Source organism: Niallia laureatilytica, from assembly GCF_046613985.1.
Lineage (GTDB): Bacteria > Bacillota > Bacilli > Bacillales > Cytobacillaceae > Niallia.
This window is the reverse complement of record NZ_JBKKHP010000007.1, coordinates 57672-115342: the sequence shown is the minus strand read 5'-3', so window position 1 is coordinate 115342 and position 57671 is coordinate 57672. Positions and strand designations below refer to the sequence as shown.

Here is a 57671-nt window from a genome sequence, read left to right as displayed (position 1 = left end):
TTATTATAAAACATCGTACAACCTGCCTTTTGTAAAATCTTTGTTGCTTTAAATACTTTATCATAGGCAGTATTGGGACTGTCTAAGCGGCTGTCTGTATCGATAATAACTACATCTGCATCCCTTACAATTTCCATATTTTCTTCAAAGGTAAGCACCTTTACCTTATAGCCGCTCTTAGAAAACATGATGCCAATATCATTAGCACCAGTTGTATCATCTGCTACTACACCAATCATTTTTAAGCCTCCTTATCGTTTAATCCTTGGCTTATAAAGAGACTCTTCCAAAAACTCCATCACTTTATAGTCAGGCAGCGAATGTAATTCAACCCCACTGGATTTTGCTGTCAGGATCATCCTGCATGTCATTTCTAATGTTTCTAATCTCATTAAGGCTTCTGATATGGAAGTATCCATCACTACTACTCCATGATTACGCATCATTATTACATCTGATTTATTGGCCTCTTCTGCTATCGCTTCTCCTAGATCTCTTGTTCCAGGATGGTAATAATCTACATAGCCGATATTTTCCAGGTAATAAAAGTTTTCAATAAACAGGTTTGCGAGTATGTGTTCTTTACTGCATGCAAAGAGAGTTGTATAAAATGGTGAGGAATGAATAACCGCTTGTACATCTGGCCTTGTTTTATATATTCCTGTATGCATTGGTGTTTCTTTTGAAGCTTTTCTTTCACTTAAGTTTTTTTCATACTGAAGGTCAAATAGAACAAAATCTTCATCTTTCAAGTCACCCATAAAGGTACCTGAAGCGGTTATAAGCATTGTTTTATCATCAACTCGGCTGCTGATATTGCCTGATGTACCCCATGCCAGCTTATTTTCGAGCATATATTTACCACAGTTTATCAATCCATCACTTATAGTCATGTGTAAATCCTCCTATAGAAAAAACCAAACAGCTACCCGTTTGGTTTTTATTTTGTTTACGCTCGCATTCTCTTGATAACAGCTTCTGTGAATTCTGTAGTAGATGCCGAACCGCCAAGGTCACGGGTAGTTGGTCCTTCGGCAATCGTTTGTAAGACAGCATTTTCGATTATTTCTGCAATAACGTTCAGATTATTATCATCATGATGGTTTGCAAGCCACTGAAGCAGCATCACTGTTGAAAGAAGCATACTTGTTGGATTAGCAACATTTTGTCCAGCGATATCCGGTGCAGACCCATGTGCTGCCTGTGCCATTGCCTGCTCTCCATTTGTATTTAGTGATGCTGACAAACCAAGACTTCCTACTAGTTCACCAGCTAGGTCTGATAGTATGTCTCCGAATAGATTAGTAGTTACAATAACATCAAACTCTTCTGCTCTTCTTACTAAGTGAGCTGTCATGGCATCAATATGGAAATCATTCACTTCTACTTCTGGATAATACTTTTCACCAACCTCATAACAAACATCACGGAATAATTCATAAGCAAACTTGATTACATTTGCTTTATGAACGATTGTTACCTTTTTTCGTCTCGTCATTGCCAGCTTAAATGCTTCATGAGCAATTCTTTCCGTTGCTTGCCGTGTAAATACGCCTGTTACTAATGCGACATCTTTATTTACCATATATTCTCCTGTCCCTTTATACATATTTCTATCTGACAGGAAACCCTCTGTATTTTCTCTGAAAACAACTAAATCTGCATTACCTACTAAACTAGTCGTCCCAGGCAGGGCACGGCTTGGACGTACATTAGAATATAAATCAAAATGATGTCTAAGTTCACCGCTTGGATTTCGTTTCGAGATTCTATGTTCATCAGGATAAGCAGCTGAATCATGTGGAGCCATTAACCAGCCATTCGTATCCTCCAACCCTTTTTTCGTAATTTCTGGTACAGGGTCATTATATTTTTTAATGCCTTCCCATCCCATCGGCAGCTCTTTGTATTCAAAGGTTGTACCATTATTCGCTTGTTGTGTGGCAGCCTTCAATACTTCTACGGATGCTTTTACAATTTCAGGACCAATTCCATCTCCATATAGAACACCTAATTTATAATTTGCCATCAGATAACCACCTTTATTGTTATATAAACTAACTGGTTAATAATTACTTTCTACATTTATTCTAATACAATTAAACCATAATAAAAAATATACGTTTTTTATTAAATATCATAAAAATAAGTTATGGATACAGGTTTTTAATAACCATTATTTAAGAGTTATGGTTCATAACTTTTCATTATCGCTGTCCATTCTTTTTTAGAATAATAGATAAAACCCTTGGTATCATTAGCTTTATAAGATTGTATATTCCTGTGCTTCCAGAATTGAATTGACGAAGCGTTTCCCACTCGTTACATTTACGATAAAGGTAACAAGGGTTCTTATGTCTCTTGTATGAAAGGAGATTCAATCATGTTTAAAAATAGTCATCAGAAGAAAACAGAAGCACACTCTATTTTCACTCCTGCAGATGGAAGTTTTGTCTCTTTAGAAACTGTGCCAGATCCTATCTTCAGCAATAAGCTTGTTGGTGAAGGCTTCGCCGTGGATCCTTCCAATGGCATAATTGTTTCACCTGTTACTGGGGAGGTCACCCATATTTCTCAAACAAACCATGTTATGACGATTAGAAATGCAGAGGATATTGATGTTTTAATCCATATTGGACTTGAAACCTCTTCTCTAAAAGGGGAGCCTTTTAAAGCTTTAGTACAGTTGGGGCAATCGGTGAAAAAAGGGGAGCCTTTAATTGACTTTAACTTAACTTATTTAAAAGATAATGCTTATAGTCCCTTAATATTAGTTATCTTGCCTAATATTAAGAACAAAAATTATTCAATTATATGGCAAGATGAAGTTACTTTAGTTGCTGGAGAAACAAAAATTTTATCTGTTGTAGAAAGATAAGACACTAAAAAAAGTGCCTGTTGAAAAATCGGCACTTTTTTTGTTCTATTAAACTTTTGTTAGCTCTCTTTTCGGTTGCTTGTTAACCTCTTCAACATTCTCCTCCATTTTTTCTGCAAACATAACGTCTATGGACTCCTTTGGTTCATTGGAAATTGTTTCATGTGCATTACCAGCAGCTGCCTGTTTGTTTTTATAAATCCCTCCCCCAACTACTAATGCGATCACTACTATTTCAAATCCATATTTCAACAATGGATTTTGGAAGTATGTACTCAAAAAAGGTTCGGCAACGATCATTTTGGAGGCTGTCCATGCTAGGATTGCGGAACCAAACGTAATAATAACAGGAAAACGTTCAATCCATTTCAATATTAAAGTGCTGCACCACATCACAACAGGAATAGAAACTAATAAGCCAATCACTACTAAGAGGATACTTCCATGAGCTGCTCCAGCCACAGCTAACACATTATCCAGTCCCATTAATGCATCTGCAATAATAACTGTTCTTACAGCTCCCCAAAAATTATTGCTTGATTTTATATCACTATGTTCCTCCTTTTCTACTAATAATTTATAAGAAATAAAAACTAGCATTAACCCTCCTGCTAAATGTAAGCCTGGTACTTTTAACAGCCATACGACAGCCAAAGTTGCTGCAATTCGAATGATAATCGCACCAAGAGAACCCCACATGATAACTTTTTTCTGTTGATCTTTAGGCAGATTCCTCGCCGCAAGTCCTATAAGAATAGCATTATCACCTGCTAATACTAAATCAATAACAATAATAGAAAGTAATGCTGTTAAAAATTCAAACTCCATATTGTTCCTCCTTCTCTAATATAAATAGCCCTTTTTTGAAAAGGGCTATTCTATGAAAGTTTAAGCTTATTTAATTACAGTGCCATTGCTCCTGTTAAAATTCCGACAATAATCATGACAACGGCTGTTAAGAGAATCCAGCCCATTGTATATTTTTGTAATTTACCTAGATCACTTCGTATTAATTCTATTAACACCCATAATGGTGCAGATGTTGGCCCAATCAAGTGTATTGTCTGTCCAATTACAGATGCTCGCGCAATACTGACAGAATCTACCCCGTATTGACTGCCTGCTTCTGCTAAGACAGGTAATGCCCCGAAGAAAAAGGCATCATTTGACATTAGGAAGCTAAGCGGCAGACCAATGATTGCAACAATGATGGTATAGTATTCTCCAAACGCACTTGGAATAATAGAAACGATATCATTTGCCATATGGTCAACCATTTCTGTACCTTGAAGGATACCTGTGAATATCCCCGCTCCAAGCACAAGTGATACAACTGGTATGGCATTAGAAGCATGCTGTTTGAGCACCTTTTTTTGTTCTTCGATATTTGGGAAGTTAACCACTAAAGCAATAGCGAACCCAATGATGAAGAGAATATACAGCTCTACTACGTCCAGAATTAAGACGCCCATTATTGCTAGAGTGAGAAATAAGTTAAACCAAATGATTTTAGAATTCTTCTTTTCTCGCACTTCTGCAGTTGCTGCAATCTCTTGATTGTATTTAGCTATAACTTCCGCTCCAAGACGTTTTCGTTCTCTTTTTCCTAAAAAGTACGCAATCGCAAGTGTAGAAATCGCCCCGGCCAACATTACTGGCAACATCGGAATAAAATATTCATTCGCATTAAGACCTAGCACACTAATTGCTCTTGTTGCAGATCCGCCCCACGGTGTGCTCCCTGCAATAATTCCTAAGGACATGATGGAGACAGTTGCTAATATTAATGGGTTCATACCGATTTTTCTGTAAACAGGCAGCATGGCAGAACAAATAATCATATATGTTGTTGTTCCATCCCCGTCTAATGCTACTAGCAATGCTAGTAACGCCGTCCCCATTGCTATTTTAACTGGATCTCCTTTAGCAATCTTTAAAATCATATTACTAACAGGATCAAATAAGCCTGTATCCATCATGATACCAAAGTACAGAATTGCAAATAACAGTAGTACTGCTGTAGGAGCGGTAAGCTCTACTCCCTGTACCATCATATCTCCCAATTTTGACCCAAATCCCCCGAGTAAGGCAAAAATCACAGGAACAAAAATGATGGCTGTAAATGCAATCAATCGCTTAGACATGACTAAGTAAGTGAAAACCGCAATAGTTAGAAACCCTAGAATTGATAACAAATTTATACCCCCAAACACATTGAATGCGTTTTCATTTATTTGACAGCTAACTCACCAATTCTTGTGATAATCGCTTCTGCAAACTCAGACGTAGATGCTGTCCCTCCCAAGTCTCCAGTCATTGTCCCGTCTTTAAGGCAGCTATTAATTCCTTGTTCAACAAGCTGACCGACTTGGTGTAATTTAGAGTCATGATGTCTTTCACTCAGCCAATCCATCAGCATAACAGTAGACAACATAATGCCGATAGGATTTGCAATATTTTTGCCAGCAATATCTGGTGCCGAGCCGTGAGCTGCTTGCGCCATTGCCTGATTATCATTCGTATTGATAGAAGGAGCTAATCCTAGGCTTCCAACTAATTCACCAGCTAAATCTGATAAAATATCACCAAACATATTCTCTGTTACTATAATATCAAAATCTCTTGCTCTGCGGACTAAGTGTGCTGTCATTGCATCGATATGGTAGTCATCAACCGTAACCTCTGGGTATTGTTGCGCTACCTCTTTACATGTATTTAAGAAAAGGCCTGTTCCCAGTTTAATAACATTTGCTTTATGAACAATCGTCACTTTTTTTCTGCGCTGCATCGCCATTTTAAAGGCAGCGTGTGCGATTCTTTCAGCAGCCTTCTTCGTAAATACACCTGCAGATACGACAACTTCTGGTGTTATTTGCCATTCACCTCCGCCAATATGCATGTTTCTATCTGTATAGAAGCCTTCTGTATTTTCACGGTAAATAATTAAATCTGCTTCGCCAACAACACTTTTTGCCCCAGGCATTGTTTTTGCTGGTCTGATATTTGCATATAAATCTAAAGTGTGGCGAAGTTCACCGCTTGGGTTTCTTTTTGCTTTATGTTCAGGCGGATATGCTGCAGAATCGTGTGGTCCTAAAATCCAACCATCACAGTCATTTAACATTTCCTTCGTATAACTAGGTGTTGGATCATTGTACTTTTCAATTCCTTCCCACCCCATTGGAAGCTCTATCCAATCAAACTTTACATCTAACTCTTGTGCAGCTGCTTTAAAAACCTTTACTGTAGCGCTTACAATTTCTGGCCCAATGCCATCACCTTGTAATACTCCTAACTTATATGCCTTCATCATCTCATCTCCCTATTTCGTTTGTGCTTATAGATTTTCAATATTGAATTTCTACTATCACTGTAATATAAAGCTAACGATAAATGAAATATCGCTTTTTTATGTTTATCCATAACTATTTTTTATTTTCCTATCCACCGGTGTGATCATATTAACCATTACTTTTTTTTATCGATAACAATAACTTATATTGATTTCTATAATATAGTGGTTTTTTTGTATAATGGTAGAAAATATAATAACAAGGGAGAGGCTTATGGAGAACATAATAGAGCAATTTAAAGGCATTCCTACTACATCGATTTCCGATTCTATGAATGGATTAAATAATCTGGACCCTTCTATAAAGCCAATTAAGGATGAATATTCTTTTGCTGGCAGAGCACTTACTGTTAAAATTCCAGTTGGTGATAATTTGGCCGTTCTAAAAGCCATCAGAGAGTCAAAACCTAATGATGTTATTATTGTCGATGCTAAGGGAGATACATACAGAGCTGCTGCCGGGGACTTTGTAATTGGTATGGCAAAAACGCTTGGGGCTGGTGCATTTGTTGTAGATGGTGCAATCCGAGATATAAATGGCATTAGAGATCTCGATTTCCCTGTTTTTTGTAAAGGGACAACTGTAGCAGCTGGAGGAAAAGCTGGCATGGGAGAGATTAATATCCCGATTTCTTGCGGAGGTGTTACGGTAAAACCAGGGGATATCATTGTCGGCGATATTGACGGTGTTGTCGTAATTCCACAGGAACAGGAAGAAGAAATATTGGCAAACTCACTTGATAGAGTGGAAAAAGATAAAGCAAGAGAAGAACAAATCTCAGGCAATAAAGAAGAAATTATTAAATATCTTGATCAAATGATTCATTCTGCAAAATAAGTATTCATGAAAGGAAGACATCTGCTCTTCCTTTTTATTATGGGGAGATAAATATGATGTTGAGAATAATAATATTTTCTGTTTTTGCTTTTCAATTAATTATTAATATTACTCGTCCAATTATTACGTTATATGCATCTGACTTAGGATCAAATACATTTGAAATAGGTATATTAACCGCTGCGTTCGCCTTCTTCCCACTTCTTTTTGCTTTACATGCTGGCAGAATAGCTGATAAGTATGGAGATCGTTATCCGGTTATTTTTGGGATGATTGGATTAGCTGCAGGTATGTTTTTCCCATACTTTTTCACCTCTATTTCGGCTTTGTATATTAGTCAGTTAATTGTAGGGATATCGAATATTTTTATCGCTGTTTCTCTGCAAAATGTTATAGGTACTATAGCTACCGAATCGAATCGAGATCAATATTTCAGTATGTTTGGCATGGCAGTTGCTGCTGCTTCTGTATTAGGTCCGATGCTTGGGGGATATATCTCTGAACACTATAATTATAATAGTGTGTTTCTCATTTCCCTGCTATTATCTATCCTGCCTATTATCATAAGCTTAAAAATACCTGCCATTAAAAAGGATGTGGGTGAGAAGAAAAGCATTATCGAATCAATTGGGTTATTAAAAATACCATTATTGAAGAAGGCTTTATTTTCAAGTGCCTTAGTTTTGTATTCTAGAGATATTTTCGTTGCCTATTTTCCTATTCTTGCAAAGGAGTCACATTTATCCAATTCACAAATTGGGCTCGTTATTTCATTACAAGGATTAGCGATGATTATAATTCGCTTTATTTTACCGAGACTGCTTTTAATTATGGGCAGAGACTATATTTTATTTATCTCTGTTCTGCTGGCCGGTGCATCTTTTCTGCTTATTCCATTTACCGGAAGTCTGACTTTTTATTGTGTCTTTAGCTGCTTGATGGGCTTTGGTCTTGGCTGTGGCCAGCCGTTATCTCTGACTACTACTTATAACGCTTCACCGTTAAACAGAACTGGGGAAGTGCTAGGGTTAAGACTTTCTACCAATAGACTATCCCAATTAATTGCACCAATATTTTTCGGAATAGTAGGCACGTGGATGGGAATTTTATCTGTTTTTCTTTTTAGCGGCTTTTTCTTAATTGGTGGTTCTTGGTTTATTAAAGAAAACAAGACTAATGGTGGAGGTACAGTTGAAATAAACAAATAATAAAAAGATAAGCTGGTGGCAGCTTATCTTTTTCGTGTTCATTTCTTCTCCAAAAGCACCATCCATTCATCGAGTTTAAAAGAGAGCACCTCACTTTCCTCCAATTGAAACCCAAAGTAATCTAGTACATTTACTTCAGTATTATCAATGTACTTTGCAACTTTCTTAATCTGCTCTAGAGAAGATGTTGTTCGTTCTACCCAGGTTTTATATTCCATCTGTTTCTTTCTAACTTTGGATTTCACAAGGACAAGACCAGTCTCGTCAATCCAGCTTTCCCACTCATTCCGCGTATAACAGCGAACATGACTGCTGTCGCGTAATCGTTCTAATGTATTAATAAACTCATCAAAGTTACTCTCATCTGGTGCTATATTATCAATTAATAGCAGCTTTCCTCCCGGTTTAAGAACCCGATGTGATTCTTTTAAAAATTCCTTGGCATCCGGAAAATGGTGTGCCGCAATTCTGCATGTCACTAAATCAAAGCTTTCGTCTAAAAACGGCAGATTTTCAGCATCTGCCACAATGAAGTGTATATTGGATGCATATACATCTAAGAACTGTTTTGCTTCCTTTAACATTTCAACTGTTAAATCTGTTGCATACACTTCTTTAACTTGAGGAGCTAAGAGCTTTGTAACATGACCGCCCCCAGCAGCTATATCTAAGACAGTCCAACTCTCTTTCGGCGCAGTCCATTCTAGCAAAAGTTGTAAGTCTTCTCCTTTTGAATGGCTTTTGCTTTCTACATATTTTTTAGCGTTCTTTCCAAATTGTAGCTTTACCTCCGCCTTTACATCATTGAAGTTTTTATCATTCATTCTCATCACCTCTACCTATACTATACAATCATATTAATGAAGATTATCATCGGAAATACTAATGGTTCTCCATAACATTTAATTATTACGCTGCATTTTCTTCTTAAAAACAATAATAAAAAATCCGCATACCCGCACAAAAGATGCGTTATACCTAATACTATAGCCATTACCACAAATGACAGGCTATTCCAAATTCATCCCTCTTACTATTACTTATCAATGGAAGAATGAGAACGTCTACCAATACATGATGACATCCTTGTTAGTATTCGTAGCATTTTAGACTACATAAAATGCAGGCTTTCATTTCATACTTATTATAGGGGGTTTTTGGATATGTATTTTAGTTGGATGCTTGCACTAATCATGTATACTCAACAAATGACGATGACAGATGATTTAATAATTACTAACAAAGGCGAGGAAATGTTTGTAGTTAATCGTTCTAACTTTTCCATGCAATACCCTGTATTGCCTTTTTTAGATACAGATAAGCTGGAGAGTTTTATGGATGAAATAGATCAGCAAATAAGTAAAAAACCTAAAAATGCGATTATTGATACAAACGGCAGTATTATCTCAGAACAGGTTGGCTACCGATTAAACAGGGCCGTTTTTACAGATAAGGTGTATGACTATTTTTTCTCTAACGGTTCAGCTGCGCTGGATATTCCTATAAGAGCCAATTATCCTCGAGTAGATAGTGAATTGCTCGGCAATATTAGAGGAGAAAAAATTGGACAGTATATTACTTTCTTTAATCCATATAACAAAGAACGTAATAACAATATTAATCTTGCTGCAAAAGCAATCAATAATTATGTCCTATTTCCAGGGGAAAGCTTTTCGTTTAATAAAGTGGTCGGTGAAAGAACAATGGAACGAGGTTATTTACCATCTACAGCCATTGTAAACGGGGAATACTCTGAACAATTTGGGGGAGGAATTTGCCAAGTTTCCTCTACTCTATTTAATGCAGTCGATAACGCAGGCTTAAATATTGTCCAGCGATTTACACATAGCAGAGGTGTTTCTTACGTTCCCGTTAAGCGAGATGCCACTGTAAGCTGGGATGGACCTGATTTGGTTTTTAAAAATGATTATAATCAGCCAATACTCATACTTGCTCGATCCATCAATAACCATATTAAAGTGGATATTTATTCTTCTGATGTAATTACATACACACCTAAGCAGGTGCCATATCTTCCTTAGAAAAACAAAAATACTCCCAAGTTAACTAACTTGGGAGTATTTTTTATGAATCAAAGTAACCCATCAAAGATAGATATCAAGTAGATTCTATTGCAGGTGCAAGCGCGCAAGTATAAAGCTCATCATTATTTAACATTAATAAGAGCTAAAACATGCATTATTATCCACGCCTGCCTCCTCGTCCACCTCTTTTACCTTCTGTATTATGTTTAAGAGATGATAAGCTCTCTTCACTGCTCTTTAGGAATTTTGCCATTTTATCTTCAAATGTTTCTTTTGGTTTAAAATTCCCTTTAGAACGGTCATTGTTTCCACGTCCTTGTGCTGGGCGAGTTCGTGGTTTATAAGAAGACTGACCTTCCGGCTTTTCTATCGTTTGCTTAATAGATAAAGCAATCTTTCCTTCTTTTTCACTTAAAACCTTTACTTGTACCATATCACCAATTTTTAGATGATCATTTACATCTTTTACATAGCTGTCTGCCACTTCACTAATATGCACAAGTCCTGTTTTTCCCTCAGGTAACTCAATGAATGCTCCAAAATTAGTAATACCAGTTACTTTACCTTGCAATTTACTTCCTATTTCAATAGACAATATCTTTTGCCTCCTTATCTTATACAAAACAACTAATTATAACAAAAATTCGATTTGTTGACAAGACGCTTTCCCAATGTATCATTTCCTGCTCTGTCATGTCGGCTGCATTTAATATTAATTCAAGTTTAACGATAGAACTGCCATAATATCAGTATCAACACTCTGACTGAAAGTATCGTTAATAAAATAAAAACACTTCTGTCATTTTGTTGATTTTCCCTTTTTAATGTCCTAAAAAACCCAATAAAATAGCCGCCAATTGGCAGCTTAAGATTATCCCTTGTCATTTTTAATAAAATTTTTACCATCAGTTGTTTTTTTGCCAATAATTACAGAGAGAACAACGATTACAGCAATCACAATTGTTACAACAGAAATAGTCTCTCCTAAGAAAACAGCTGAAAACAATATCATAAAAAACGGTTGCAAATATTGAATTTGACTAACTCTGGCGATCCCGCCGATTGCCATTCCGCTATACCAGGCGACATAAGCTAGAAATTGACTTACAACTGCGAGATAACTTAAACTGAGCCACGCGGTGAATGGTGCGTGAAGCATATCAGCTGTTAAATGCATGGCAACTGGGATAATAAAAAAGGGAGCGCCAATTATAATTGCCCAGGCAATCACTTGCCAGCTTCCTAGTTCTTTTGCGAGCTTTCCGCCTTCTGCATAACTAAATCCGAGCAGTATTACTGCGGCAAGCAGGGCAATGTCAGCTAATTGTAATTGGCCGAACCCTAAATTCAGCGCATAGATAACAACAGCAGCAGAACCTATGAAGCTTGAAAGCCAGAATTTAAGAGAAGGCCTTTCGCCTGCTCTGTATATGGCAAACCCAGCTGTTGCTAATGGCAGCAGAGCTACTTCAACAGCTCCATGAGAAACTGGCAAAGACTCCATTGCCCAGGACGTTAGGAGCGGAAACCCTAACACTGCTCCTAGTGCAACAATAATAAGACTTTTGAATTGGTGAAAGGAAGGGAGCTTTTCCTTGCAGACAATCAATACGATTACAACTAAAATAGCGGCGAAAACTGTTCTTCCTAACCCGACAACTGTCGTTCCAAAGTAATCAACTGCAACACTAGTAGCAGGGAGTGTTAAACTAAAGCAAATGACACCAACTAATCCAAGCAGCATACCCATTTTTTCTCTAGCCAACTATGTTTGCCTGCCTTTCTTTATTACATAGTAGTAATTCTTTGTAGTATTCCCTATTTAATGTTGGAGATCGGTAAACTTATGCATCATGCATGCATTTTCCTTTCCTTAATGGAAGACTCGATGATTAAATCAAGGAGCTTACTGTAGGAAATTCCTGCAGACTCTGCACTTTTTGGCAGCAAGCTGTTCTTCGTCATACCTGGCAATGAATTAACTTCAAGGACATATGGAATCCCACTTTCTAGCATCATATCTACTCGTGCATAAACGCTGCATTTTAAAGACTGATAACAGCTCATCGCAGCAGAAAAAACGCGTGCTTCCATTTCTGGCAACAGCTGGACTACTTCTTCCACAGTAGCTGTGTCATCATATTTCGAGTTATAATCAAAAAACTCTCCTTTATGGCGAATTGATATGACAGGTAAAAGCTCTCCGTTTAGGATGGAACAAGTAATCTCTTCACCCTTGATATGTTTTTCAACAATTGCTTCCGTGTCCCATTTAAATACTTCATTAATGGCGGCTAGTAAGTTTTTTCGGTCATAGACAATTTTCACTCCTACACTTGACCCGCCAGAATTAGGTTTTACAATCACCGGATAACCCATCTGTTCTATTTTCTCTATCTTAAGTTCTGCCTTAGTAAGATGAATCCAGTCTGGCGTTAACACGCCTTCATAGCGGATGATTTTTTTCGAGATATTTTTATCCATGCATAAACTGCTGGAAAGCACACCGCTGCCTGTATAAGGAACACCCATCGTTTCCAGAGTGCCTTGAATAACACCATCCTCTCCAAATTTGCCATGAAGCGCCAGAAGTGCGACATCCAGATTTTTTGCCTTAGCGATTATTTCTTCTTTATGCTCAAGACAAATTGGGATTATCTCATATTTATTTTTGTCTAAATGCGCAATCATTTCTTCCCCTGTCATCAAAGAAACTTGTTTTTCGGATGAAATTCCACCCATTATTACGCCAACTCTCATTCTTCTAACCTCCATAATGTTTTTTTAAGGTTTCTCCTATCAGTTTAATCCCAGTAATAATGTCTTCTTCCTTTAGTCTCGAAAATCCTAACCGCATTGTATGATTTCCGCTGTTGTCTGTATAAAAATCATTTCCAAGGGCAAAAACCACGCCTTTTTGAGAACATTTCTTTAAGAGCTCTTGTGAATCGATCGACTTATCCAATTCAATGAATAGATGGAGACCGCCATCGCCGGTTATTCTTCGCAATGGAATGTATTTATTACAATACTGAACTGCCAATTCATACTTTTTCTTATAAACAGATCTTGCTTTTTTTATATATTTTTCAAAGTAGCCATCATTTAAATACTGATACAATATTGCCTGATCTAGAGTAGATGTATGAATGGTACGAGCTCTTTTCATGCTCTCCAAATAATAAATTAACTCTTTGTCTGCTAAAATCCAGCCGACTCTTAAACCTGGGAACAGTATTTTAGAGAAGCTGCTTGTATAAATGACATTATTGCCGTTCCCCGCGAATGCTGCCAATGGCGCTAAATGTGCGCCAGAGTAACGCAATTCTTCATTAAAACCGTCTTCCACAATTGGAATTTGATATGCTGAGTACAGCTCCATTATTTTCTTTCTTTTTTCAGAAGATGTAACAATTCCGGTTGGGTTATGATAGGACGGTATTAAATAAGCAAAGTCATAATTATTTTTTGCCAAGAGGTCCTCAAGCATATCAATATTGATGCCGTCATCTTCCATGTCAATGCCGTCAATTTCATAGCCATGCATTCTGAATAATTTAAGTGCAGAGTGATGGGTTGGATTTTCACAAATAATCCGGCGCTGCTTCCTGTTTAGAGATGAAAGCAGAATATCGAGACCTTCTGTAAATCCATTTGTAATTAATATATCTTTATCTTTAATATCAACGCCTTTTACTTCCATATAATGAAGCAAGTAGTCGATTAGCGGTTTATACCCTTTGGCATAGCCATAATTCAGGACAACGTCTCCTTCTATAGCCATTCGATTCAGAAAAGCCCGTTTAAAATTTTCGACATCAAACAGCTTTTCGTCAGGTGCGATACTATTAAAGGAAATCACATCTTTGTTACGGCGCACTCCATGCTTCATCAGATCGTGTTTTTCTGCGAGCAGTGTTTGCTCACTCAGTTTTTCTGCCCAATTTACTTGTATAGACGGAGACTTAAAGGTTTCAACACGGCTAACAAAATTACCCTTTCCCTTTACCGCATAAATAAGTCCTTCCTGTTCTAAATCTGCATATGCCGTTAAAACGGTATTGCGGCTAATGAATAATTCTGAGCTGAGCTCCCGCGTCGACGGCAGCTTTTGATGTTCAACCAAATGCCCGTTAGTTATCATTCTTTTTAAATATTCTTTAAGCTGAATATAGACAGGTCGCCCCTCGACGAGCTTAAAATCATTAAACACTTTATTCATCTCCTTAAGTTACATTTTTACATGCTCACAGCATTTTCAAAAGGTCCACCTAAAGTGTATTTTTAACATTTAGTGGTTCAGGAAGATTTATGTGGCTAAGTAAAATATAAAAAGCCGCCAGAAGGCAGCTATGCTCTACAAAAAATTCAGTATTAGATGTTTTTAATGACTTTAGCTGGATTTCCAGCAACAACTGTATTAGGCAGAACATCTTTTATCACAACAGAACCTGCCGCTACTATAGAATTATCTCCGATATTGACCCCAGCCAAAATTACACAGCTGCCGCCAATCCACACATCGTTGCCTATCGTAATAGGAATTCCATACCCGCTTTTATTCCGATCCTTAGGTTCAATTGCATGACCAGCAGTATATATTCCAACATTGGGGCCAATCATACAGTTATCCCCGACTCTAACTTCTGCCATATCTAAAATAGTGCAATTATAGCCGGCGTAAAAGTTATCACCAACATGAATATTGTAGCCTAAATCACAGTGGAAATTATGTTCAATCGAAGGATTTTCGCCAACACTGCCAAATAACTCCTTTATAACTTTCTCTCGTTTTGCTGAATCTTCCACTGCACTTTCATTAAATTCCCGAACAAGCTTGTGTGCTCGAATAGTCTTTCTTTTTAAATCAGCTGTACCCCGTTCATAGAAGATCTTCTCTTTCATATATATGTCCTCCTATATGGTTTTACTTATTTTAACATAGTATTTAATCGTATTCTCTGCTGAAACTAATATCTATCTAGATTATATGTAGATGTTTTTATTTCTATAAACGAAATATATTAATTTGAGATTCTTTAATTGACAAGTTTCGACAATAGGAGTACTATAAAAGTGTAGATAAGAGATAATAAAAAAACGTAGAAATAAATAGGAGGAATTCTTCATGACAAACTTACAAGACAAAGTGGCAATTGTTACAGGCGGTGCTTCTGGTATTGGACTAGCAACTGTAAAGGCTTTCCTAGATAAAGGAGCAAAAGTTGTTTTAGCTGATTATAATGCAGAAGCAGGAGCAGAAGTTGAAAAAGAACTCAAAGAAAAATATGAGGACGTTTTATTTGTAAAAGCAAATGTAGCTGAAGAAAGTGAAGTTGAAAATTTAGTTGCTGAAACGGTTAAACATTTTGGCAAACTAGATATCATCTTTAATAATGCTGGTGTAGGAGTACAAAAACCAACACATGAGCTAACAGCTGAGGAATATAAACGCGTAATTGCGATTAACCAAGACGGCGTATTCTATGGTGCAAAATATGCAATTCGTGAAATGCTAAAAACTGGCGGAGGTTCTATTATCAGCACTTCTTCTATCTTAGGATCTGTTGGCGAACCAACTTCCATTCCATATGCTGCAAGTAAAGGAGCAGTAAACCAAATTACAAAATCATTAGCTTTAGAATATGCAGATCGCAATATTCGTGTAAATGCAGTAGCTCCAGGATTCATCGAGTCTGGCATGGTTAGTAAAGAAGCTTTAGGTGATTTCTACGATGGTTTAGTTGCAAAACACCCAATTGGCCGTTTAGGCAACCCAGAGGAAATCGCACATGCTGTTGTGTTCTTAGCAGAAAACGACTTTGTTACAGGTACAACAGTGTTTGTTGATGGTGGTTATACTGCAATATAATAAAAATTCACCCTCGATTGTTAGCAATCGAGGGTTATTTATTATCGTAGTTTATAGAAGCTATCTCTAAACCAGCTCTAACTTCCCCAAAGCCCTTCACCATTATTTCTCCGTCCTTATCTTCTAAATTAGGAAAAACAAGCACCGAAATAATTTCCTTCCCTCTTTCTTCAAGAATGGATAGATTAAATATCCCAATATGGTCTCTAGCATGGATCTTCTCCCCAGGCTTAACCAAAATGTGAAAGCCTTCTCCGTTTAACTCTTCTGTTTCTAACCCTAACTGCAGCAATACTTCAAGTCCCTCTTCTGTCATTATGGCAATAGAATGCTTTGCTTCGGAAATTTGGAGCACTGTGCCTGTTATTGGTGCATAAATATCGCCGTTAACAGGAATGATTGCAAGACCCTCTCCGAATACTTTTCTTGAGAATACAGGATCTGGCACACTGTCTAACGGAATGATTTCGCCGCTGATAGGACTATGTATGCAAACCGGTGCTTTTTTCCTTTTCATCATTCAGTCTCCCCTTCCTGCCCCTTACTATTTATATAATCGATATAGCCAAATGCTAACGCTTCTACCACAATGAAAAAAGCCGACGCTGATTGTATCCACCAATTTTTAGGGTTAGGGTTCTTTGAACTTGATGCATATAAATTCAAATCCGAATGCCCTGATAGCCAATTACTCTTAAAATTGGTAAGCGAGATAATTTTTGCTCCTTTTACTGCTGGTATATCCAGTAAGCCTTGCAGATTTGGATTTTCTCCGGACAATGACAGCAATATAATTAAATCATCGCTTGTCAGCTTTTCAATAATACGCTTATATTCATTCGTATGCGACATTCCCGGAATTAGCTGCACTGGTTTGCCAATCAATAAGAACAAACGCTGCAGCTCTGCAGCTTGATTTGTCTGTGCAAAGCCTGTAGAAATAACATAGATATTTTTACTTGCTTCAATCGCTTTATAAATGGGTAAAAGATCGACATTATTTAAATATTGCATCGTTTTTTGAACATCTTGGAGAATTTGATCAAAAAGCTCGTTCTGCTCTGGAGTATCTTCAGAATCATTTATTTCCCATTTTACAAAATTTTTAAATTCACTATAGCCGCTAAACCCTAACTTTTGGGAAAATCTTAAAATGGATGATTTAGAGGCTAAACTATTTTTAGCTAATTCATTAATTCCTAACTTGCCGATTTTTTCTTTATTTGCAAGCACATATTTAGCAATCGTTAAATCTGTATCACTTAAATAGTCATAGTTATTATTAATTAATTCCTCCAGACTCATCGGAATCTCCTTCCATTGTAAAAAAGTAACAAGGTATGAACTTCTTACCCTGTTACTTCATTTTAGCAATACATCTATTCTTAATGAAGCTCTGTCCAAAAATCCTTGTTTGCTTCAATTAAATCATCCAATATATCTTTTGCAACACTTGCACTTGGCACTGTTCGTGAAAGTGTCAGTGCTTGCCAAAGCTTTTGATATGATTTTTCTAAATATGCTTGTACAACTAATTTTTCAACAGATACTTGCTGCTCAATTAACCCTTTTTGGAACTGAGGAATGGTGCCGATTGATAATGGCTCAACGCCTGCTTTGCTTACTATACAAGGAATCTCTACCATTGCAGTCGGATCGACATTGGCAATCGCTCCATTATTTGGAACAATTAACAACATTCTTTCGTACGTATTGTACGCAAGGGCACCGGCAAGCTGAACAATAAATTCTGCATGCTCTCCTGCTTCAATGCTTGTTCCTTCTGCTGTGCCAGCTTCGGCAATACGTTTGCATTCTGCAAATACATTCTTCTCACGGTGATTCATTACTTCATTTGCTCTCGTAAAGGATGGATTAGAATGCTCGACAACATAATCTGGGTACAAATAATATTTTAAATAGGTGTTGGGTAAAGTGTCTGGATCTACAGCATATATATCTTTTGCTTTTGTGAATGTATCCATCCAGCTGGATTCAGCTAACAGCGGATTGTTAATGCCGTCATTTTTAGCTCCATAGCCCCATTGTTTAACATGTTCTTTCAGCTGTGGCATCAAGTCATTGCCCGCTTTATCATAAAGCTCTGTCCACCAGCCGAAGTGGTTTAAACCATAGTAACGTTCGATTATGTCATTTTCAGATTCCAACCCTAATATGTCTGCCATGGACTTTTTGATAGCTACAGGCATATCGCAAATATTGATAATTTTTGAGTCAGGTCGCAAAATCCGGGTAGCTTCCGCTACAATGGAAGCAGGATTTGAATAATTTAACATCCATGCATTCGGTGAATACTGTTCCATATAGTCGATTAATTCTACTACTTTTGGGATAGACCTCATTCCATAGGCAATGCCACCAGGACCGCATGTTTCTTGGCCCACAACTCCATATTTTAAAGGAATCTTCTCATCCTGTTCACGCATTTTCAGACCGCCGGCACGAATATGTGCCATCACAAAATCAACATCAGAAAACGCTGTTTCTGGGTCTGTTGTTGCAACAAACTCCATTTCAGGAGCACGTTCCTTAATGATAATTTCACAAGCATTCGCAATTGTTTCTTGACGTTCTTTATCGTTATCATAAAACTTCAGCTTTCTTAAAGGAAATTTATCCTGGTTTTCAATTAGCATCATCACAATTCCCGCAGTATAAGTACTTCCTCCGCCAGCAATAACAACTGAGTTCTTTTTCATAAAAAATCCCTCACCTCTAGTTTGATTGATTAGTATAAACTAATCCTTAAGGCGAGTATACTCGATTGTTTTATTGTAAATAAGTGTTTCGAAGGACATTGGGAAAAGTCCCAGCGGTTGGTTCGTTTTGCTGCTATTTAAAGCTTTGAAGATTTGCCAGTATAAAGTTTTATTTGAATACTTGTACATATAATGATAATTTTTGTTTGCGAAAACAAATCGATTTCATGTGATAACAGCTTATCATCAATTGCGGTAATTTCATCATAGCCCCACTCATCAATACCACGCATCCCATCAAAGGCAATGCTATCACTGTTAGCATACACATTTCGTGTAATATCAAAGTCAAAGAAAAACCTTCTAACTTGGCTCCAAATTACTTCATACAGTAAGTCATCATAATGCTTAATAATCATTATGATAGTTGTTGGGTCTTCCATATCCTCCTTGCTGTTGTTGTCAAAATGATTAACCAGTTTCATATCCTTGATGCTGGCATCATGAAAGGAATGATTAAGAACGAATTCAGCTGTGTCTGAATCAAAGCGATGGCTAATATTTTGCAGATTTTGTTGATATCCTGCTAGATCCCAGTGATCTTCTGATATAAAGAACTTCAAATTATATAACTCCCTTTTACTTTTTAGACATGCTTAAACAGATACGCACTTTAATAGGAAAAGGTTTCAGATAACATGCTAGAAAATTGTAAAAAAAAGCTGCTTCTCGCAGCTTTTTTTAATTGATTACATTAACTGAATTAAACCATGGATACCCGTCAGGATAATCCCAATAATAAACCCGCAAATAGCTCCGTTAACACGAATCCATTGCAAGTCTTTTCCAATATTGTTTTCAATCATGTCAATCATTGTTTCGTTATCAAGCTTATCTAAGTTTTCTTGCACAAGATCACCAATTTTTGCATGGTTCTTTTCAATCAGGATTGTAATTTGCGTTTGTAACCATGCATCAATAGTCTTGCTGTTGCTCTGAACCATGCCAAGAAAGTGTAAGCACATTGGAATCAAATAAACATCAATAAACTCTTCATCGTCCAATTGAAGCAGGATATTTTGCTGTATTTTTTGTAGGCTTTCCATTATAGTGCTGTCTAAATCCCATTCAGAAATCAGCTGATTTTTCCACTTGTCAATTCCCTCTATCAGCTGTTCATTCTCGTTCATTGCTTCCATTTCTTTGCGAATATACTGGACTAAAGCTTCACGGTTTGGCTGTCCTTTATGCTGCAAGCTTCTTACACCGCTCAACAGTAAATTTTGCACGATGTTGCCAAGTTTCTCCTCGCTGAGCAAGCTTTCAATGGACCTTAACGCAAATTTAAGCATTCCATCTGCTTCAATCCGGTTAATTACATTCATGGAAACACTGCCAAGCTTGCTTTTTGTTTCTTCTTGCCTTAACCAGTTATCGGCTTTTTTTAGCACATGGTCTAATACTTTTTCATCGAAATTTTCATTAACTAATTTTGAGCTTATCGCTTCAATAATTTTTTTCACTTCAACAGTAGATAGTGTCAGTGTTATTTGTGATTTAATAAACGGGACCATTTTTTCAAGCTCTATATTGCTAACAAGCTTCTTAATCCCTTTAATGATTCCAACTCTTAAAGAACCTTTCGTTATAAGATCTGTAATGGTTGGAAGGAGCTTATCTGTAAAAGAGATATCCTTTATCTTTTCTTGGATGCTTTCTTTAGAAAGCCAATCGTTTTTCAAGACTGTAACCAATCCATTTGTAACCCTTTTTCGATTATTAGGCAATAATGCAGTATGGGGTATCGGCAGTCCAAGGGGGTGACGGAACAATGCGGTAACTGCGAACCAATCTGCTAACCCACCAACAAGACCGGCTTCAAATCCGCCTTGCAGCAATCTGATCCAAATAGAATCATCAAACGGTGCTGTTGCAATATAACCAATCCCCATAATAATCAAGGAATATACAGCTAATTTTTTTGATTTTGTTTTCATAGACATCTTTTTCCTCATCCTTAAATAATATTAAAATTTATCTATTCTTTTCTTATTATAACCGCCAATCACAGAAAATATCGTATTTAAGAGCAGCACTAAGCAAAAAAGCCGAATTTTTCATCCGGCTCTCTATACAATCTATAAAAAATTCTATTATTTGTCCAGTCGATTGAGTTTTGCAGAGATTTCTCTAAGAATACTGTTTTTTTCTTTTTGTATTTTCAATAGCTTCCAAGCATACCAAACTGCAAATATAAAAATCCCTATTTTCCCTAACCATATAATAGGAATAAATAATAAGTTAACATCTACCCAACTCACGTAAAAAACCCCACTTTTCTTGTACAAACCTTTTGGTTAATTATATCTATATTTACTGCTTTTAACAAACAGAAAGAACAAGTATGATTCTATTATTGTTTCGTTTTTAATAGTTCCGTTAATTGTTCTTCTGCATAAAAGAAACCGTATATTTTTTTCCTTTTTTTTGTTTCCTTCAAAACTTCTGCTATTTTTTGATGCGCTTGTTGTTCATCACCTTTTAACTTTGCTAAAATAGCTTCACTTCTTTTATAACTGACAGGCTCTAGCGGACTCAAGTATTCATGAAGTTTTTTCATCTCTTCAAGATTTTTATTGCCACTGAAAATAGAATCTAACTGTCGGATATGGCTGATAAATTGCAGAGATAATTTATTCTTCTTCGTTACTGGTATTTGCCTATACGGTTCAATTAAAGCACTGGCACAGTCATAGCCATCCTTCAATAACGTGTAGTAAAAAATCATATACGCAATCATAATATTGTCAGAAGAAGGCTTCATTGTTTTTACCCGGTCTATTAATTCTTCGGACCACTCGGAGGGATGTAAGGGAGAATTCATTTCTTTCAGCAACAAAAGCGATACCAGAAATTCTTTCGTTTGTTCTCCCCCTCTTGATAGCTCGAGTAAAACACTTCCATCTGATTTTAACGCCCCATTGGTTGGATATATCGTTACAATGAAAATAGCCAAATTAAACAATCCGAGATATATAGCTAGATCTAAGTCCATTGGTATTCCGATACTTAAACTGATTAAAGCAGCAGTCGCTGAAAAGACTGGTCCCCCTGCTGCAAACAGCTTATGCTGCTTGGCAATTGCAGTCAGGTCGTCTGTTAAAGGGGAACAGCTTGCTGCACCACCAAACAAGAACCAGCTGTCATTCGCTTTAATATGCATTCTGTCACTGTTTTCAATTGTTAGTGGTCCTACCGTTAAAAAGTTGAACCGATACCCTGCCCAAACTCCGAACAACACATGACCTAGTTCATGAATCAATAACGTCAGCAGTAAAAAGCCAAAGGATATCCCTGTAAAATTAGCAAAAGTAGCGACATTCGTAAATTGAAATGCCAATACAAGTATTCCTAAAACGATTGATACCGGCAATGGTTTTGTTAGTCTGCTCATTCCATTTACTCCCTCCAACACACTAATACGAATCAGTATGAAATAAGTTCCAAGTTTTAGAATTAACTTTAAGTTCCATTATTGTATAATGATAGATATTAGTAAAGGAGGTTTTTAGATGAATTCAATTGACTTAATTCTATTAAACTTTGCAGAAGTCAGAAGAAGAAGTATAAAAGTGTGGACATCTATCCCGTCAGAAAAATTATTCTGGAAGCCGGACAATGAAGCAATGAGCTGTATTGAAATGATTAGACATGTACTTGAAAGCGAGCATTATTATCATTTGGCCATTAAAAACAGGGCAAGTTTAGCTGTATTTGATTCCCCCTTTGAAGGCAGACCATATTCAACTGTTGATGCAGAATTAGAAATTGCTGAGCCTTATCGTAATAGTTTTCTAGATACGATAAAATCCTTTACAGAAGAAGATTTAATTAAAATAAAAATTGACCGCTCTGAATCTGGTTACATAAGAGAGCTAGGAGATATGCTGTTGCGCGTCGCCTATCATGAGTCTGTTCACACCGGTCAGCTCCTGGACTATTTAAGAACAGCCGATATCCCAAGAGTTCGTATCTGGGACTGAGTTTAGGTGGTGCATAAGTATTATGCACCACCAGTTCTGCTCTATTCCAATTCCTCCACAAGTTTATCATTAATTTGTGTAAGCTCTGTTTCCGCTGGTAGATTTTCCATCACCATATTAATGCTTGAATATCTTTTTTCATTAGAAAACAAATAAAAACCATGCCCGTCATGACCAATCGAAATGTAAAAAGAATTTGGTTTTAAAGGAACGACTGCTGTTCTCTTCTTATAATGGAACTGCACATTATTGATGGACGAAATGGCATAAAAATCATTCATGACCGCTTGTATATAGGTATCATTAATAATTTGCGAAAGAGTATCTATATCCATAAACTTCACAGTTATATATGCTGGATGATAGAAACTTCTTATTCTTCCAGAACTATGGTAGATTCTTTTTCTAATGAATATTGGACATTGTATTCTAAACTTAGTGCGTCAAAGTCAGTTAAGTATTCTTCGACGTTATTAGTTTCCAAATAAAGTGATAGATAAAAAGGAAAGGTATTAGCAGCAAATAAGAATTTCTTTAAATAATCTCGCTCACTATTATCATGTTTTTCATCCACGCTGAAATAGTAAACTTTAGGCGAAGTCTGCAAAAATTCAGTTTTAACAGGCAAAAAATGCTCCTTTAACACCTCCTGCAAATCCTCTTCCTTTAACCATAATTGATCCATTGATTTCACCCTTTACATTCCGCTATTAGTCTATAATCGTTCCGCTCGGCAGATGATCGATTAGCTAATCCAATGATGCATAACGAAAATCATTCGTATAGATAGTAAACCCTTGCCCATCATGCCAAATTACAATAACCGTTGCTGCTTCTTTCATATTAAAGCACGGAACTAGAGATTGCTTTTGTCTGCCAAATAAACCTTTAGTAAGTTTATGCTTATAGGTGATATTATCTGAAAAAGAAACAGCATAAAACTGATTAGATCCTGCAAACCAAAAGCTTTCCTCTAAAACAAGGTTCAGCGCAGAAGAGTTATTTATTGTAATTCTAAAGACCGGATATCCCTTTTGTTTTGGTTCTACATAGCCTAATGAATATGGAATGCTTTTCTGTCTTAATTTAGATTCCAGTTCTTCTGTACAGTCTTTATATGCTTCAAATACAACAAAAAGGGAGAATTCATTTTGTTTACATAGAAAGTCATATAAAAATTGCTTCGTTTCCTCATCATAATTCTCATATTCCGAAGGACCAATATATATTTTAGACAATACTCGAGCTTCTTCAAATAGTAAATAATCCTCCTCTGAATTAAATGGCTCTGCTGTTATATGTATCTTGGTCAAGAACAAGCCACCTCTTCCTATGTAGTTCTTTGTGTAAGTTTTTTTATAATAGAGGTAATTCCGTTTAAACAAAGCAAAATGATTAGTTGTAGAAAGGAAAATAAAATAATAGCCAAAAATAAATCGAAATACTCCTCGCCTGGCGGTGAATCGGTTGAAATATCCACATTTAATATAAAAAAAAAATAGGAAAAACCAATTGAACAGAATAAGCCTAAGTAAATGCTTATCCAGTGACGATAATATCTTATATTCATTAAACCGAAAAAAATCAACATGTGCTTAACCCTATACATATTGTATTAATCAAAATAATTATTAGTAGATGCTTTGTTTCAATCTGCATAGAGTTCCTACCTCCAGGGGAAAAATGAGAGTGATATTCTTTGATATAATAAATTCTTCAAAAATAAAAGCCGTCCAACTAGGACGACCTCTTCTATAATATTTCGCTGCAGGCACTCATTCACCTTCTTCTTCCAGATTTTTCACAATTAACTTTACTACCTCTTTATGTGACAATTCATTAGTCAATTTTCTTTCACCAGCCACTCCTAAGTAATCGTTAGGAGTCCACCAGGAGCGCATGGCATCTTCTCCAAACTCCAACTTCTTATCACGGGTATTATGGCGTTTGACTGTTTCTTCGAATGTTAGATCAAAGTAATAGGTAAATGCCTTTCCATCATAGAAATCAATTAGGTTATGGAGCATGTTACCGTAGCGGATTTTATTCAGTATCCCTTCGACAATAACATATTTACATTTGCTCTTTCCATATTCAGCAACTTGACGAATCAGATCAATAGATAGGTTCCCTTCTCTATCGTGAACCTTTAGCATATCTCGGCGGATTGTATCCTGGGAAACTAACAGTGTGGCAGTACCATAATGGTCTTGAATACTCTTTGCTACAGTAGTTTTACCGCTGCCTGAATTTCCACGCAAAATTATTAACTTAGATTCCATTATTAATGGTCCCCTTTAGAAAATATTTATCCTTTATTTTTCTGGGTGAACTCCATTACTGCGTTTCGCGAGTTTACAATTTTTTCAATACTATCATCATAATACTTAGATACGTAGGCATAAAAGATAATATCGATTGTTAGGAATTGGGCGAATATCGAGCTTGTAGCAGCACTGCGGAACTGTGCTTCTGGTGCGCGCACATATTGTAAGGATAATCCAACCTTTTGTGATAAGGTATTATGACCAAAACGGGTTAGTCCAATGGTTTGACAGCCAGACTCCTTTGCGATATCAACAAGGCGAAGTACTTCCGTTGTCTCACCTGTATTCGACACACAGAAGAAGATGCAATTTTTTGAAGCTCCTGAAAGGATGGAAGCATAAATATGGGCATCTTGGATTGCTACAACGACTTTTCCTAAGCGGGACCATTTTTGCATAATATCATTTGCTACAAGAGATGAAGCTCCTAAACCATACACATATACAACATCTGCATGCTTTATACTTTCAATTGCTTTATCAATCATTTCATCATCTAATTCTAAAGCAGTTTCTTTAATAACCTGTACTGAATTCGAGACAATCTTTTCCTTAATGGACTGGGTTGTTTCGTTTTTTTCAATATCAGAAAAGCTGCTTTTCAAAGAATGGGAAAATTGGGATGAAAGAGACAGCTTTAAATCTGAATAGCCTTCCACTCCAATGGAACGGCATAAGCGGATGACCGCAGCACTGCTGGCATTTGCATGCATAGCCAATTCATGAACAGACATTCGTACAATATCATTGGCATTTTCTAATATGTATTGTGCGACCTTTCTTTCTGACTTGGGCAGCTCTTCAATAATACTTTCAATTCTCACTAATATATTAACGGAAGTCATAGTTTCCCCCTTTTCAATCTCTCTGTTGTAAAAAATAATCCACTTAGTGTTATAGTACTGAATTTATTTTATCAAGAAAAGCTACCTGACTAATAGGTTTTTGATTAAAACTCTAAAAACTAGCGAAAAGCAAGCCTCAAAGATACAAGATGCTTGAGGCTTGCCACTCTAAACTATTCTAATATAAATTGAAATTTCCCCCATGGCTGCAGAAAATCTAATAAAAATACTTCCTCAGGAACAATACGGCCAACCACATTTGTCTTTCCCGAGTTTTCCATATCTTGCAGAGCGATTTGCAGCTCTCCTTTGTACTGCCCGTATCGCTCATTTTCTATAAGAATATCTCCGCGGCGAATGTTAGGAGTGTTTGTTGCTTTAAAGTCTTCCTGTTTATATTTCACTCGTGATTGCGTAGACCTGATTAAATAATCGGAAACATCACCCCTGTAAAAATGAAATTCATCTAGCACAATTTTTTTCTCAAGCTCTGTGATCGTGTTATATAATTCTGTTTTGAAGGTCAGTATGTTGCTGTTAAGCTGACTTAGCACCTTCATTTCGGCTTCTGAAGCATAGGCATTAGCAATGACCACTTCGTCTATCAGACCAGTCGCAAACAAGTGTTTAGCTTGTGTTTCTATAGGAAGGTTACGATGCATTTCTAGTGTGCACAACCCTTCAGTAACTGGCCACGGTCCAAATGTTGCTGCTTGTGAATTAATAAAAGCAGCTGTGCTTATATTATGCTTTTTAAACAGATCACAGCATTTGTTGAAATGGGAATAACTTAAACCTGCATAACGATGCGGATAAAAATTGTGGGAACCTACTAAATTATCTCGATTAGGCTGATAAGCGATAATATTATCTAAATAATTAGTAGCATTGCTCATATTAATTTCAATCTTTAGCCCAAAGGGATTATGTGTCATGATTGCTTCTTCATTTCCAGAAAAACCTGCATCTAGGCGAATGCCATAAGCACCCATGTCTGCAAAGAATGACAGGTCATTATAGGAAATTCCTAAAGCAGTTAAAACTCTCGGTGCTATATCGACCATTACTTTCATCTCTAGATCATTTGCAAAAGAACAAATTTCTTGAAAATTTTTCATAATGTCCTTCTGTTGACCATTAACGGACAACAGACATGTAAACACCTTTTCAAAGCCGTACTTATGGGCCAGTTGAAGATATTGTTTATCTTTTTCCATTGTGGAATGCTCAGGATATAGGGATATTCCTAACTTTTTCATGAAAGTTTCCTCTCTATTTTAAAATGGAACTGGTGTAATGTTACCAAGGATAAGCGCCTGCTTAGCTCCTGTTGCTTTAGGAACATTGCTTGGTAAATTATTCATCGTTTCGTTTGCTAAGATAGCAAACGCTATTGCTTCTTTTGCTTCAGATGAAAAACCTAAATCCTCCTGCCTTATTACCTGACAAAACTCTGAAAGCTCTTGTTGTAGCATCACAAGCAGCATTTTATTGTAAGACCCGCCTCCGCCAATAACAACTTCGTCTATTTTAGTTGTGGGAAAGATAAACTTTTTATAGTTTTCAGCTATGGACTTTGCGGTAAACATGGTCATTGTTGTCACAAAATCATGTTCGGAAACTTGCGGATAGGCATTTACTAGGGAGTCTACTAATGCTGTGCCAAATAATTCTCTCCCTGTTGATTTTGGTGGTGAAGCAAGGATAAACGGAATTTCCATACAGTGTTCCAGCAATTCTTTATTAACATTGCCGGTTTTTGCAATTTCTCCTTTATTATCAAAAGGAACCCCGTAAAACTTTTCGCAAAGATAATCTATTATCATGTTTCCCGGACCGGTATCAAACGCCTGCACATCTTCTATGGCAGCAGCCTTCGGCAAAACGGTGGCATTTCCAATACCGCCTATATTCTGAAGAATTATCGATTTTTCCCTGCTGCCATATAAAAGAAGCTCTGTATATGGAACTAGTGGTGCACCTTGTCCTCCTGCCGCCATATCCATTGTACGGAAATTAGATACTACAGCTGTTTTTGTTTGATAGGCAATAACAGCTGGCTCGCCAATTTGTAAGGTAGACGGGCTCAAGCCTTCTGTTTGATAGGGCTGATGATAAATGGTTTGTCCATGTGATCCGATGACATCAAGGTCTTCCAAGGCAAGCTTTGCCTTTTTACAAACATCGGTAACAGCAGCTGCAAAAATTTCACCGAGCTTAAAATTTAAAGAACAGATTAGTGCGCTGTTTGAAGTTTCAATTGAAAATGAATCATGGATTTCCTTTTTTATGTCTTTGGAATAAGGAAACGACATAAATTCAATCAGTTCAACCTTTGTTTTCATACCGCAGCCGTCTATTTTGACTAATGCCACATCAACTCCATCTAATGATGGTTCCAGACATAAGGCCTACAACATATGCCAAATAAGTACACCTCCATTTATTCAAATACTAATAAGAAACAACCTAATGAGCAGCCTACTAATAATGCTAGAAATAATGTAATTACATGCTTTTTATTGTTTAATTTACGTTCAATCCAGACAATCACAAATGTTAAAGCACTGCTGATTCCAATGCTATTGACAATACTTAATGCAGCTTGCTGATTTACTCCAGTAGCACTTAAAAGAGGAACAAAGACAAGATTAAAAATGAGTATTAAGCTAAAGAAAATCGCGGCACTTTTATAGCTAAAAAAGAGCAGATTTTGTGTCTTTCTCATTTGCTTCCCCCCTGTAATAAACACATTACCTTACGCTGCGGATTTTTCTTCGCTTTCTTGGGTGACGAGCTTATTATCATATATTTTAAAGAATGGTAAATAGATAAGCACAGAAAGAACCAGATTAATAAGAACTATTACAATAGCTCTCCAGTCCCCGCCTGTTGCTAAATAGGCACCAATTGGAGCTGGCAAGGTCCATGGCACCATTACATAGGTTGGGCTGACCATTCCGATTGCTGTTGCTATATAGGCAATAGTTGCTCCCACTAATGGCGTAATAATGAATGGAATAATTAATAGTGGATTTAATACAATCGGGACACCAAAGATTACCGGCTCGTTAATATTAAATAAGCTTGGAATAATCGTAGTCTTTGCCATTGCTTTACTATATTTTGATTTTGCTGTTAATAACATCGCAATGACTAATCCTAATGTTGCACCAGATCCGCCAATCCAAATAAACCATTGAAAAAATGTTTCAGGAGCAATATGCGGAATATTGTTTCCAGCCGCAACTGCTGCGGAGTTATTAGCTAAATACACTTCCCAAACGGGGCGGGCAACTGCTCCAACAACGGAGACACCGTGAATTCCAAAGGACCAAAAGAAAGTAATTAAAAATGTTGGCAGAATGACTCCAAGATACGTATCACCGGCTTTAATGAGTGGTGCAACTGCTTTGCCTACAATCGAATGGGTATCTATCCCAAAAACGACAGTAATAAGCGCCATAACGGTTAATACGAGGGTCACAGGTATTAACGCTTCAAACGACCTTGCGACAGAAGGCGGCACAGAACTTGGCATTTTTATCATAATTTTCTTCGATTTGCATAAACGGAGAATTTCTACAGAAAAAATCGAAACGATCATACCAACAAACAGACCATGTCCTCCAAGATTAGCCATCGGCAGGACAAAGCCGACCTCCTCTACCGTTTGGACACCAATCGTAAATAAGAATGCAGCAGTAGAAAGCAGCGCACCAGAAAGAGGATCAATCTTATAGCTTTGAGATAAACTATAGCCTATTCCAAACGTGATATATAAAGTCATGATAAACATTGTTAACCGGTACGGAATTAAGATTTCTGCTGCATGTTTACTCGCCCAAGCTGCAATAGCAGAATCAGCACTCACTGGTGGAAAAGCAATAATCAGAAAGATACTGCCAAAGATTATAAACGGCAATGCGGAAACCACCCCATCGCGGATAGCCCGTAAATGTTTTTGCTCAGATAGCTTTGCCATGGGAGTAGAAAGATTTCTTTCTAAAAAGTCTACAAACTTATCCATTTATATTCCCTCCTAATTGTTCACTAGCTCACCTGTTATTTCTTGGTTAATTCGTGCAGTAGCTTTAATAAAGCTGGTCCGCCAAGGGGGCTGTAGGCTTGTGAAGGGATAACCCCACAAGGAACACCTGCTTCATCAGCAGATTCTTTAAAACTGTCATAACGGTGTCTGACTTGAGGAGCAACCATTGCCACATCCCAACCGTTGCGGATTTCCGAAGCAAAGTCAGTCGCGCCAACTGCTAATACATCCAATATTAAGCCATCATTTTTGGCTTCTTTTTTTAGTGTGTTCACCAAAATGGAACTAGACATTCCACCAGAACATACAAACAAAACTTTCATATTAACCTCTCCTTTACATATCCAAATTTTGATAGCGCTTTCTAAAAATGAGTATAACGTTTTTGTAATAATGTTTCAACTTATATTTAAATAATATGTTATAAAATTTCAAATATAACTATCTTTATAAAGTGTTGCTAATAGCTGCCGAGAATCCACTAAGAGATGTTTTTGTTGGTTCACAAGCTAATTTTTTAAATGTTCTCGGCAATCTGGACAGAGTAATGGAAATATGGATACCGCCCAGCCAATATGTATATAGACCCTCAAATCCCCGGGAAGAAAGCAACTTATACCATGCAGGTTACATGTTACATGAAAGAGGCACAAACAAAGGCTGGATTCGTTCTCAAAACATGTATGTAAAGGCAACAAAACATCCGGCTGCCTTCTCTAATCTCATTAGGTATTGGTACATTTGCATTAGAAGCACTCGTAAATTTTAATCGCGGTAAGCATACTAAATATGAATGACAAAAAGGGTGCAGATATTATCTGCACCCTTATCGTGATAAACATTAACTATTAATCCGTTGAGGCATCACCAGAAAACTATTGGCTTTCCGGGTTTTAAGAATCTTAATCATCTGCTCCTGCAGAGATTTATTACAAGTTACCTGTAATAGTACCTCGCTTTTACGATTAGAGAAAAATTTAATTTTCTTTTTCTTCTTAAGTGCTATTTCAATAAACAAACCTATTAAAAAACCACCAATTAGACCAAGCAAGCCCCAAATAATTGGTCCTAAATACAAGACGAATCCATAGATAGAGCCTAAAACCATAAAGATAGAACCGCCAAGCATCGCTCCATCAAGAATACTTCTGCCGTCAACGGAATGGATAGAGTCTACTATATGTAATTGATCATCCAGATTTTCCATCGGTAAAGCCACAATGTTCTGCGGCTTTACTCCCTGCTTTTCCATTTCATGAATGACCATTTCAACAAAGGGAGAATGTTCAAATGTAGCGATAATTTGGACTGTATTATTATCTAATGTGTTGTGTTCTGACAAGTTTTCATCCCTCACTCTAAGGAAACGAATTTGCTCAATATCATATAATGTATTTGTTTCTATTACTGCTGTATATGCTTGATATATGGCAAAGGCATACATTGACGGTAGAAAAAGAAACCATTGCGAATCAAGAGCAGCTGTTGCACTCGGAAAATCACCGAGAAACGAATGAAGCCAAGCACTAACTGCACTTGCTTGATAAGCAACATATATCCACCAAGCTAAAACTAAGGTGCCAACGATTGTACTGCCGGCATATAGTTGACCTAAGCCAGGCGATAATAACGACCAGAAAAATCCTACCCAGGGATTTTTCTTATCAAGTATGACAACATCGAAAAAGGTTACAGCAGATGGAGAGATAGGAGCGTCTTCCACTTCTGCAAGTACATGGCTTTTTGCAATTTCTACGGCACAGCGGTAACTGTCCCATATACTATATACATACACTGCCATATAAAGCAGGAACCAATTTTCGTTAATTTCTGCCTTTGCTTCCTCGAATCTTCCTAGCATGGATAAGATAATCCCCATGTTTACATTGGCCTGACTGTTTACAACAAGCTCCCAAATAATCAGCATAAAACCATGGAGGTACTTACCGAGAAACATATGCCCAAACCCTGGAAAGGCAGCAGACCACCAAGCAGCAACCCATGGAGTGCGAGGATATGCAGAATTTACTCCCCATGCTGATATTGTGCCTTTTGCATAACGAGGTCTTATGTTAGCTGACTGGAATTTTTGATGCGGCATATGTTAGTCCCCCTCGACTCGGTGTCTTTATTAATATTACCAGCAATTGCCTGTATCATTCGGAAACTTCTATTTTACTGTTTCTTTCTCATCACAGGATTACAATCTCATTACTTTATATTTACTTTTAATGGTCCTCTCTAGATTTCCGCCTTTTATTGGATATAATGGAGTTCTGATAAAAAAAGTTTTAGCAAAAAAATACCCAAAAAAACAAAAGGTCTTCTATCTGTTGGTACATAGAAGACCTTTTGTCTATTTAGCAATCATTTTTTAGACTAATAAATATTGTGGAGCAGGACCTGTATATGCTGCCCCATTTATTGTTATACCGTTTGTTTAACCTGCTCACGCAATTTCTGTGTTGCCGCTACCATGTTTTTAAGGGATTGTACTGTTTCTTCCTCGCGTCGTGTTTTCAAGCCGCAGTCAGGATTCACCCAGAACTGTTCTTTTGCAATAACTTCTAGGCTGTCGTTTAAGATTGTTTCCATTTCTTGAATACTTGGAACACGCGGACTGTGAATATCATACACACCTAATCCAATGCCTAGCTCATATGCGTTTTGCTTAAGTGAATGAATCAGCTCTCCGTGACTTCTCGACGTTTCAATTGAAATGACGTCTGCATCTAAGGCGCGAATAGTGTCTAAAAAGTCATTGAACTCACAATAGCACATATGTGTATGAATTTGTGTTTCATTCTTTACACTTGATGTGGCAAGCTTAAATGCATTCACTGCCCACTCTAAATATTCCCCCCATTTTTCCTTACGTAACGGCAGGCCTTCACGCAGTGCCGGTTCATCTACTTGAATAATCGCAATGCCCGCTTCCTCTAACACGCTAATTTCCTCTCTCAATGCTAACGCTATTTGATTTGCTACTTGTTCTCGGGATATATCATCACGGACGAAAGACCAGTTTAGAATGGTAATTGGCCCTGTTAACATGCCTTTCACATATTTTTCCGTTAACTCTTGTGCTTCTATGACTTCTTTCACTGTCATCGGAGCGATCCATTCTACATCGCCATATATAATTGGCGGCTTCACACACCGTGAACCATATGAAACGACCCATGCTTGCTTTGTAAAGGCGATTCCTCTAAGCTTTTCACCAAAGTATTCGACCATATCTGTCCGCTCGAATTCTCCAGTTACTAACACATCAAGTCCGATGTCCTCCTGGATTTCTATCCAGCGTGCTGTTTCATTTTTGACAAACTGTGCATATTCAGCATCGGTAATTTCCTTTTTACGCCATGCTGTTCGTGTCCGCTTCACCTGATCAGACTGCGGGAAGCTGCCGATTGTTGTTGTTGGAAAATCCGGTAATTGCAGTTCTTCTTGCTGTAATGCTTGTCGTTCCTTAAAGACAGCAGGTCGTGAAAAGTGCTGAGGCTGCACGCTAGAAACCAGCTGACCAACATTGTGATTATTTCTTGCTTCATGCCTTGCCAGTGCATCAATTTTCAGTTTACTCTGTGTAAGGGCAATTTCATTTGTCAACGTTTCGTTTCGTACATAAGACGTTACTTGAATCAACTCTGCTATTTTCTCATCTGCGAACGACAGAGCATCCTGTAAAGCAGCATCTAGTGCTTTTTCAGAAACAGTTGTAACAGGTACATGCTGCAGACTGCAGGATGATTGAATCCAAGCCTCCTTAACACCGCTTAATGCTAAACAAGACTGTGTTGTTGCCGCTTTTTCTACTAAATCTGCCTTCCAAATATCTCGTCCATTTACTAGTCCAATCCCTAATACTTTCTCTTTAGGGAAACCATATTTTTGGATAGAGCGGATATTTCCCTCTCCTCCATGAACAAAATCAAGACCAATCCCAGCAACAGGCAGTTGTGTCAGCTCCTGATATGCGGAAAGTGCTTCAAAGTACGTTTGCAGCATGATTTTTGCGGCTGGCACTTCTATTGATAATTGCTTGTAAATTTCTTTAACAAGCTTAATATCTTCTTCGCTTAGTGTCAGTACTAATGCAGGCTCCTCGACCTGAATCCACTCTGCTCCTGCATCAATAAGCTGTTGAAACACTTGTGTATACAGCGGTAAAAGCTTTAATACAAACGATTCTTTTGCTTTTTTATCATAACCTTTCGCTAGCTGTACGAACGTAAACGGTCCAATAATTGTAGGCTTCGTTAAAAGTCCTAATTCTTCCTTTGCCTCTATAAAATAATCTAAAATATAGTTATTTGTCAGCGACAATTGCTTATTTTCATATTCAGGAACAATATAGTGATAGTTTGTGTTAAACCATTTTGTCATTTCACAAGCTACAGCATCTTTCCCGCCGCGTGCCATTGTGTAGTATGTTGTCAAATCTACTTCTTTTCCAGACCACTCATAACGGCTTGGCACTAAACCGAACATTGCAGCTAAATCAAGCATACGGTCATAAAAAGTAAAGTCTCCGACAGTGAGTAAATCCAGGCCAAATGCTTGCTGGCGTTTCAAGTTATTCAGTCTAATTGCTTTCATATCAGCAATAAATTGCTCTTTTGAAATTTTCTGATTCCAAAAAGATTCGACACAACGCTTCCATTCCCGATTTTCACCAATGTAAGGGTAGCCAATAACAGTACTAATTAATTTCATTATTATATTCCTCCTGCATCTTAATATTAGGTTTTCTTATAGAATTAATTGGTATTAAAACAGTAAAAACATGATCCTATGTCATTACTCAGGTAGCAGTCACTTCAACAAAGCGCTCACTGTCCAGTTCTCTAATATACTTTGTGAGCTCCTCCGTCATTTCAAATCGTAAGAAAGGCGTGATTAAATAAATTCCTTTAAATTTTTCTGCAGCGGCAGCTACTAGTTCCTTAGCAATTGCAATCCCCTCAAGCCGGGCCTTTAATGGGTCATTGCCGCATGAGGCCATCGCCTGCCTGACATCATCGGGCAGCTTTATGCCTGGCACTTCGTTATGGATAAATTCAGCATTTCGAGCGCTTGTTAGCGGCATAATACCAGTAAAAATAGGTGTTTCAAGATGTTTAGTAGCTTCATATACCTCTTCCAACTGGTTTACAGAAAAAATTGGCTGGGTCAAAAAAGATTGAGCGCCGCATGCTATTTTCTTCTCTAGTCGTTGGACTGCTTTATCCAGATGGCGGACATTCGGATTAAAGGCTGCTGCTATTTTGAAATTGGTGCGCTGCCCTAGACTTTGTCCCGAATACGACAACCCTTCGTTAAACTGTTTGACAAGACTAATTAAATCAAATGATGACAAATCATAAACACTTGTTGCCCCTGGAAAATCACCAAGCTTGGAAGGGTCGCCAGACACAATTAATAGTTCACTTAGTCCAAGAGTTTGCAAGCCCATCAGGTGGGACTGCAAGCCGATCATATTTCTGTCACGGCAAGTAATATGAATAAGAGGCTCTGAGCCAATCTCGTTCTTCAGCTTTGTTCCGAGAGCGACATTGCTTATGCGCGGGCTGGCTAAAGAATTATCTGCTAGTGTGATGGAGTCGACACCTGCTTGATGCAGTGTTTTCGCACCTCTCATAAATTCTTTAATCCCCAGTTTTTTGGGCGGGTCCAGTTCAACAAGAATCGTTCGTTCGGACTTCGCTTTTTCATGCAGCCCTTTTTTACTTTCACTTTTAGCAACTTCTATTACTTCAATTTTACGCACTTTAATCTGTTTTTTCGTAATTGGTGTAAGATTTCCAAGTGCTTTTTTTACTGCTGCAATATGTTTTGGTGTTGTTCCGCAACAGCCCCCAATAATCCGTGCTCCTTGTTCACGCAAACTTACGGCACTTGAGCCGAAATAGTCAGGGACCGCTTCGTAAACGAAACGTCCGTCTATATATTCTGGAAGGCTGGCATTCGGATAGACGGAAAGAAAGGCGCTGTTAGGGAGCGGCACTTCTTCGAGAGAGCGAATCATATGATGTGGTCCTAAATGACAATTGATTCCAACAGCGTCTGCGCCTAATGCCTCTAATTTGAGAAAGGCATCATTTAAATGGACACCATCCTGTAAATAGCTGTTTTCATGTAAAGAAACATTAGCAATAATTGGAAGTTCCGTTTCATTGCGAGCAATCTTTAATACTGTCTCTAATTCTTCTAAGTCATAATACGTTTCTAAAAGCAGGCCATCAGGATTCTCCATCAGCTGGCTGTATAATTGCTCACGAAAGCTTCTTTTAATTTCATCCAACTCGAGATCAGACTTGCGAAAGCTTCTTGACGCACCGATAGTTCCAAATACAAATGCTTTTCCTTTGGCTGCTTTTCTGGCAATGGATATGCCTTTTCTGTTGATGCTGCTAACATCTTCCTCCAAGCCATATCGTTTTAATTTAAAGTAGTTCGCACCGTATGTATTGGATTGGAGTATATCTGCTCCTGCTTCCAAGTAAGCAGTATGAATAGTTTCAATCCGATCAGGATGGGTAATATTGAGCTCTTCATAGCAATTATCAATTCCGTTTGAATAGAGAAGGGTACCCATGGCTCCATCACCAATCAAAATTCGCTTTTTCAACTCATCCCGAAAATTCATTCTATCCCTCCTCCTTTAGTTAGCCTATTACTTTAGTAAGCAAAATCTAAAACTAATATATAATTGAATATTCAAAACACTCGCAATGCACTTTCGAATTCCTAATTGTTATTCTAAAAATCGGTAGGGAATGTCATCTCCTTTTCTGTGTCTCTCTAACGTTGTATGTAGCTTATCATGATTAAATGGCTATAGTGTAACGGATAAAAGTAATCAGCTGTTATAATTAAGAGCTATACCCTTTTTTTGTCAAAGTCACTATATAATGAGGGGATGGCAGTCATATTTATTGCCCGTAAAAAGTTAAAAAGGCATGAGTTTCACGCTTGAACTCATGCCTTTAACAATGCTTTATATTTTAAATTGTGAAATTTGTTCCTGTAATTTCTGTGACATGCTTTGTAAATGGCTGCTTGCGTTCTTTAAGTCTGTCATTGTTGCAAGCTGTTCCTCTGTACTAGCAACAACATTTTGGGTATTGTCAGATGCATTCTGTGCAATATCTGACAATTGTTCTACAGAAGCTGTAATTTCCTCAGATGCTGCTGACATCTGTTGAGACGATGAGGAAACTTCCTGGATTAGACTGTCAACGGATTGAATAGATTCTAAGATTGTTAAAAATGCAGCATTAGCCTCATGAACTACGTCCATCCCTGCTTGCACTTCCTTCGTTCCGTTTTCCATCACATCGACTGCAAGCGTTGTATCCTTCTGGATGGTAGAAATAATTTCTACTATTTCCTTACCAGATGCGTCAGATTCTTCTGCTAGCTTACGAACCTCTTCAGCTACTACAGCAAATCCCTTGCCAGCCTCCCCTGCGCGTGCTGCTTCAATTGCGGCATTAAGTGCCAAAAGATTCGTTTGATTAGCTATATCTGATATTACCTTCACTATATCTCCTATTCTTTGCGAATGTTCTCCTAATCTCTTCACAACCTCAGCAGATTGCGACACACTTGCATGAATAGATTGCATTTGTGTCGACGTCTTTTCTAGTGAATGACGGCCATCTTTTGCTTTTTCTATGACGTCAGACGAATTCTCCAACATATCGACTGAAGAAGAGGCAATTCTTTGAATACCTGAACTCATTTCTTCCATTGCTGCAACTATTTGTTGCGAGCTGTCTGTTTGGACCTTGGAACCTTCCGCAACCTCTTGTATTGCTGCTGCAATATGTTCTGTTGCCTTCGTCGTTTCAGATGCCCCTTCGCTTAATTCATAAGAAGTTTTAGAAACTGATTCAGAATTCCCGGCAACTTCTCTAATCATGTTTCGAAGGTTTCCGATCATTTTGTTAAAATTAGCAGCCATTAGACCAAATTCGTCAGAGCTGTTAATATGGAGTTCATTCGTTAAGTCACCATTTGACATATCTACAGAAAGATCATTCACTTTCTTAACATTTCGTGACAAATAAGAAGAGTAGAAAATTATACCTGCTGCAATAATAAGGACACCAACAATTCCAATAGCCAGCGAATAATACAATATTGATTGAGATGCTTCTGTTAATTCTGCTTTCGGTATTACCATTCCTAATACCCAATTTGTACCGTTTATCGGAGTATATTGCACAAAGTACTCTTCCCCGTCTTCCGTGAAGTAGCTTTCCCCTTCTTTACCGGAAAGCATGGAAGCAGACAGTGCTGCTAAATCTTTATTTTGTTCATTTTTAATGTTTAACTTCATAACCTTATCTTCGTCTTTTGCTGCGATATATTCGCCTTCATTATCTAGAAGAAATGCCCAACCCTGTTCTCCAACTTGTGTTTCAGAAATAAGTGTTTGAATTTCTCCTAAATTAATATCACTAGTTACAATTGCCTGCAATTCATCTTTGCCGTTGTATATTGGCATTGCTGCAGTGATTAGTGTCGCATTCGTACTTTCATCAAACAGCGGTTTTGTATAAGCTATCCCTGCTTCCTTCCCAAGTTCGCTACCAACCTTGTACCAAATCTGATTAGGATAATCATAATCAGGATTATTATAGATTTCCGTCGAGGTAGTCTTGTCCCCTTCTCTGTAGCTGTACGTACTGAAATACTTGGTGCCTTCTTTATATTGGTACGGTTCAAAATAAATTCCCATTCCGTAAACATCTTGATTTCCCGCTAGTTGTCCTTCAAAAATAGCGTGCAGATCTTGAAGCGTGTAGCTAGTTGCATTCTGCTCTAAGACATCAGCAACTCCTATTGAAAAGGCAGTATGCCTGTCTATCGTTCCTTGAATGTCACCCGTCACAGACTCTAACTGATAATGTAATTTCTGATCAATTTCATTAGATATATAATCGTGAGAGGTATTGTAAGAAACAACAGTCATCACTAACAGTGTTAAAAATACTAATGGCATTAAGAACACCAATGTTTTAGCTTTTATGGACATTCGTTTCACCTGTTTTCCTGCTTCCTATCAAAATTTAATGTTGCCGCAAAAAACCTTCCTACAGAATATATCGGTGTATTATTATTAGAATCAATGAGTAAGAACAATTTAGCAGGAACATGGGAAACATTACCGAAGTCTTATTCTGTTTTAAAAAAGACTGTCCTAAAAAAAGGCAGTCTTTTATATTTACTATTATTTTCTTAATATATTAATCTTCCTTATTAAAGGTCTTTAAAACTTGCTCTTGAATAAAGGAAATAGTATCTTTTGCTATTCTCTTTTTATTTAAGACAATTCCTGAGTGGCCGCAATTATATACATGTCTTGCTGGTTTGCCCCAGCTTTGCCACAAGTGATCAGCGTCTTCTAGTGAGATATATTGATCGTGTTTTCCTGAAATTAATAAGATGTTCTCTTTCTTTATTTTAGGAAGCGACCCGCTTGGATCGGTAATTCCCCAGTGCTCAATCAGTTCTTTAAAGCCTATTCCATTGTTCAGGAAATCAGCCTTAATGTATTTCCCAGGAATTGTATTCCAGATAGAATGAGATAGTCTATTGGCATAAAAGACGGAAATAACTCCATCAATTTCAGCCTCCTGTGTTGCTGCAAGATTCGCTATCCATCCTCCTAAGCTAACACCAACTAACACAATCGGCCCCTCTTGTGTTTGTTTAATCCAGTGAATCAATGTTCTTAAATCAACAATCGATTGTTTAGTTGCATGCACCGTTCTGTCCAAGTTTGCACTTATCATAAATTCCCCGCTATACAGAGATGGAGGAGGAGTTCTTTCCATGTGATAGGCTAATGGAAAATAGTACAGGTTCCAACCTAAGCTTGACATCTTATCATGGTAAATACTTTTTAATTTACTGTATGAGTTCATTCTCCAGCCATGAATCAAGATTATATTTGGTGTTACCCCCTTATTATTTTGCAAAAACATTTCCCCTTTAATAAAATCATTATTAGGGTATTCTGTGGCAATGAAGGAGGTAAAGCTATATGTATTAGATTGATAATCTGCAGTTACTTCTGTCTGAAAACTAGGATTGTCTGGTTGGTAGAAATCCTGTCTGTTTATTTCAGTTGGTAAGACTGGTATGGCAAATTGTGTGGTTGAGCTTTTCTTTTTATGTAATGCAGATAATGCATAATGATCAATAAACTTTGAAAACACGGAACAATCCCCTTCTATTAGCAGCTTTTATCTTCCTATCCCTTTCATTATAATTAACTTAACACCATTAATGAATATCGCTTCTATTTTTTATGAAAACATGCTATCGTTAATTTTTGTTAGGAAAGAATTTTTCTCTCCTTTATTAGTTTAAGCAAAAGGGTGAGTTTATGTTTATCTTAGAACTATTCGAGAAATTTCCAGTTAGACTGACAGCAGTAGCACTGCTCATTATACTTACAGTTTTTTTAATTAGAAAGTTCATAAAAATATTTTTTGACAAAACAAGCTTTTTAGATGAAAAGCGGGAAGAAACTTTGATGCATTTCACCAATCAGGTGACAAAGGTTATAGGACTGGTATTCTTCCTTATTTACTTGCTCAGCCATTTCTTTGAACTGGATAGACTGATAACCGGGTCAGTTGTATTAGCGAGTGCCTTGGCATTGATTCTACAGCATATTATTCGCGATTATATTATGGGACTGACATATTTATTTGAACGTCAGCTGCATCACGGGGACTATGTTATTATCAATGGAGATAAACAAGGGAAAATTGAAGAAATTAGCATTCGCCACCTGAAAATCCGCCAGTATGACGGTTACCTCTATACCGTTTCCTACAGCAACATTACCGAGCTGCAGAATGGAACGAGGGGAAGGCGGAGGGTTAACGAAAGCCTCATCCTCAACTATAGACAAAACCCAGATGCTGCCTTTAAAGTGATGGAGGATTTAGCAAAAACCTGCAATGATAAATATCGTCACTATTTATTGAAGGATGAATTCGGCATTCCTGTCGAACCATTTCAATTCAATGAAATTACGGAGCTGAATGTTGGTTTCATGGGGCATAAATATTCTATATCTGGCCTTGTAAATGAAACAGATTTCGTGGAAGCCAGCAAAAAAATCAGATTTGAATTGGCTCTAACTGCCTATCAAAACGATTTAGCGATGGCAGAGAGCCCTAATACAAGCCATTAAACAGTAAAAAGCAAGAGTTCGAATGGAACTCTTGCTTTTTACTGTTTAGAATCCTTATTGCTTAATATATACACCTTCCCATTAGAACCTATTACTGCATAATCAACTTCATTCAAGAGCAGTTTCTGTTTGTCCAGCTCGAGTTGCAGCAAGGAAAGATTGTGTTGCATAAGATTTGCTTCCAACACTGCTCCTCCGACAATTAACTCAACTGGGCGATTTGTCTGCTCTGCTTCAGCAATCTTTATATCCTGTTTTGTAACTTCCCTATATAGAGGCTTTTTTAAGACAGACAATTTTCCACTTGCCTCTACTATTGCATCCTGAACTTCCTCGATATTGAAAATGTCTTTCTCTCGCAGCAGCTGATTTACATAGTCTATTGTAAAATGGAGGTTTATCATGTTCTCTTCTAAAACTTGCCCATCCTTTATAACAGGTGTGGGACACCCGCCAAAAAACCTCCGTGCCTCTTTGCTTCTTGCAGACATTGTAACCCCTGCTAAAGCAATCATAACGATAATAACAAATGCCAGAATAAAATTAGCGACTTTAATAGGAGTATTGAACGATAAATTTGCTGCAATCGTACCCATGGAGATAGAAGCAATAAAATGGATATTTGTCATTTGTGAAATCAGCTGTTTCCCTAAGATCCTTGTGCCTATATACAATAGAAAAAAACAGCCTATTGTTCTAGCTGTTACCTCCAAATACTCAGACATGTATTCTTCCACCATTCTGCTCTATTTCCAGTTAGTTTTTCCCTTTTTCATGAAATCATTCTACTAATTATTCTGATTTGAGACTGCATTTTATGCATATTGCGTAGAGACTTAGCGTTCGCACTTCTCACACTATCATCCTCAAACAACGAAAAAATTATTTTGACATAGCGACAAATATGGTGTATCGTAGTGCATGTTCGCTTTAACGCTTAAAAGCGTTTAAATAAGAAAGTTACTATTTTACTAGATAGCTGACTTTAATAAATCATAAGCAGCAAGTTTTAAAGAGTTTTGGAGGAATAGGTATGGATTTTGAGAAAAATACACTGTTGATCCGTCCGTTGGAGGCAGTGTTTATTACGATATTACTAATGGGGGCCCTTGGTTACCTGATAATTGGGGTAGAGGTTGTCCCACATATTGCTATCATGACAGGTATCGCTTTATTGTTAGTTTATGGAGCGATTAAAAAAGTTAGCTTTCGCGATTTGGAACAGGCAATGGTAGAAGGTGTTAAACCTGGTCTCGGTGCTATTATGATTTTCTTCTTTATAGGAATGCTAATCAGCAGCTGGATGGCAAGCGGAACAATTCCGACATTTATTTTTCTAGCAGTTGAATTAGTTTCAGGTAAATTCTATTTTGCGATTGTTTTCGTTGTTACAGCTATTATCGGTATTTGTATCGGCAGTTCCCTTACTACAGCAGCTACAATTGGAGTCGGCTTTATCGGAGCAAGCACGGCTTTAGATATATCGCCTGCCATCACTGCTGGCGCTGTAATTTCCGGAGCATTTTTCGGTGATAAGATGTCACCTTTATCTGATACAACAACACTTGCAGCAAGCGTTGCAGATACAGACTTATTTGAACATATTAAAGATATGGCATGGACAACAGTTCCTGCATTTATCATTTCGTTCCTTGTATATTTATTGATTTCACCAGGTAAAACTGGAGACAGCATTCAAAAGATAGATGAAATTAAAGATACTTTATTGAATCTAAACCTTGTGCATTGGTACTCACTTATTCCGCTAATTTTACTAGCTATTCTGGCACTCAAAAAAGTATCTGTAATTGCCACATTGTTCGCTGGAACAATTTCTGCGTTAATTATTTCTTTTTGGGTCAATAATGGCTTAGGTTTTCATGCAATACTTGATTTACTATACTCTGGCTACAAGTCAACAAGCGGCATTGCAGAAGTAGATTCTATGCTGTCAAGAGGCGGAATTGAAAGTATGATGTTCAGCATATCCATCATTTTGCTTGCTTTAAGTATGGGCGGATTGTTATTCAGACTTGGAATTGTACCTGCCTTATTATCTGTAGTCCAAAATATGCTGCACCGTGTTTCCTTACTAGTATGCTCTGCAGCAGGAACAGCAATTGCCGTTAACTTTATTCTTGGAGAGCAATACTTATCTATCCTGCTGCCTGGTAATGCCTTTAAAGAAAACTTCAAAAAAGCCGGCTTGCAGCCTAAGCATCTTTCAAGGGTGCTTGAGGATGCGGGAACAGTCGTTAATCCCCTCGTTCCATGGGGTGTCTGTGGCGTATTTTTGTCTTCTGTACTTGGCGTTTCTGTTGCAGACTATGCTCTATTTGCACTGTTTTGTCTATTATGTCCGCTCATTACGATTTTTTATGGATTCACAGGGATTTCATTATCAAATTCTAAAAAACAATAAAAAAGCAGCACAGTTATCAATTGATAACTGTGCTTTTCCTTTTCCATAAAAATTGTATATTCCTAAGACCATCTGCAGAAAATAAAGTCAAATCTTAAGGGTGGTTACAGCATGCATGAAATTATTGATAATCTAGATTTAAGTTCAAAGGGCTTATGGTTCCCAGTTACTGTAAGCATCGTATTGGTTCTTTCTGTACTTATTATACCTAAGAAGATTTCATGGAGAGATATTTATATTACATTCGGGGTAGTTGGATTTGCTACTTGGCTCAGTGACGGGATTCTCGCAAGGGCATTCGACTTATTTGATATAGGCAATCCTAAAAAAGCAGGTCTCGGTGATATTTTGAGCTATACGTTAATTCCAACCTCCCTTTCGATTCTTTTTTTGAATTTCCTCCATTCGAAAAACAAATGGATGTTAACTTCCTGGTTTACTCTGGCAGCCTTTTTAATTCAATTTGGAATGGTTCAGCTTGGCTATATGACATTTAAAGGCTGGAACGGATATATCTCCATTATTGTCTATGTATTTGCATTCGGTTTTCTATTGCCTTGGCACTTGAAATTTATTACAAACGAATAAGTTTTTGCCCCAACTGAAAGAAGGTGCTGTCTATAAAACCTGCTCCTATTAAAGAGTGAGTTTAATTGACAACACCGTTTATTGTTAATCTTTCATAAGTTGATCCAATGCAAGACTTTGGAGCCCATATAAATAATCTTTTTTCCAATCACTAACTGTAAGTTCCGGCAGATGTTCGGAAGGAACATATTTTGCGCTGCATGTTGCTATGTGTTCTAAGCTCTCTTTATCCACTTCATCATTATAAAATATAATTGTATGCGGATTAAGAATTGATACAAACGAGGCAATTAGTCTGCTTGTTGCATCGATTTGATGGTCCTCCACTATCATTACCTTGCTTCTAGCTTCACTTTCTATCGCCTGCTGAAAATTCTTATCATTATATTGGGGAACAAACGAGATTTCACCTGAAAAAAAGGTGTTTCCTCTAACTACATCGCCATTTATCATAATACCTGCTCCTGGTCCGTTTTGACCAAAATACAAATATACTAAGGAATGCTTGTCTGTCATCCCCATATTTGCGTGATAACCAAGAACAGCAGCATTCATATCATTTTCCACTACAACAGGAATGTCAAACCGTTCTTCATAATAACCTTTTAAATCAAAGTTTTGAAAGGATTCATAGCCTGGTATATAAAAAATCCGTCCATTATCAACAGAACCTGGCACCCCGACAGCAAGCGATCTTATTTTCGGATGCTTCTCCATCATGCTTTCAATATATATATTTAGAGAGGTGAGTCCATCCTCTTTTAGCACACTTGGAGTAGTTCCGTTTTCCTTTATTTCTCCAATACAATTAAAAATCGTGTAATTGGTTTCTGATCCTTCTAGAAAGATCGCCAAGCCTAACATATATTCTGGGTTATACGAATAGCGTTTAGCTCTTCTTCCCCCACTTGAATCATCTAATCCGACTAAGTTTATTTCCCCGTCCTTTTCCATTTGCGCTAGGAATTTACTGATAGTCGGAAAACTGATACCTAATGTATTACTAAGTTCCACTTTCGTTGCACTTCCTGCTTCAAGAAGGGCTTTGCGAATTCCAGTTAGGATCATTTTTTTCATCGATTTTGGAGTTGCTGATAATTCATTCATTCCATTCACCACCATAAACCTTTTTAAAGCAGTTAAAAAAGCATGGTGATACTATAGCATAAATAAATATCTATCACAATACAAGCATCACTCTACATCTTACTTAAAGGTCTTTAATCTTAATTCAATGCTTATCTAAAAAACTGGTCTTAATCAGCACAGTTTGCTGAATTTCAATACTTTAAAATAATACAGCTGTATGAAAAGCAGGAATATCACATTCCTTCTTGAATAAAAATAAAGTGGAAAACAAAAATTAGGAGGTTTACATGGAAATATTCCTTTGGATAATGATTGTTTTTTTGTTTGTGTATGAGCCTATTTTTGGATATTTTGATTTTCAGAAATTCAAGGTAAATGTCACAACCATTGCACATGCCAGAGAGAAGTATTATATTCATACTATTGTTGGCTTGTGGGTCCCTACTCTTTATATTATCCTCTTAGTCCTTTTCACCGAAGTTACCTTTAATCAAATCGGATTTACCTTACCTTCTATTAACACAGATGTATTTGGTCCTGTTATTACCTATATCGTCTTTGCCTTAACTGGCGTCTATATTATGGCTATTCTCTATTATATGATTGGATACCATGTCAGTAGTAATATTCGGACAAATCTAACCGAAGCAAAAAACAAACAAAAGGAGAAGTCCGAGTTTCTTGCAATAATGCCTGTAAGTAAGAAGGAGAAAAAGCTTTGGAATTACGTTTCTATTACGGCAGGTGTTACCGAAGAGATAATATACCGCGGCTTTTTACTCTTTGCTTTTTCTTACTTATTTCCAAACCTGTCCATTTGGTTTGTTGCCATCTTTGCATCTCTTTTATTCGGACTTGCTCATACGTATCAGGGGCTATTGTCAGGTGTATTGCGGACAGCAATTGTTGGCTTAGTTTTTTCGATCTTATATGCTGGCCTTGGCTCGATTATTCCCCTTATTATCCTTCATTTCTTAATAGATTACATGGCTAAGCTGGGCGAAGATAAGCAAACCATACAGGATTCGCGCATAACAAAAATCCCATAACTATTTAAGGGATTTTTGTTAACTATTCCATTCACTCAAAATCTCCTCTGTCGTAAGAATTGTCGCAAATTCGTTCTGGAGCATGGCAAGCTCATAATTATGGATAGAGTCTGCATCATAATAATTACCTTTTTGATCGGTCGTTTCGAATGCTGCTGTGGCATCAGACACTAGGAAAGTTTGATATCCTAAATTTCCACTCATTCGTGTTGTCGTAGAAATACAATGCTGTGTGGACAGTCCAGTGATAACTACAGATTTTATTTGCTGATCTTTAAGATATGTTTCTAAACCTGTACCGATAAAGGCACTGTTTACATTTTTTTGAAAGATAGTTTCCAGTTGCAGTGGCTGTATACTGTCTTTAAACTGTGTTCCCACCTTATTTTTATAATGAAGGGGAGAATCCGGCTGCACAGACATATGCTGCGAATAAATAATATGCCCTTTTTTGTTTCTCCATTCAGTTAGAAGGCGTGCTATATTTTTTTCAGCTTGCTGATTGTTCCGCTTTCCCCAGTACGGGTCGTCAAAGCCTTTCTGTACATCCAAAATCATAAGTGCTGGCAGTTCTTCTCTTAAGTTCGCCAATAGTATCCTCCTAATATTTAAAATCATTAGAAGTTATTATTCCAATGAACCCTCTATTTATGTAAAATTGGCTGCAAAAATAAGGCTGGTTCTTTACCAGCCTCTCATTCATGGATTAATATATATCAGAGTTTTTTTCTGCAGAATAATAATGATGTAAGCTGCGCGTTAAACTGGAGTTTACAGCGGGGAACTTATAGCTACTATTAAATGACTTCCAAAAATACTTCCGTAATGTCTGGATCAAATTGCTTCCCTTTTTGTTCATATATATATTGTAGTGTCTTTTCCTTTGACCAAGCTTGCTTATAGGATCTTTCATTCGTTAATGCATCATAGCTATCTGCAATAGCTACTATCCTAGCCTCCAACGGTATTTCATAACCCTTCAAATTATATGGGTACCCTGTGCCATCCCATCTTTCATGATGATATAGTATGATGTTCTCCGCTACCTTTAATACTAGATTGTCACAATACAGCACTCTAAAGGTCTTTTCTTTAAACATGGCTGCGCCAATTATCGGATGCATATTCATCATATTTCTTTCCGAATGATCTAATTCACCTGTTTTATACAGTATTTCCACCGGAATTCGCGCCTTTCCTATGTCATGTAGGATGCTTGAGTCAGCAATGCTATTGTAATAATCCTTATTAAGTACTTCTCTGTTTCTGTTATAAGCCTTTATGAGCATCTTAGTCAATTCCTGCACTCTGCTTAGATGGCCCATAATTTTTTGATCACGAATATCACATGCTGATGCCACATGGCTAATTAATTCTCTGGAAGATTTCCGCCTGTAATGGAAGGTCTCTTCATCATGGTACGTTATAGCAGTATTTCTATTTCCCAATTTAATCATCCCTCCTCTTAGGTATATTAGCCTATCTACCAAGAATTATAATAAGGATTATGGAGGATTTATATAGGAATAGAATCCTAATTAGACAGCTTTTGCTAATAGGACCTGTATTTTGCAACAAAAAAAACTGCAATTTAGAAATTCCTAAATTGCAGCTCTATCAATTTATAAGCTTATCAACTTTTAAATAGTAGAAACACGTTAACTAATAAACATGTTGATAATTAACACACCTGCAAGCCCAACTAAGGATGCAATGGTAACCATAACAGACCATGTACGGATGGTTTTTCCGATTGAAAGGTTGAAATACTCCTTATAAATCCAAAAGCCTGCATCGTTCACATGGGAGAATGTCATACTACCAGCTCCAGTCGCCAGTACCATTAGCTCTGGACTAACATGGGCAGCACCAACTAAAGGTGCGGCAATACCTGCAGCTGTTAGTCCTGCAACTGTTGCTGAACCAAGGACAACACGAAGAATCGCAGCAATCAGCCAAGCTAAAATTAACGGAGACATCGTTGAGCCTTCCATCAGGTTTGCCACATACTGATCGACATGTGTGTCAATCAGCACTTGTTTAAATGCTCCGCCCCCTGCGATTACCAATAGAATCATAGCAATGCTGCTTACTGATTCAGAAATCGAGTTCATGATTTCCGGCATCTTTTTTCCACGGTTTAAGCCAAAAGTAAAGATAGCCACAATAACTGCAATTAATAAGGCAAAACCAGGATCTCCTAAAAACTGGGCGACTGGCAGTAAGGAGGAATTCGGCATAGCAATTTCCACCACTGCTTGGAAAGCAATAAGTATTACTGGAATTAATGCTGTAAACACACTGATACCGAAGCTCGGCAGTTCACTTTCTTTATAATGCTTCGGAGTAAATAATCCTTTTGGGATTTCTACTTCTAAATCTGCTTTCTTAAATGTCTTCACATAAAGTGGACCACTTAAATAAATCGCTGGTATTGCAATTAGCACACCATATAATAATGTCTTTCCGATATTTGCATCATATACTGCTGCAACAGCTGTTGGCCCAGGGTGTGGCGGTACAAAGCCGTGCATCGTAATCAGTGCAGATATGACCGGCATTCCGATATAAAGAATTGGGACACCTGCTTGTGCAGCAATCGTAAACACTAGCGGAATTAACACCACTACACCTGTTTCAAAGAACAGTGCGATACCGACTATACCTGCAGTTAAAACTGCTGCGAGCTGAACCCGCTTTTTCCCAAACGAATTTATCAAGGTTGTGGCAATTCGCTGAGCACCGCCTGAATCAGCCATCAGTTTACCTAGCATACCTCCGAAACAGATAACTAAAACAAGATGCCCTAAGGTGCTTCCAAGACCATTTGTAATAGATTCCATTGCTTCGATTGGCGCCATGCCTTCCATAACCCCTACAAGCAGCGAAACAATCACCAGCGATATGAAAGCGTTTAACTTAAAGACAACCATTAATAAGAGCAAAAGCGCTACCCCTATACATATATATACGATCGGCATATTTCTCCCTCGATTCCCTCTGTAATTTGGAATGCCGTAATCGGCATTCCATGATTATATGTGATTTATGCTTGTGTGCCTAATATTTGGACAACAGTCTTTAGATCATCGACTGTACCGACATTCCCTGGGAATATTACATAAGACATCCCCGGATATTTACTTTCTTCTCCAGTAATCCATACTGGAATTCCCGGTCTGATTTGTCCGGCAACTGTTGCTCTTTTCACCCCGAGACCCTTTGTTCCTACATCACTGGAGGTAATGCCGCCTTTGGCAACAAGGAAATTAGGTCTTACCTTCAGCTTTGTGACAATGGACGTCACTGCATCTGAAATAGACACAGAAAGCTTCAATTCTTCTTCTTTTTTGTTTTCCCCAAGGTCCAGCCTTTTCCTGCTCGTATAAACTGCTACCGTTTTACCTGCAGTAATCAAGCTTTCGACTGTTTCAATCACACGCTCACACTCTGCTTGAAACTTAACTGGCTCAAGCACTAAGTTTGTTTGAAATTCAATAAATTCAATCGATGTTAGCTCTTTTAATTTATCCAATTGCTCTGTCGTTTTCTTTACATGAGAGCCGACTATTATTAAACCGCCATTAGTTGTTTCTTCCTTGACTAGTTCGCCTCTTGTCAAAAGGCCCCTGTCTTGCACACCGCCGATTACTTTAGGCAGAGCAGCTGCACTTCTAAACAGAAAATTCTTTCCTGCCTGAATTGCTTTAACGAGTGCTGCAGTAAATATCTTTACATCTGCTTCGTCAGCTGCATTGACAACTATCTTGTTGAAATCAGTCACAGTAGTTAACTGTTCCGCAATATTATCAACTTCCTGTGCGCGAAGCTGCTCAATGGAAATATATAATGTGTTCTTTGCTGGAAACTCCCCATTTGACTTTTCCTCTACCCATTCTCCAAGATGAGAACTGGAATAGCCAAATGTACGGTCTTTAGCGAATTCCGTTTCACCAGCAGGAATCAGCTCTGTTCCTGTTTGCACATAATGAATATTATTTATCGTAAAGCGTCCGCCTTCCTTAAAATAGGGAAGGATTACTTCTCCGTCTATCTTTAAGCTGGAGCCCGCTTCAAGTGTCTTGCGGATAACAGCTGTTTCAAGGGGATAATGACCGCGTAATGTCGAATCCCCTCTGCTGATAATTATAAATTCCTTATTCAGTTTGGATGCAACCGAAAGGATATTTTCAGCAATTTCACGATGAACTTCTTCTGTTTCTTTTACTGTCAATCCGCGTGAGTTTGTTAGAATAAAAAACATGGATGAATCTTCTTGAAACCCTGCCTCTATCGCTTCTTTAGACCAATCAGTAAAAACAGAAATATTATTTACTGTTTGGACACCTGTCGGATCATCATCGAGAACAATGATTTTTTTGTTTAGTTCCTTTAATGCCGCTGCTGCTAATTGGTCTGCCGCCTTTTTGTCTACTGCTGGAAGTTGGTTAAGGTATTCTGCATTCAAGCGCAAGCTCTCCATTATTTCTCAACCTTCTTTACTTCAGTATTAGCTAGCTTTTCATAATAGCGGACAATGCTGGCATGGTCATCATTCATTTTTCCGTCTGTTTTTAATGCATGGAATATTTCCAGCAATTGACTAGAAAGAGGCAGTGGCACACCAATTTCATGGGCTGTATCCATAACATTTGTAATATCTTTCATATTGATTGCAATGCTGCCGCCTGGTGCAAAATTCCTTTCAAGAATCATAGGCACCTTAGCATCAAGAACCGTACTTCCTGCAAGTCCTCCGCGAATTGCTTCATACATCTTTTCAATATCAATACCTGCTTTTGCAGCCAGTACTAAAGCCTCGGACATTGCTGCAATGTTAAGGTTTACAATTATTTGATTAGCAAGCTTGGCTGTTACACCACAGCCATTGTCTCCCACTAAGACAATATCCTTTCCCATACCATTCAAGATAGGTTTAACGCTTTCAAATACATCTGACTTACCGCCAACCATAATGGACAATGTTCCATCAATCGCCTTTGGTTCACCGCCGCTAACAGGCGCATCCAGCATTTCCACCCCAAGTTTGGCAGCTTCTGCTGCAAGTTCACGTGAGACATTTGGTGTGATAGAGCTCATATCAACGATGACAGAACCGGGTTTTGCACCTTCCAAAATACCATTTTCTCCAAGTATTACTTCTTTTACATGTTTAGACGCAGGAAGCATTGTAATAATAACATCTGACTTTTCAGCAACCTCTTTAGCGGTAGTCGCGGCATATGCACCGGCTGCTTGCAATTGTGCAACAGCATCCTGATTAAGATCAAAAACCGTAAGCGTATGACCTTTCTCTATAAGATTCAACGACATTGGTTTCCCCATTATTCCTAATCCAATAAAACCAACTTTTCGTTCCATATTTATTCCTCCTCTATACTGTAAGCATTTGCATTTTTTATTATGAATGCAGTGTGAATTTTACAACTACTGCAATCGTTTTCAGTTATTTACAACCCTATTGTACACGATTACATAAAAAATGTATACAATTTTTATATTTTTGTATACAAAAATATTATCTAAGTATTAATTTTTTCTATTGTTTGGTAAGATACTTGTAAATAGTAGTTGTTCTTGGAGGGTGAAGCTATGTTTGGAAATAACCGTTCACGGCCTGCTTATCATCAATCATATGAGATACTGCGGGACAAGATATTAAACGGTGAATTATCTGGTGGCACAAAAATTGTGGAAGAAAAGATTGCCGCCGAATTAGGAGTTAGCAGAACACCAATCAGGGAGTCTATCCGTAAATTAGAGCATGAAGGATTAATCGTCAATAAACGTGTCGTGAAGCCGACTGAAAAGGACCTGCGCAACATGTTTCAAGTCCGCATTTTGCTTGAAGGCTATTCTGCCCAGTGTGCTGCATCGTACATAAAAGAAAAAGAGCTGGAAGAATTATTAGAATGTGTCGAGATTGGAAGAAACGGAACAGTGGACGAAATCATGAAAGCAAATGAGCGTTTTCATGAAATCATCGTTCAATCAAGCAATAATCCTGTCATGATTGATATTATCGATCGTATGCAGTCTACCATCTATCTTTTTAGAAAAACGGTTGTGTTTTATAACCGGCCTCATCTCATCGATGAGCATGAACAGATATTTGAAGCAATAAAGCTTAGAGATGGGCAAAAAGCAGAACAACTGATGAAAGATCATTTGCAGGCTGACTTGGAGTTTTGCCTTCACTTGATAGGGTAACAAAAAAAAGCAAGGGTGTACTCATAAGAGTACACCCTTGCTTTTTGCATATATTATTCTTCTTCTTCTTCTACTTCTGGAGCACCAGCAAAGTTCATTGCTAGTTGATCAGCAACAGATAATTCTTCTGTTCCATTGAAATAAGGATAGTATGGCAATTCTACTACTCCATTAATTTCACAAAGTGAAATAGTTACAGGATAATAGAAAGGAGCAGGACCTAAAATCAATTTATCACAGTCTACATTGCCAACTAAACCTATGAAATATCCACCATCTACTATTACTTTAACAAGGCGGCCTCGAAGTCTTTTCAATTCTTCTTTAATACCTTCTGCACATTTGTTGTCACATTTGTGATCATGCTTATGCTTGCATTTACAATCATCATGATGATGATGTTTTTTCTCTCCGTCCTTTTTTTTCTTATGCTTTTCAAATAAAACAAAATCTAAATGAAGATGCATAATGTTATCCCCTTCCATCAAAATATTATTTACTTCCCTAATAATATATTGCCGCTTGTCCCCTTCTGTTACCGCTCATTTACCTATTTATAAGACCTGACAAGAAAATGATGAAAATGCATGAAGGACATTAATACAGCTGTTTGCAAGAATATTTAAAACAAGAAAAAGAGGTGCACTTATAAAATAGTGCACCTTTCAAAGTAAGTGAAAAGGGAGGTTTTAATGGTATGCTAGGGGAATTATACTAAGAATCTCTTAAAGATTTTTGAGTACAAATGTTTTGTCAGAAGAATAATTACTTAATAAGAAACGAGCATTAGTCTTTGAAGACACTGCACATTATGAGAGTTTACATCATTTATTTGGGCAGCTTATTTCTATGCAGCCTGATACTTAACTTAGTAAAACTGTGCAATACCTAAGGAAACAAAAGGTTTATTTCTTTATTTTTTTCATCGTCCTGCTTATAACATACTTAATGAACAACAAAATTCTTTACTTAGCTACATCATCATATTTTTATTTCTATTGAACATTCATAATGCTCTGCCAAAGACTAATTCCACCATCTATGTTCCCGAATACTTAGTGTATAGTGCTTTTTCCTCCCAAGTAATATTACTTCCAAAAAAAATGCTTGTCCCTCACTTCCTTAAGAAATTTCTTAATACCATATAATATATTAATGCGAGCTGTTGTCAGAAACCGCTTCTCCCCAATGGTCATACCTATTTTTAAGAAAATAAGAAAATAACATAGCGAAGCGTTAAAGGGTGATAATTACATGTAATAAACTTCGCAAAAGTGAACTTTTACGAAGTTATAAAATGGACTTGGTTTTTAAAAATGGTTAGTTTGGCTTTTTCATAAATAGTGACAGTACAAAATTAACGACTGCCAACACTAAACTAATCGTAAAGACAAAGGATGAACCAGATGCTGCTGCCTCTGCAGGAGCATTAGCAACGCCTTCAAGATAGCTTGTCTGATTCGCTGATAATAAGGATACCATCACTGCAATTCCTATGGCGCCAGATACTTGCTGAATCGTTTGCGTCAAAGCAATACCGTCTGGATAGTACTGTTTTGGCAAGGAATTCAGTGTATTTGTTTGGACAGATGCAAGCACCGCTCCAATTCCAAGCATCATAATAATATGCGTTAAGGCAATCATCCATAGTGCTGTATCAGTGCCAAATTGTGAATAAATAATATACCCGATAGCTACAAGTAAAGTACCTGGTGTTATGACCGCTCTAGGTCCATATTTATCAAACAGCTTGCCAATAATCGGTGCTAACACACAGTTTAGCAAGCTTCCTGGCAGCAAAATAAGTCCTGATGTAAAGGCAGCAAGCATAAGTGCCATCTGCATATACATCGGCAAGATGATAAGCATAGAAAGCATGTTAAAGAAAGTAATAAAGCTCATGAATACGCCAAGAACAAACAGCGGATACGAAAATGCTTTTAAATTCAGCATAGGATGTTCCATCTTCGTTTGCCGGACTGCAAACAGCACAAGTGCGATTAAACCGATGATGATTGATATAATGACAGTCGGACTCGTCCAGCCATCATGCTCACCGCCCACACTTACTCCGTAAACAATCCCACCGAAGCCAATTGTCGACAGGGTGACAGACAGTGCGTCTATTGAAACTTTACGCAGCTCATTGACATTAGGCAAATAAATAAATCCGAAAATCAGGGAGAACAATAAGAACGGTATTGTAACCCAAAATATCCAATTCCATGATAACGTGTCCAAAATCAGACCAGCTATCGTCGGACCAAGCGCTGGTCCTGCAAGCATCACAAGCCCCATAATCCCCATGGCACCACCTCGTTTATTAGGAGGAAAAATCGTAAAGATGACATTTTGTGTTAAAGGCAAATTAATCGCAAGCCCTGCAGCTTGAATAACACGCCCTGCCAGCAAGACTCCAAATACAGGCGCGGAGGCTGCTAAAATCGTTCCAGCCAATGTCAAAAAGATAGATGTTAGAAACATTTGCCTTGTTGTAAACTTTTGCATCATTATCCCTGTAACAGGAACTAAAATTCCTAATGTTAGAAAATAACCTGTTGCCAGCCATTGAATCGTTGTCGCATTTGTTTGGAAAAGGCTGCTTAATTCTCCTAAAGCAATATTTAACGCTGTTTCACTAAAAAGCCCGACAAAACCTGCGACTAAAAGCGCAGCCATTATCGGTCCGGTTTTGATCTGTTGCTCTGCTGCAGAGCCTACATTAGGCCCTGCATTTATTTGTTGATCCATTACTAAGTCTCCTTTAATATATTCGGCAACACACTTGAGATTGTTTTTAGTGGTTCGCTTGCCTTTTCTGTTAGGCAAAGCATCATCCCACCTTCAATTGATGCCGTCATCATTAGTGCAATCGACTTAGCCTTTACGTCTGAAAAGCCATCATCTATCAGCTTGGCTGCGTAAATGCCTTGAATCTTTGTATATAAAGAAGAACAAGCATTGCGGACAGGCTCACTTAATGATGCCATTTCACTGACAATACTGTTAAACGTATAGCCGGCAATCGTGCCCTCTTGATCAAATACAGCAATCAATTTACTAATCATCGCTTGTGTTGCTTCAATTGTTGTTGGATATTGATTAAATATTACTTCAATATCCTCTGTTATCGCCTTGTTCATCGATTGCAGACAAGCAATAAGCAGCTCTTCCTTTCCGCCAGGGAAATGGTGATAAAGACCACCCTTTGTAAGATTGCATTCCTTCAGTATTTCGTTAACTCCTACCCCCTTATAGCCTTTCTGTTGAAAAAGATTAGTCGCGATCTCGATTATCAGCGATTTAGTATCCATTTCCGTAGCACACCTCCACATACCAACCGGTCTGTTTTTAACTATATCAAAAATTTTTTCAGAATTTCAAGCATTTTTTTAATAATTTTTTTGATGAGAATAAACTATTATATAGATTTTTAGTTGATATTCTTCATAGTTTAAAATAGAAATGGGTTATAGTTAGAAGTAGAAAAAAAAGAGAAGCACCAAATTGGTGCCTCCCTCACTTTTTTGACTAGCGAGCTGCAAGAAATACCTACAACACATCATTTTTTCTGACATTTTACCATGAGAAAATTTATAGATGATTTATTTTCACTATGTTTATTTGGTTCATCCACTTCTATCGCCTCTACCAATCCAAAGTTTTTAAAGTCTTCATCTATTGAAGCAGAATCATAAAAAAACATTTTCACACCTTCCATAATTTCGAAATAGTCTTCCGCTAACTGTTTACCCTTACCAAACATTGGGGCTTTTTTGGAAACAGTGGTAAAGACCATGTATCCATTCGGTTTTAACTGGTTGTAGCAATCACTAATAAACTTCTTTCTCTCTTCCCTATTTAACAAGTGAAGCAGAGCATGAGAAAATATACCGTCGTATTGCTTATTATCATAAGGCATGTCACTAACAGATCCATGAAAAATTTTGCAATTAACTCCATTTTGCTTCGCCAAGTCAATGGCTGTTTGGGAAATCTCAATACCTGTAACATTGATTTCATTTTCAAGGAAAACCTTCGCATTCCTACCATAGCCAATCCCTGGTATAAGTACTTCCTTTACATTCTTTTCAAGGAAAAAATCCTTTGTTAAAATCGCTGAATCTGTCGGTTCGTATCCCCACATCATTTGTTTTTCAATAAAGCTGGATTCCCAGAATTCCATTATATTTCGCGCTCCTTTTTCATATACTATGCTCATAATTATTAATTAAAGACATAAAGACTCTTTAATAACTATAATAGTTATTAGCATTTTTGTAAAATAAAAAATCTCTACTGTCTAGGAAGTAAAGCATGAGGTTGTTACTTTACATTTTCTAACACCTCTAGAAAATCTCACACCATAGAATAAACTTGCTAAAAACGAGCTAACAATTTCAATATAATGTAAAAACCACACCCTATTATTATGATGAATGTTGGTGTGGTTTTATTTGCTTCTATTTTATTTTGTTTTCATATTTATCCCAATAATCGCTAAATACTCGTGAATGTAATGGTTTACTGTAAAAATACCCTTGAATCTCATCACAATCCCAATCTTGCAAGACTTGTAATTGTTGCTTTGTTTCTACACCTTCTGCTGTTACTTTGATATCAAGATTTTTAGCAACCGATACTAAAGATTGAACAATGGCAGCATGGTTCTTATTGCTGGGAATATCCTTAATAAAGGATTGATCTATCTTAATTCTATCTAAAGGAAATTTAGATAGATAAGTTAATGACGTATATCCAGTACCAAAATCATCCATGGTAATTTTAAAGCCAATGCCTTTTAGTAGATTAATTTTTTCTCTCGTTAATTCTGTATTTTCTATCGCTAAGCTCTCCGTAATTTCTAAATCTATTTGTTCTGGAGGCAC

At 37.4% G+C, this 57671-nt stretch carries 57 protein-coding genes and 1 pseudogene (2 of these 58 cut by a window edge); 11 read left to right on the top strand and 47 right to left on the bottom strand.

All coding sequences use genetic code 11. The annotated features are described in order from the left end of the window. The 3 genes in view from ACLIJJ_RS17340 to ACLIJJ_RS17330 are tightly spaced (at most 56 nt apart) and all read right to left on the bottom strand, a layout consistent with a single transcriptional unit that may run on beyond the window. Window positions 1-239: the 5' end (the start) of a four-carbon acid sugar kinase family protein gene (locus tag ACLIJJ_RS17340; RefSeq protein WP_411411374.1), read on the bottom strand. Its footprint begins 1039 nt before the window's first position; only the first 239 of its 1278 coding nucleotides appear in the window; it begins with the start codon at window positions 237-239; the stop codon falls past the left edge of the window. Between the two features lie 12 nt (window positions 240-251). Next, window positions 252-893: a class II aldolase/adducin family protein gene (locus ACLIJJ_RS17335; RefSeq protein ID WP_411411373.1), complete on the bottom strand. Its 642-nt coding sequence runs from the start codon at window positions 891-893 to the stop codon at window positions 252-254. Between the two features lie 56 nt (window positions 894-949). Then, window positions 950-2029 (bottom strand): isocitrate/isopropylmalate dehydrogenase family protein, encoded by a 1080-nt coding sequence (locus ACLIJJ_RS17330; protein ID WP_341079736.1) that lies wholly within the window; start codon window positions 2027-2029, stop codon window positions 950-952. A 354-nt stretch (window positions 2030-2383) separates the two neighbouring features. On the opposite strand from ACLIJJ_RS17330, the gene ACLIJJ_RS17325 reads away from it, so the two are divergent. After that, on the top strand, window positions 2384-2878 hold the full coding sequence (locus ACLIJJ_RS17325) for a PTS sugar transporter subunit IIA (protein WP_411411372.1): 495 nt from the start codon (window positions 2384-2386) through the stop codon (window positions 2876-2878). Window positions 2879-2926: 48 nt separating this feature from the next. Here the strand turns inward: ACLIJJ_RS17325 and ACLIJJ_RS17320 are convergent, their stop codons facing one another. The 3 genes from ACLIJJ_RS17320 to ACLIJJ_RS17310 all read right to left on the bottom strand — a co-directional run bounded on the left by ACLIJJ_RS17320 (window position 2927) and on the right by ACLIJJ_RS17310 (window position 6188). After that, entirely contained in the window at window positions 2927-3706 is a 780-nt protein-coding gene (locus ACLIJJ_RS17320) for a TerC family protein (RefSeq protein WP_411411371.1), read from the bottom strand. Between the two features lie 74 nt (window positions 3707-3780). Next, window positions 3781-5073, bottom strand: a complete 1293-nt coding sequence (locus ACLIJJ_RS17315) for a CitMHS family transporter (protein WP_411229593.1) — start codon at window positions 5071-5073, stop codon at window positions 3781-3783. Between the two features lie 35 nt (window positions 5074-5108). Continuing rightward, complete coding sequence (locus ACLIJJ_RS17310; protein WP_341081572.1) at window positions 5109-6188, bottom strand: isocitrate/isopropylmalate dehydrogenase family protein; 1080 nt, start codon at window positions 6186-6188, stop codon at window positions 5109-5111. Window positions 6189-6444: 256 nt separating this feature from the next. Between ACLIJJ_RS17310 and ACLIJJ_RS17305 the strand changes: the two genes are divergently transcribed. Continuing rightward, window positions 6445-7068 (top strand): RraA family protein, encoded by a 624-nt coding sequence (locus tag ACLIJJ_RS17305; protein WP_411411370.1) that lies wholly within the window; start codon window positions 6445-6447, stop codon window positions 7066-7068. 53 nt (window positions 7069-7121) lie between these two features. Continuing rightward, entirely contained in the window at window positions 7122-8276 is a 1155-nt protein-coding gene (locus ACLIJJ_RS17300) for an MFS transporter (RefSeq protein WP_411411369.1), read from the top strand. Between the two features lie 38 nt (window positions 8277-8314). Here ACLIJJ_RS17300 and ACLIJJ_RS17295 read toward each other — a convergent pair whose 3' ends face one another. Further along, the gene (locus ACLIJJ_RS17295) at window positions 8315-9100 is read right to left on the bottom strand and encodes a class I SAM-dependent methyltransferase (protein ID WP_411411368.1); all 786 of its coding nucleotides are present in this window, start codon (window positions 9098-9100) and stop codon (window positions 8315-8317) included. A gap of 339 nt (window positions 9101-9439) precedes the next feature. On the opposite strand from ACLIJJ_RS17295, the gene ACLIJJ_RS17290 reads away from it, so the two are divergent. Next, window positions 9440-10318 carry a VanW family protein gene (locus tag ACLIJJ_RS17290; protein WP_237943248.1) on the top strand — a complete coding sequence of 293 codons (879 nt, stop codon included), beginning with the start codon at window positions 9440-9442 and terminating at the stop codon, window positions 10316-10318. A gap of 160 nt (window positions 10319-10478) precedes the next feature. Here ACLIJJ_RS17290 and ACLIJJ_RS17285 read toward each other — a convergent pair whose 3' ends face one another. From ACLIJJ_RS17285 to ACLIJJ_RS17260, 6 genes are all read right to left on the bottom strand, one after another. Continuing rightward, window positions 10479-10916: a S1 domain-containing RNA-binding protein gene (locus tag ACLIJJ_RS17285; RefSeq protein WP_233314822.1), complete on the bottom strand. Its 438-nt coding sequence runs from the start codon at window positions 10914-10916 to the stop codon at window positions 10479-10481. Window positions 10917-11044: 128 nt separating this feature from the next. After that, entirely contained in the window at window positions 11045-11206 is a 162-nt protein-coding gene (locus ACLIJJ_RS17280; protein ID WP_237943250.1) for a hypothetical protein, read from the bottom strand. Beyond that, a complete protein-coding gene (locus ACLIJJ_RS17275; protein ID WP_237944190.1) occupies window positions 11193-12071 on the bottom strand; it encodes a DMT family transporter in 879 nt (292 codons plus the stop codon). The genes ACLIJJ_RS17280 and ACLIJJ_RS17275 overlap by 14 nt, the downstream gene beginning before the upstream one ends. Window positions 12072-12172: 101 nt before the next feature. After that, complete coding sequence (locus ACLIJJ_RS17270) at window positions 12173-13081, bottom strand: D-alanine--D-alanine ligase (protein ID WP_237943251.1); 909 nt, start codon at window positions 13079-13081, stop codon at window positions 12173-12175. A gap of 4 nt (window positions 13082-13085) precedes the next feature. After that, complete coding sequence (gene pdxR, locus ACLIJJ_RS17265) at window positions 13086-14534, bottom strand: MocR-like pyridoxine biosynthesis transcription factor PdxR (RefSeq protein ID WP_282581442.1); 1449 nt, start codon at window positions 14532-14534, stop codon at window positions 13086-13088. 161 nt (window positions 14535-14695) lie between these two features. Then, entirely contained in the window at window positions 14696-15226 is a 531-nt protein-coding gene (locus tag ACLIJJ_RS17260; RefSeq protein ID WP_411411367.1) for a sugar O-acetyltransferase, read from the bottom strand. A gap of 223 nt (window positions 15227-15449) precedes the next feature. On the opposite strand from ACLIJJ_RS17260, the gene ACLIJJ_RS17255 reads away from it, so the two are divergent. Further along, window positions 15450-16193 (top strand): SDR family NAD(P)-dependent oxidoreductase, encoded by a 744-nt coding sequence (locus ACLIJJ_RS17255; RefSeq protein ID WP_233314818.1) that lies wholly within the window; start codon window positions 15450-15452, stop codon window positions 16191-16193. A gap of 34 nt (window positions 16194-16227) precedes the next feature. On the opposite strand, the gene ACLIJJ_RS17250 is transcribed toward ACLIJJ_RS17255, so the two are convergent. The 7 genes from ACLIJJ_RS17250 to ACLIJJ_RS17220 all read right to left on the bottom strand — a co-directional run bounded on the left by ACLIJJ_RS17250 (window position 16228) and on the right by ACLIJJ_RS17220 (window position 22367). Beyond that, complete coding sequence (locus ACLIJJ_RS17250; RefSeq protein ID WP_411411366.1) at window positions 16228-16713, bottom strand: PTS sugar transporter subunit IIA; 486 nt, start codon at window positions 16711-16713, stop codon at window positions 16228-16230. Then, on the bottom strand, window positions 16710-17498 hold the full coding sequence (locus ACLIJJ_RS17245; protein ID WP_233314816.1) for a MurR/RpiR family transcriptional regulator: 789 nt from the start codon (window positions 17496-17498) through the stop codon (window positions 16710-16712). Before ACLIJJ_RS17245 ends, ACLIJJ_RS17250 begins: the two co-directional genes overlap by 4 nt. 80 nt (window positions 17499-17578) lie before the next feature. Continuing rightward, on the bottom strand, window positions 17579-18913 hold the full coding sequence (locus ACLIJJ_RS17240) for a 6-phospho-alpha-glucosidase (protein ID WP_411411365.1): 1335 nt from the start codon (window positions 18911-18913) through the stop codon (window positions 17579-17581). A 137-nt stretch (window positions 18914-19050) separates the two neighbouring features. Beyond that, window positions 19051-19536, bottom strand: coding sequence for a hypothetical protein (locus ACLIJJ_RS17235; RefSeq protein WP_411411364.1), 486 nt, complete (start codon window positions 19534-19536; stop codon window positions 19051-19053). Window positions 19537-19662: 126 nt separating this feature from the next. After that, window positions 19663-20916, bottom strand: coding sequence for a DUF445 domain-containing protein (locus ACLIJJ_RS17230; protein ID WP_411411363.1), 1254 nt, complete (start codon window positions 20914-20916; stop codon window positions 19663-19665). Between the two features lie 150 nt (window positions 20917-21066). Continuing rightward, complete coding sequence (locus tag ACLIJJ_RS17225) at window positions 21067-21234, bottom strand: hypothetical protein (protein ID WP_233314812.1); 168 nt, start codon at window positions 21232-21234, stop codon at window positions 21067-21069. A 92-nt stretch (window positions 21235-21326) separates the two neighbouring features. Then, entirely contained in the window at window positions 21327-22367 is a 1041-nt protein-coding gene (locus tag ACLIJJ_RS17220) for a hypothetical protein (RefSeq protein ID WP_411411362.1), read from the bottom strand. A 118-nt stretch (window positions 22368-22485) separates the two neighbouring features. Here ACLIJJ_RS17220 and ACLIJJ_RS17215 point away from each other — a divergent pair, with 118 nt between their 5' ends. Beyond that, the gene (locus tag ACLIJJ_RS17215; RefSeq protein ID WP_233314810.1) at window positions 22486-22956 is read left to right on the top strand and encodes a DinB family protein; all 471 of its coding nucleotides are present in this window, start codon (window positions 22486-22488) and stop codon (window positions 22954-22956) included. Window positions 22957-22997: 41 nt separating this feature from the next. On the opposite strand, the gene ACLIJJ_RS17210 is transcribed toward ACLIJJ_RS17215, so the two are convergent. From ACLIJJ_RS17210 to ACLIJJ_RS17140, 15 genes and pseudogenes are all read right to left on the bottom strand, one after another. Beyond that, window positions 22998-23300 carry a hypothetical protein gene (locus ACLIJJ_RS17210; RefSeq protein ID WP_411411361.1) on the bottom strand — a complete coding sequence of 101 codons (303 nt, stop codon included), beginning with the start codon at window positions 23298-23300 and terminating at the stop codon, window positions 22998-23000. A gap of 29 nt (window positions 23301-23329) precedes the next feature. Then, entirely contained in the window at window positions 23330-23641 is a 312-nt protein-coding gene (locus ACLIJJ_RS17205; protein ID WP_411411360.1) for a hypothetical protein, read from the bottom strand. Between the two features lie 64 nt (window positions 23642-23705). Further along, on the bottom strand, window positions 23706-24269 hold the full coding sequence (locus ACLIJJ_RS17200) for a hypothetical protein (protein WP_411411359.1): 564 nt from the start codon (window positions 24267-24269) through the stop codon (window positions 23706-23708). 462 nt (window positions 24270-24731) lie between these two features. Beyond that, the gene (locus ACLIJJ_RS17195) at window positions 24732-25238 is read right to left on the bottom strand and encodes a kinase (protein WP_411411358.1); all 507 of its coding nucleotides are present in this window, start codon (window positions 25236-25238) and stop codon (window positions 24732-24734) included. A gap of 26 nt (window positions 25239-25264) precedes the next feature. Then, window positions 25265-26128, bottom strand: a complete 864-nt coding sequence (locus ACLIJJ_RS17190; RefSeq protein ID WP_233314806.1) for a MurR/RpiR family transcriptional regulator — start codon at window positions 26126-26128, stop codon at window positions 25265-25267. 173 nt (window positions 26129-26301) lie between these two features. Next, the gene (locus ACLIJJ_RS17185) at window positions 26302-27387 is read right to left on the bottom strand and encodes a DUF871 domain-containing protein (RefSeq protein ID WP_411411357.1); all 1086 of its coding nucleotides are present in this window, start codon (window positions 27385-27387) and stop codon (window positions 26302-26304) included. 18 nt (window positions 27388-27405) lie between these two features. After that, window positions 27406-28534, bottom strand: a pseudogene (gene anmK / locus ACLIJJ_RS17180) (anhydro-N-acetylmuramic acid kinase AnmK). Between the two features lie 37 nt (window positions 28535-28571). After that, entirely contained in the window at window positions 28572-28856 is a 285-nt protein-coding gene (locus tag ACLIJJ_RS17175; RefSeq protein WP_237943262.1) for a hypothetical protein, read from the bottom strand. A 30-nt stretch (window positions 28857-28886) separates the two neighbouring features. After that, complete coding sequence (locus tag ACLIJJ_RS17170; protein WP_237943264.1) at window positions 28887-30158, bottom strand: PTS sugar transporter subunit IIC; 1272 nt, start codon at window positions 30156-30158, stop codon at window positions 28887-28889. Window positions 30159-30193: 35 nt separating this feature from the next. After that, a complete protein-coding gene (locus tag ACLIJJ_RS17165) occupies window positions 30194-30502 on the bottom strand; it encodes a PTS sugar transporter subunit IIB (RefSeq protein ID WP_233314802.1) in 309 nt (102 codons plus the stop codon). A 518-nt stretch (window positions 30503-31020) separates the two neighbouring features. Beyond that, complete coding sequence (locus ACLIJJ_RS17160; protein ID WP_341079776.1) at window positions 31021-32280, bottom strand: hypothetical protein; 1260 nt, start codon at window positions 32278-32280, stop codon at window positions 31021-31023. Window positions 32281-32606: 326 nt separating this feature from the next. Next, complete coding sequence (gene metE, locus ACLIJJ_RS17155; protein ID WP_411411356.1) at window positions 32607-34898, bottom strand: 5-methyltetrahydropteroyltriglutamate--homocysteine S-methyltransferase; 2292 nt, start codon at window positions 34896-34898, stop codon at window positions 32607-32609. A gap of 88 nt (window positions 34899-34986) precedes the next feature. Continuing rightward, window positions 34987-36831, bottom strand: a complete 1845-nt coding sequence (locus ACLIJJ_RS17150) for a bifunctional homocysteine S-methyltransferase/methylenetetrahydrofolate reductase (protein WP_411411355.1) — start codon at window positions 36829-36831, stop codon at window positions 34987-34989. A gap of 351 nt (window positions 36832-37182) precedes the next feature. Beyond that, complete coding sequence (locus tag ACLIJJ_RS17145; RefSeq protein WP_411411354.1) at window positions 37183-39228, bottom strand: methyl-accepting chemotaxis protein; 2046 nt, start codon at window positions 39226-39228, stop codon at window positions 37183-37185. Window positions 39229-39439: 211 nt separating this feature from the next. Continuing rightward, window positions 39440-40414: an alpha/beta hydrolase gene (locus ACLIJJ_RS17140; protein WP_233318132.1), complete on the bottom strand. Its 975-nt coding sequence runs from the start codon at window positions 40412-40414 to the stop codon at window positions 39440-39442. Window positions 40415-40584: 170 nt separating this feature from the next. Here ACLIJJ_RS17140 and ACLIJJ_RS17135 point away from each other — a divergent pair, with 170 nt between their 5' ends. Beyond that, entirely contained in the window at window positions 40585-41403 is an 819-nt protein-coding gene (locus ACLIJJ_RS17135; RefSeq protein WP_411411353.1) for a mechanosensitive ion channel family protein, read from the top strand. 38 nt (window positions 41404-41441) lie between these two features. Here the strand turns inward: ACLIJJ_RS17135 and ACLIJJ_RS17130 are convergent, their stop codons facing one another. Next, window positions 41442-42128: a DUF421 domain-containing protein gene (locus ACLIJJ_RS17130; protein ID WP_411411352.1), complete on the bottom strand. Its 687-nt coding sequence runs from the start codon at window positions 42126-42128 to the stop codon at window positions 41442-41444. Between the two features lie 308 nt (window positions 42129-42436). Between ACLIJJ_RS17130 and nhaC the strand changes: the two genes are divergently transcribed. Together nhaC and ACLIJJ_RS17120 are read left to right on the top strand one after the other, a co-directional pair. After that, on the top strand, window positions 42437-43825 hold the full coding sequence (gene nhaC, locus ACLIJJ_RS17125) for a Na+/H+ antiporter NhaC (protein ID WP_233318138.1): 1389 nt from the start codon (window positions 42437-42439) through the stop codon (window positions 43823-43825). A 111-nt stretch (window positions 43826-43936) separates the two neighbouring features. Further along, window positions 43937-44413: a hypothetical protein gene (locus ACLIJJ_RS17120; protein WP_233318140.1), complete on the top strand. Its 477-nt coding sequence runs from the start codon at window positions 43937-43939 to the stop codon at window positions 44411-44413. An 84-nt stretch (window positions 44414-44497) separates the two neighbouring features. Here the strand turns inward: ACLIJJ_RS17120 and ACLIJJ_RS17115 are convergent, their stop codons facing one another. After that, window positions 44498-45520: an ROK family transcriptional regulator gene (locus ACLIJJ_RS17115; protein WP_233318142.1), complete on the bottom strand. Its 1023-nt coding sequence runs from the start codon at window positions 45518-45520 to the stop codon at window positions 44498-44500. 269 nt (window positions 45521-45789) lie between these two features. Here ACLIJJ_RS17115 and ACLIJJ_RS17110 point away from each other — a divergent pair, with 269 nt between their 5' ends. Then, complete coding sequence (locus tag ACLIJJ_RS17110) at window positions 45790-46551, top strand: CPBP family intramembrane glutamic endopeptidase (RefSeq protein WP_341079793.1); 762 nt, start codon at window positions 45790-45792, stop codon at window positions 46549-46551. A gap of 18 nt (window positions 46552-46569) precedes the next feature. On the opposite strand, the gene ACLIJJ_RS17105 is transcribed toward ACLIJJ_RS17110, so the two are convergent. The 5 genes from ACLIJJ_RS17105 to garR all read right to left on the bottom strand — a co-directional run bounded on the left by ACLIJJ_RS17105 (window position 46570) and on the right by garR (window position 51933). Continuing rightward, window positions 46570-47109: a cysteine hydrolase family protein gene (locus ACLIJJ_RS17105; protein WP_411411427.1), complete on the bottom strand. Its 540-nt coding sequence runs from the start codon at window positions 47107-47109 to the stop codon at window positions 46570-46572. A 239-nt stretch (window positions 47110-47348) separates the two neighbouring features. Next, window positions 47349-47999, bottom strand: coding sequence for an HD-GYP domain-containing protein (locus ACLIJJ_RS17100; RefSeq protein WP_251646529.1), 651 nt, complete (start codon window positions 47997-47999; stop codon window positions 47349-47351). Between the two features lie 210 nt (window positions 48000-48209). Next, window positions 48210-49532, bottom strand: a complete 1323-nt coding sequence (locus ACLIJJ_RS17095) for a gluconate:H+ symporter (protein ID WP_233318148.1) — start codon at window positions 49530-49532, stop codon at window positions 48210-48212. Window positions 49533-49597: 65 nt separating this feature from the next. Beyond that, a complete protein-coding gene (locus ACLIJJ_RS17090) occupies window positions 49598-51025 on the bottom strand; it encodes a four-carbon acid sugar kinase family protein (RefSeq protein ID WP_411411426.1) in 1428 nt (475 codons plus the stop codon). A gap of 8 nt (window positions 51026-51033) precedes the next feature. Further along, entirely contained in the window at window positions 51034-51933 is a 900-nt protein-coding gene (gene garR / locus ACLIJJ_RS17085) for a 2-hydroxy-3-oxopropionate reductase (protein ID WP_411411351.1), read from the bottom strand. Between the two features lie 231 nt (window positions 51934-52164). On the opposite strand from garR, the gene ACLIJJ_RS17080 reads away from it, so the two are divergent. Then, complete coding sequence (locus tag ACLIJJ_RS17080) at window positions 52165-52782, top strand: GntR family transcriptional regulator (protein ID WP_233318154.1); 618 nt, start codon at window positions 52165-52167, stop codon at window positions 52780-52782. Between the two features lie 53 nt (window positions 52783-52835). Here the strand turns inward: ACLIJJ_RS17080 and ACLIJJ_RS17075 are convergent, their stop codons facing one another. The 5 genes from ACLIJJ_RS17075 to ACLIJJ_RS17055 all read right to left on the bottom strand — a co-directional run. After that, window positions 52836-53249, bottom strand: coding sequence for a hypothetical protein (locus ACLIJJ_RS17075; protein ID WP_251646526.1), 414 nt, complete (start codon window positions 53247-53249; stop codon window positions 52836-52838). Between the two features lie 853 nt (window positions 53250-54102). After that, the gene (locus ACLIJJ_RS17070) at window positions 54103-55533 is read right to left on the bottom strand and encodes a DHA2 family efflux MFS transporter permease subunit (protein WP_233318158.1); all 1431 of its coding nucleotides are present in this window, start codon (window positions 55531-55533) and stop codon (window positions 54103-54105) included. Between the two features lie 2 nt (window positions 55534-55535). Further along, window positions 55536-56096, bottom strand: a complete 561-nt coding sequence (locus ACLIJJ_RS17065) for a TetR/AcrR family transcriptional regulator (RefSeq protein ID WP_233318161.1) — start codon at window positions 56094-56096, stop codon at window positions 55536-55538. Between the two features lie 248 nt (window positions 56097-56344). After that, complete coding sequence (locus ACLIJJ_RS17060; RefSeq protein WP_411411350.1) at window positions 56345-56968, bottom strand: class I SAM-dependent methyltransferase; 624 nt, start codon at window positions 56966-56968, stop codon at window positions 56345-56347. A 277-nt stretch (window positions 56969-57245) separates the two neighbouring features. Continuing rightward, window positions 57246-57671: the end of an EAL domain-containing protein gene (locus ACLIJJ_RS17055; protein WP_233318164.1), read on the bottom strand. The gene runs 2004 nt beyond the window's last position; only the last 426 of its 2430 coding nucleotides appear in the window; the start codon falls outside the window, past its right edge; it ends in the stop codon at window positions 57246-57248.

Bases quoted from the DNA above. Each gene is read 5' to 3' on its own strand.
- ACLIJJ_RS17335 (WP_411411373.1), bottom strand. From the start codon at position 893: ATGACTATAAGTGATGGATTGATAAACTGTGGTAAATATATGCTCGAA.
- ACLIJJ_RS17330 (WP_341079736.1), bottom strand. From the start codon at position 2,029: ATGGCAAATTATAAATTAGGTGTTCTATATGGAGATGGAATTGGTCCT.
- ACLIJJ_RS17325 (WP_411411372.1), top strand. From the start codon at position 2,384: ATGTTTAAAAATAGTCATCAGAAGAAAACAGAAGCACACTCTATTTTC.
- ACLIJJ_RS17320 (WP_411411371.1), bottom strand. From the start codon at position 3,706: ATGGAGTTTGAATTTTTAACAGCATTACTTTCTATTATTGTTATTGAT.
- ACLIJJ_RS17310 (WP_341081572.1), bottom strand. From the start codon at position 6,188: ATGAAGGCATATAAGTTAGGAGTATTACAAGGTGATGGCATTGGGCCA.
- ACLIJJ_RS17305 (WP_411411370.1), top strand. From the start codon at position 6,445: ATGGAGAACATAATAGAGCAATTTAAAGGCATTCCTACTACATCGATT.
- ACLIJJ_RS17300 (WP_411411369.1), top strand. From the start codon at position 7,122: ATGATGTTGAGAATAATAATATTTTCTGTTTTTGCTTTTCAATTAATT.
- ACLIJJ_RS17295 (WP_411411368.1), bottom strand. From the start codon at position 9,100: ATGAATGATAAAAACTTCAATGATGTAAAGGCGGAGGTAAAGCTACAA.
- ACLIJJ_RS17290 (WP_237943248.1), top strand. From the start codon at position 9,440: ATGTATTTTAGTTGGATGCTTGCACTAATCATGTATACTCAACAAATG.
- ACLIJJ_RS17280 (WP_237943250.1), bottom strand. From the start codon at position 11,206: ATGACAAGGGATAATCTTAAGCTGCCAATTGGCGGCTATTTTATTGGG.
- ACLIJJ_RS17275 (WP_237944190.1), bottom strand. From the start codon at position 12,071: ATGGGTATGCTGCTTGGATTAGTTGGTGTCATTTGCTTTAGTTTAACA.
- ACLIJJ_RS17270 (WP_237943251.1), bottom strand. From the start codon at position 13,081: ATGAGAGTTGGCGTAATAATGGGTGGAATTTCATCCGAAAAACAAGTT.
- ACLIJJ_RS17260 (WP_411411367.1), bottom strand. From the start codon at position 15,226: ATGAAAGAGAAGATCTTCTATGAACGGGGTACAGCTGATTTAAAAAGA.
- ACLIJJ_RS17255 (WP_233314818.1), top strand. From the start codon at position 15,450: ATGACAAACTTACAAGACAAAGTGGCAATTGTTACAGGCGGTGCTTCT.
- ACLIJJ_RS17250 (WP_411411366.1), bottom strand. From the start codon at position 16,713: ATGATGAAAAGGAAAAAAGCACCGGTTTGCATACATAGTCCTATCAGC.
- ACLIJJ_RS17245 (WP_233314816.1), bottom strand. From the start codon at position 17,498: ATGAGTCTGGAGGAATTAATTAATAATAACTATGACTATTTAAGTGAT.
- ACLIJJ_RS17240 (WP_411411365.1), bottom strand. From the start codon at position 18,913: ATGAAAAAGAACTCAGTTGTTATTGCTGGCGGAGGAAGTACTTATACT.
- ACLIJJ_RS17230 (WP_411411363.1), bottom strand. From the start codon at position 20,916: ATGTCTATGAAAACAAAATCAAAAAAATTAGCTGTATATTCCTTGATT.
- ACLIJJ_RS17220 (WP_411411362.1), bottom strand. From the start codon at position 22,367: ATGAGCAGACTAACAAAACCATTGCCGGTATCAATCGTTTTAGGAATA.
- ACLIJJ_RS17215 (WP_233314810.1), top strand. From the start codon at position 22,486: ATGAATTCAATTGACTTAATTCTATTAAACTTTGCAGAAGTCAGAAGA.
- ACLIJJ_RS17205 (WP_411411360.1), bottom strand. From the start codon at position 23,641: ATGGATCAATTATGGTTAAAGGAAGAGGATTTGCAGGAGGTGTTAAAG.
- ACLIJJ_RS17195 (WP_411411358.1), bottom strand. From the start codon at position 25,238: ATGGAATCTAAGTTAATAATTTTGCGTGGAAATTCAGGCAGCGGTAAA.
- ACLIJJ_RS17190 (WP_233314806.1), bottom strand. From the start codon at position 26,128: ATGACTTCCGTTAATATATTAGTGAGAATTGAAAGTATTATTGAAGAG.
- ACLIJJ_RS17185 (WP_411411357.1), bottom strand. From the start codon at position 27,387: ATGAAAAAGTTAGGAATATCCCTATATCCTGAGCATTCCACAATGGAA.
- ACLIJJ_RS17175 (WP_237943262.1), bottom strand. From the start codon at position 28,856: ATGAGAAAGACACAAAATCTGCTCTTTTTTAGCTATAAAAGTGCCGCG.
- ACLIJJ_RS17170 (WP_237943264.1), bottom strand. From the start codon at position 30,158: ATGGATAAGTTTGTAGACTTTTTAGAAAGAAATCTTTCTACTCCCATG.
- ACLIJJ_RS17165 (WP_233314802.1), bottom strand. From the start codon at position 30,502: ATGAAAGTTTTGTTTGTATGTTCTGGTGGAATGTCTAGTTCCATTTTG.
- ACLIJJ_RS17160 (WP_341079776.1), bottom strand. From the start codon at position 32,280: ATGCCGCATCAAAAATTCCAGTCAGCTAACATAAGACCTCGTTATGCA.
- metE (WP_411411356.1), bottom strand. From the start codon at position 34,898: ATGAAATTAATTAGTACTGTTATTGGCTACCCTTACATTGGTGAAAAT.
- ACLIJJ_RS17150 (WP_411411355.1), bottom strand. From the start codon at position 36,831: ATGAATTTTCGGGATGAGTTGAAAAAGCGAATTTTGATTGGTGATGGA.
- ACLIJJ_RS17145 (WP_411411354.1), bottom strand. From the start codon at position 39,228: ATGTCCATAAAAGCTAAAACATTGGTGTTCTTAATGCCATTAGTATTT.
- ACLIJJ_RS17135 (WP_411411353.1), top strand. From the start codon at position 40,585: ATGTTTATCTTAGAACTATTCGAGAAATTTCCAGTTAGACTGACAGCA.
- ACLIJJ_RS17130 (WP_411411352.1), bottom strand. From the start codon at position 42,128: ATGTCTGAGTATTTGGAGGTAACAGCTAGAACAATAGGCTGTTTTTTT.
- nhaC (WP_233318138.1), top strand. From the start codon at position 42,437: ATGGATTTTGAGAAAAATACACTGTTGATCCGTCCGTTGGAGGCAGTG.
- ACLIJJ_RS17120 (WP_233318140.1), top strand. From the start codon at position 43,937: ATGCATGAAATTATTGATAATCTAGATTTAAGTTCAAAGGGCTTATGG.
- ACLIJJ_RS17115 (WP_233318142.1), bottom strand. From the start codon at position 45,520: ATGAATGAATTATCAGCAACTCCAAAATCGATGAAAAAAATGATCCTA.
- ACLIJJ_RS17110 (WP_341079793.1), top strand. From the start codon at position 45,790: ATGGAAATATTCCTTTGGATAATGATTGTTTTTTTGTTTGTGTATGAG.
- ACLIJJ_RS17105 (WP_411411427.1), bottom strand. From the start codon at position 47,109: ATGATTTTGGATGTACAGAAAGGCTTTGACGACCCGTACTGGGGAAAG.
- ACLIJJ_RS17095 (WP_233318148.1), bottom strand. From the start codon at position 49,532: ATGCCGATCGTATATATATGTATAGGGGTAGCGCTTTTGCTCTTATTA.
- garR (WP_411411351.1), bottom strand. From the start codon at position 51,933: ATGGAACGAAAAGTTGGTTTTATTGGATTAGGAATAATGGGGAAACCA.
- ACLIJJ_RS17080 (WP_233318154.1), top strand. From the start codon at position 52,165: ATGTTTGGAAATAACCGTTCACGGCCTGCTTATCATCAATCATATGAG.
- ACLIJJ_RS17075 (WP_251646526.1), bottom strand. From the start codon at position 53,249: ATGCATCTTCATTTAGATTTTGTTTTATTTGAAAAGCATAAGAAAAAA.
- ACLIJJ_RS17070 (WP_233318158.1), bottom strand. From the start codon at position 55,533: ATGGATCAACAAATAAATGCAGGGCCTAATGTAGGCTCTGCAGCAGAG.
- ACLIJJ_RS17065 (WP_233318161.1), bottom strand. From the start codon at position 56,096: ATGGATACTAAATCGCTGATAATCGAGATCGCGACTAATCTTTTTCAA.
- ACLIJJ_RS17060 (WP_411411350.1), bottom strand. From the start codon at position 56,968: ATGGAATTCTGGGAATCCAGCTTTATTGAAAAACAAATGATGTGGGGA.